Source organism: Nocardioides astragali, from assembly GCF_024436375.1.
GTDB classification, from domain to species: Bacteria; Actinomycetota; Actinomycetes; order Propionibacteriales; family Nocardioidaceae; genus Nocardioides; species Nocardioides astragali.
The window spans coordinates 6731-61966 of sequence record NZ_JAFMZM010000007.1 but is presented as its reverse complement, the minus strand read 5'-3'; the positions used below and the strand labels follow the sequence as shown (position 1 = coordinate 61966).

Annotated in this window: 58 protein-coding genes (1 of these 58 running past the window's edge); 25 read left to right on the top strand and 33 right to left on the bottom strand. The window is 71.8% G+C overall.

Annotation, left to right across the window (positions count from 1 at the left end; translation table 11 throughout):
• From J3P44_RS22105 to J3P44_RS22035, 15 genes are all read right to left on the bottom strand, one after another.
• A protein-coding gene (locus J3P44_RS22105; RefSeq protein ID WP_255892660.1) for an ATP-binding protein crosses the window boundary here: on the bottom strand, nt 1–407 show its beginning. It extends 550 nt beyond the left edge of the window; 407 of the gene's 957 nt are visible here — the first part of the coding sequence; it begins with the start codon at nt 405–407; its stop codon lies beyond the left edge, outside the window.
• Between the two features lie 39 nt (nt 408–446).
• On the bottom strand, nt 447–902 hold the full coding sequence (locus tag J3P44_RS22100; RefSeq protein ID WP_255892659.1) for an SRPBCC family protein: 456 nt from the start codon (nt 900–902) through the stop codon (nt 447–449).
• Between the two features lie 60 nt (nt 903–962).
• A complete protein-coding gene (locus J3P44_RS22095; RefSeq protein ID WP_255892658.1) occupies nt 963–1358 on the bottom strand; it encodes a VOC family protein in 396 nt (131 codons plus the stop codon).
• An 18-nt stretch (nt 1359–1376) separates the two neighbouring features.
• Entirely contained in the window at nt 1377–1859 is a 483-nt protein-coding gene (locus J3P44_RS22090) for a hypothetical protein (RefSeq protein WP_255892657.1), read from the bottom strand.
• Nucleotides 1860–1931: 72 nt separating this feature from the next.
• Nucleotides 1932–2840, bottom strand: a complete 909-nt coding sequence (locus tag J3P44_RS22085; protein WP_255892656.1) for an NAD-dependent epimerase/dehydratase family protein — start codon at nt 2838–2840, stop codon at nt 1932–1934.
• Between the two features lie 24 nt (nt 2841–2864).
• Complete coding sequence (locus J3P44_RS22080; protein ID WP_255892655.1) at nt 2865–4028, bottom strand: ROK family transcriptional regulator; 1164 nt, start codon at nt 4026–4028, stop codon at nt 2865–2867.
• Nucleotides 4025–4984, bottom strand: coding sequence for an aldose epimerase family protein (locus tag J3P44_RS22075; protein ID WP_255892654.1), 960 nt, complete (start codon nt 4982–4984; stop codon nt 4025–4027). Before J3P44_RS22075 ends, J3P44_RS22080 begins: the two co-directional genes overlap by 4 nt.
• A 2-nt stretch (nt 4985–4986) precedes the next feature.
• Nucleotides 4987–6291 (bottom strand): multiple monosaccharide ABC transporter permease, encoded by a 1305-nt coding sequence (gene mmsB, locus J3P44_RS22070; protein ID WP_255892653.1) that lies wholly within the window; start codon nt 6289–6291, stop codon nt 4987–4989.
• An 8-nt stretch (nt 6292–6299) separates the two neighbouring features.
• Nucleotides 6300–7829, bottom strand: a complete 1530-nt coding sequence (mmsA, locus tag J3P44_RS22065; RefSeq protein WP_255892652.1) for a multiple monosaccharide ABC transporter ATP-binding protein — start codon at nt 7827–7829, stop codon at nt 6300–6302.
• Nucleotides 7830–7956: 127 nt separating this feature from the next.
• Nucleotides 7957–9054 (bottom strand): multiple monosaccharide ABC transporter substrate-binding protein, encoded by a 1098-nt coding sequence (chvE, locus tag J3P44_RS22060; RefSeq protein ID WP_255892651.1) that lies wholly within the window; start codon nt 9052–9054, stop codon nt 7957–7959.
• Nucleotides 9055–9178: 124 nt separating this feature from the next.
• Nucleotides 9179–10852 (bottom strand): ribulokinase, encoded by a 1674-nt coding sequence (gene araB, locus J3P44_RS22055; protein WP_255892650.1) that lies wholly within the window; start codon nt 10850–10852, stop codon nt 9179–9181.
• Between the two features lie 122 nt (nt 10853–10974).
• Complete coding sequence (locus tag J3P44_RS22050; protein WP_255892649.1) at nt 10975–12003, bottom strand: LacI family DNA-binding transcriptional regulator; 1029 nt, start codon at nt 12001–12003, stop codon at nt 10975–10977.
• A 29-nt stretch (nt 12004–12032) separates the two neighbouring features.
• Entirely contained in the window at nt 12033–12725 is a 693-nt protein-coding gene (locus J3P44_RS22045; RefSeq protein WP_255892648.1) for a phosphatase PAP2 family protein, read from the bottom strand.
• Nucleotides 12726–12913: 188 nt separating this feature from the next.
• On the bottom strand, nt 12914–13966 hold the full coding sequence (locus tag J3P44_RS22040) for an S-adenosylmethionine:tRNA ribosyltransferase-isomerase (protein ID WP_255892647.1): 1053 nt from the start codon (nt 13964–13966) through the stop codon (nt 12914–12916).
• Complete coding sequence (locus J3P44_RS22035; RefSeq protein ID WP_255892646.1) at nt 13966–14661, bottom strand: SDR family NAD(P)-dependent oxidoreductase; 696 nt, start codon at nt 14659–14661, stop codon at nt 13966–13968. Before J3P44_RS22035 ends, J3P44_RS22040 begins: the two co-directional genes overlap by 1 nt.
• A 46-nt stretch (nt 14662–14707) precedes the next feature.
• Between J3P44_RS22035 and soxR the strand changes: the two genes are divergently transcribed.
• The 7 genes from soxR to J3P44_RS22000 all read left to right on the top strand — a co-directional run bounded on the left by soxR (nt 14708) and on the right by J3P44_RS22000 (nt 21786).
• Nucleotides 14708–15190: a redox-sensitive transcriptional activator SoxR gene (soxR, locus tag J3P44_RS22030; protein WP_255892645.1), complete on the top strand. Its 483-nt coding sequence runs from the start codon at nt 14708–14710 to the stop codon at nt 15188–15190.
• Nucleotides 15187–15603: a GNAT family N-acetyltransferase gene (locus J3P44_RS22025; RefSeq protein ID WP_255892644.1), complete on the top strand. Its 417-nt coding sequence runs from the start codon at nt 15187–15189 to the stop codon at nt 15601–15603. Before soxR ends, J3P44_RS22025 begins: the two co-directional genes overlap by 4 nt.
• Before the next feature lie 193 nt (nt 15604–15796).
• Nucleotides 15797–16138: a DUF485 domain-containing protein gene (locus tag J3P44_RS22020; RefSeq protein WP_255892643.1), complete on the top strand. Its 342-nt coding sequence runs from the start codon at nt 15797–15799 to the stop codon at nt 16136–16138.
• Nucleotides 16138–17745, top strand: coding sequence for a monocarboxylic acid transporter (locus tag J3P44_RS22015; RefSeq protein ID WP_255892642.1), 1608 nt, complete (start codon nt 16138–16140; stop codon nt 17743–17745). Before J3P44_RS22020 ends, J3P44_RS22015 begins: the two co-directional genes overlap by 1 nt.
• Before the next feature lie 153 nt (nt 17746–17898).
• Entirely contained in the window at nt 17899–19854 is a 1956-nt protein-coding gene (acs, locus tag J3P44_RS22010; protein WP_255892641.1) for an acetate--CoA ligase, read from the top strand.
• A gap of 70 nt (nt 19855–19924) precedes the next feature.
• Nucleotides 19925–20740: an S-methyl-5'-thioadenosine phosphorylase gene (locus tag J3P44_RS22005; RefSeq protein WP_255892640.1), complete on the top strand. Its 816-nt coding sequence runs from the start codon at nt 19925–19927 to the stop codon at nt 20738–20740.
• Nucleotides 20737–21786 (top strand): NAD-dependent epimerase/dehydratase family protein, encoded by a 1050-nt coding sequence (locus tag J3P44_RS22000; RefSeq protein ID WP_255892639.1) that lies wholly within the window; start codon nt 20737–20739, stop codon nt 21784–21786. The genes J3P44_RS22005 and J3P44_RS22000 overlap by 4 nt, the downstream gene beginning before the upstream one ends.
• Nucleotides 21787–21789: 3 nt before the next feature.
• On the opposite strand, the gene J3P44_RS21995 is transcribed toward J3P44_RS22000, so the two are convergent.
• Nucleotides 21790–23130: a hypothetical protein gene (locus J3P44_RS21995; RefSeq protein ID WP_255892637.1), complete on the bottom strand. Its 1341-nt coding sequence runs from the start codon at nt 23128–23130 to the stop codon at nt 21790–21792.
• A 113-nt stretch (nt 23131–23243) separates the two neighbouring features.
• Between J3P44_RS21995 and J3P44_RS21990 the strand changes: the two genes are divergently transcribed.
• Genes J3P44_RS21990 through J3P44_RS21960 form a run of 7 tightly spaced genes read left to right on the top strand, consistent with a single transcriptional unit; the run spans nt 23244 to nt 28623 of the window.
• Nucleotides 23244–23900: a glycosyltransferase family 2 protein gene (locus J3P44_RS21990; RefSeq protein WP_255892636.1), complete on the top strand. Its 657-nt coding sequence runs from the start codon at nt 23244–23246 to the stop codon at nt 23898–23900.
• Nucleotides 23897–24547 (top strand): TIGR04282 family arsenosugar biosynthesis glycosyltransferase, encoded by a 651-nt coding sequence (locus J3P44_RS21985; protein ID WP_255892635.1) that lies wholly within the window; start codon nt 23897–23899, stop codon nt 24545–24547. Before J3P44_RS21990 ends, J3P44_RS21985 begins: the two co-directional genes overlap by 4 nt.
• On the top strand, nt 24544–25179 hold the full coding sequence (locus J3P44_RS21980) for a class I SAM-dependent methyltransferase (protein ID WP_255892634.1): 636 nt from the start codon (nt 24544–24546) through the stop codon (nt 25177–25179). The genes J3P44_RS21985 and J3P44_RS21980 overlap by 4 nt, the downstream gene beginning before the upstream one ends.
• Complete coding sequence (locus J3P44_RS21975; protein ID WP_255892633.1) at nt 25179–26351, top strand: molybdopterin-dependent oxidoreductase; 1173 nt, start codon at nt 25179–25181, stop codon at nt 26349–26351. The genes J3P44_RS21980 and J3P44_RS21975 overlap by 1 nt, the downstream gene beginning before the upstream one ends.
• Complete coding sequence (locus tag J3P44_RS21970) at nt 26348–26761, top strand: hypothetical protein (protein WP_255892632.1); 414 nt, start codon at nt 26348–26350, stop codon at nt 26759–26761. Before J3P44_RS21975 ends, J3P44_RS21970 begins: the two co-directional genes overlap by 4 nt.
• 6 nt (nt 26762–26767) lie before the next feature.
• The gene (locus tag J3P44_RS21965; protein WP_255892631.1) at nt 26768–27484 is read left to right on the top strand and encodes a response regulator transcription factor; all 717 of its coding nucleotides are present in this window, start codon (nt 26768–26770) and stop codon (nt 27482–27484) included.
• Nucleotides 27481–28623 carry a sensor histidine kinase gene (locus tag J3P44_RS21960; protein WP_255892630.1) on the top strand — a complete coding sequence of 381 codons (1143 nt, stop codon included), beginning with the start codon at nt 27481–27483 and terminating at the stop codon, nt 28621–28623. The genes J3P44_RS21965 and J3P44_RS21960 overlap by 4 nt, the downstream gene beginning before the upstream one ends.
• On the opposite strand, the gene J3P44_RS21955 is transcribed toward J3P44_RS21960, so the two are convergent.
• The 5 genes from J3P44_RS21955 to nhaA form a co-directional block, all read right to left on the bottom strand.
• Nucleotides 28579–29727: an adenylate/guanylate cyclase domain-containing protein gene (locus tag J3P44_RS21955; protein WP_255892629.1), complete on the bottom strand. Its 1149-nt coding sequence runs from the start codon at nt 29725–29727 to the stop codon at nt 28579–28581. The two genes, J3P44_RS21960 and J3P44_RS21955, sit on opposite strands and share 45 nt — an antisense overlap.
• Complete coding sequence (locus J3P44_RS21950; RefSeq protein WP_255892628.1) at nt 29724–30101, bottom strand: response regulator; 378 nt, start codon at nt 30099–30101, stop codon at nt 29724–29726. The genes J3P44_RS21955 and J3P44_RS21950 overlap by 4 nt, the downstream gene beginning before the upstream one ends.
• Complete coding sequence (locus tag J3P44_RS21945) at nt 30101–32368, bottom strand: GAF domain-containing protein (protein ID WP_255892627.1); 2268 nt, start codon at nt 32366–32368, stop codon at nt 30101–30103. The genes J3P44_RS21950 and J3P44_RS21945 overlap by 1 nt, the downstream gene beginning before the upstream one ends.
• Nucleotides 32369–32387: 19 nt before the next feature.
• Complete coding sequence (locus J3P44_RS21940; protein ID WP_255892626.1) at nt 32388–32813, bottom strand: Crp/Fnr family transcriptional regulator; 426 nt, start codon at nt 32811–32813, stop codon at nt 32388–32390.
• Between the two features lie 198 nt (nt 32814–33011).
• A complete protein-coding gene (gene nhaA, locus J3P44_RS21935; RefSeq protein WP_255892625.1) occupies nt 33012–34406 on the bottom strand; it encodes a Na+/H+ antiporter NhaA in 1395 nt (464 codons plus the stop codon).
• A 160-nt stretch (nt 34407–34566) separates the two neighbouring features.
• Between nhaA and J3P44_RS21930 the strand changes: the two genes are divergently transcribed.
• On the top strand, nt 34567–34971 hold the full coding sequence (locus J3P44_RS21930; RefSeq protein WP_255892624.1) for a phage holin family protein: 405 nt from the start codon (nt 34567–34569) through the stop codon (nt 34969–34971).
• Nucleotides 34972–34992: 21 nt separating this feature from the next.
• Here J3P44_RS21930 and J3P44_RS21925 read toward each other — a convergent pair whose 3' ends face one another.
• The 4 genes from J3P44_RS21925 to nth are packed head-to-tail and all read right to left on the bottom strand — an operon-like array spanning nt 34993 to nt 38230.
• Nucleotides 34993–36168, bottom strand: coding sequence for a MarP family serine protease (locus tag J3P44_RS21925; protein ID WP_255892623.1), 1176 nt, complete (start codon nt 36166–36168; stop codon nt 34993–34995).
• A 5-nt stretch (nt 36169–36173) separates the two neighbouring features.
• Entirely contained in the window at nt 36174–36926 is a 753-nt protein-coding gene (locus J3P44_RS21920; protein ID WP_255892622.1) for an NUDIX hydrolase, read from the bottom strand.
• 42 nt (nt 36927–36968) lie between these two features.
• Complete coding sequence (locus tag J3P44_RS21915) at nt 36969–37577, bottom strand: TlpA family protein disulfide reductase (RefSeq protein ID WP_255892621.1); 609 nt, start codon at nt 37575–37577, stop codon at nt 36969–36971.
• Nucleotides 37574–38230 (bottom strand): endonuclease III, encoded by a 657-nt coding sequence (gene nth / locus J3P44_RS21910; RefSeq protein ID WP_255892917.1) that lies wholly within the window; start codon nt 38228–38230, stop codon nt 37574–37576. Before nth ends, J3P44_RS21915 begins: the two co-directional genes overlap by 4 nt.
• 225 nt (nt 38231–38455) lie before the next feature.
• Between nth and J3P44_RS21905 the strand changes: the two genes are divergently transcribed.
• From J3P44_RS21905 to J3P44_RS21895, 3 genes are all read left to right on the top strand, one after another.
• Nucleotides 38456–39133, top strand: coding sequence for a Crp/Fnr family transcriptional regulator (locus tag J3P44_RS21905; protein ID WP_308212289.1), 678 nt, complete (start codon nt 38456–38458; stop codon nt 39131–39133).
• A gap of 82 nt (nt 39134–39215) precedes the next feature.
• Complete coding sequence (locus J3P44_RS21900) at nt 39216–39713, top strand: SigE family RNA polymerase sigma factor (RefSeq protein ID WP_255892620.1); 498 nt, start codon at nt 39216–39218, stop codon at nt 39711–39713.
• Nucleotides 39710–40846, top strand: a complete 1137-nt coding sequence (locus J3P44_RS21895; protein WP_255892619.1) for a TolB family protein — start codon at nt 39710–39712, stop codon at nt 40844–40846. Before J3P44_RS21900 ends, J3P44_RS21895 begins: the two co-directional genes overlap by 4 nt.
• Nucleotides 40847–41036: 190 nt before the next feature.
• Here the strand turns inward: J3P44_RS21895 and J3P44_RS21890 are convergent, their stop codons facing one another.
• The 5 genes from J3P44_RS21890 to sp36 form a co-directional block, all read right to left on the bottom strand.
• On the bottom strand, nt 41037–41573 hold the full coding sequence (locus tag J3P44_RS21890) for a TIGR03086 family metal-binding protein (RefSeq protein WP_255892618.1): 537 nt from the start codon (nt 41571–41573) through the stop codon (nt 41037–41039).
• Between the two features lie 50 nt (nt 41574–41623).
• Entirely contained in the window at nt 41624–42433 is an 810-nt protein-coding gene (locus J3P44_RS21885) for an MBL fold metallo-hydrolase (protein ID WP_255892617.1), read from the bottom strand.
• A gap of 61 nt (nt 42434–42494) precedes the next feature.
• Nucleotides 42495–43355 carry an NUDIX hydrolase gene (locus tag J3P44_RS21880; protein WP_255892616.1) on the bottom strand — a complete coding sequence of 287 codons (861 nt, stop codon included), beginning with the start codon at nt 43353–43355 and terminating at the stop codon, nt 42495–42497.
• Nucleotides 43356–43362: 7 nt separating this feature from the next.
• Complete coding sequence (locus J3P44_RS21875; RefSeq protein WP_255892615.1) at nt 43363–43818, bottom strand: RidA family protein; 456 nt, start codon at nt 43816–43818, stop codon at nt 43363–43365.
• A 1-nt stretch (nt 43819) separates the two neighbouring features.
• Nucleotides 43820–43990, bottom strand: coding sequence for a Sp36 family protein (sp36, locus tag J3P44_RS21870; protein WP_255892614.1), 171 nt, complete (start codon nt 43988–43990; stop codon nt 43820–43822).
• A gap of 91 nt (nt 43991–44081) precedes the next feature.
• On the opposite strand from sp36, the gene J3P44_RS21865 reads away from it, so the two are divergent.
• The 4 genes from J3P44_RS21865 (at nt 44082) to J3P44_RS21850 (ending at nt 49182) form a co-directional block, all read left to right on the top strand.
• Nucleotides 44082–45233 (top strand): sensor histidine kinase, encoded by a 1152-nt coding sequence (locus J3P44_RS21865; protein ID WP_255892613.1) that lies wholly within the window; start codon nt 44082–44084, stop codon nt 45231–45233.
• A complete protein-coding gene (locus J3P44_RS21860; protein WP_255892612.1) occupies nt 45230–45904 on the top strand; it encodes a response regulator in 675 nt (224 codons plus the stop codon). The genes J3P44_RS21865 and J3P44_RS21860 overlap by 4 nt, the downstream gene beginning before the upstream one ends.
• A gap of 117 nt (nt 45905–46021) precedes the next feature.
• A complete protein-coding gene (locus J3P44_RS21855; protein ID WP_255892611.1) occupies nt 46022–46768 on the top strand; it encodes an ABC transporter ATP-binding protein in 747 nt (248 codons plus the stop codon).
• Nucleotides 46768–49182, top strand: a complete 2415-nt coding sequence (locus J3P44_RS21850) for an ABC transporter permease (RefSeq protein WP_255892610.1) — start codon at nt 46768–46770, stop codon at nt 49180–49182. The genes J3P44_RS21855 and J3P44_RS21850 overlap by 1 nt, the downstream gene beginning before the upstream one ends.
• Nucleotides 49183–49262: 80 nt before the next feature.
• On the opposite strand, the gene J3P44_RS21845 is transcribed toward J3P44_RS21850, so the two are convergent.
• Complete coding sequence (locus J3P44_RS21845; RefSeq protein ID WP_255892609.1) at nt 49263–49883, bottom strand: hypothetical protein; 621 nt, start codon at nt 49881–49883, stop codon at nt 49263–49265.
• A 181-nt stretch (nt 49884–50064) separates the two neighbouring features.
• On the opposite strand from J3P44_RS21845, the gene J3P44_RS21840 reads away from it, so the two are divergent.
• Genes J3P44_RS21840 through J3P44_RS21830 form a run of 3 tightly spaced genes read left to right on the top strand, consistent with a single transcriptional unit; the run spans nt 50065 to nt 53199 of the window.
• Nucleotides 50065–52119 (top strand): sensor histidine kinase, encoded by a 2055-nt coding sequence (locus tag J3P44_RS21840; protein ID WP_255892608.1) that lies wholly within the window; start codon nt 50065–50067, stop codon nt 52117–52119.
• Nucleotides 52116–52766, top strand: coding sequence for a response regulator transcription factor (locus J3P44_RS21835; protein WP_255892607.1), 651 nt, complete (start codon nt 52116–52118; stop codon nt 52764–52766). Before J3P44_RS21840 ends, J3P44_RS21835 begins: the two co-directional genes overlap by 4 nt.
• A 37-nt stretch (nt 52767–52803) precedes the next feature.
• Nucleotides 52804–53199, top strand: a complete 396-nt coding sequence (locus J3P44_RS21830) for a low affinity iron permease family protein (protein WP_255892606.1) — start codon at nt 52804–52806, stop codon at nt 53197–53199.
• 9 nt (nt 53200–53208) lie between these two features.
• Here the strand turns inward: J3P44_RS21830 and J3P44_RS21825 are convergent, their stop codons facing one another.
• The gene (locus J3P44_RS21825) at nt 53209–54243 is read right to left on the bottom strand and encodes an LLM class flavin-dependent oxidoreductase (protein WP_255892605.1); all 1035 of its coding nucleotides are present in this window, start codon (nt 54241–54243) and stop codon (nt 53209–53211) included.
• A gap of 70 nt (nt 54244–54313) precedes the next feature.
• Nucleotides 54314–55236 (bottom strand): hypothetical protein (locus J3P44_RS21820; RefSeq protein ID WP_255892603.1); only part of this gene is annotated, 923 nt, incomplete at its 5' end.

Sequence of the window (55236 nt, the reverse complement as noted above, 5' to 3'; positions counted from 1 at the left end):
AGCTCCGCCCACACCTGCTTGCCCCGAGCAGTCTCGTCGACACCCCAGCGGCCCGCGACCATCCCCACGATGGCCAGGCCCCGACCGGTCGCGTCCAGCTCGCTCCACTCGGGCGCATCCCCGCTCGCGTGCGTCCGCGCCTGCACCACCGCGATGCCCAGCGGACCATCGTCCTCGACGGACAGACGCACGCCCGTCGCCCGGCGCTCGAGGGTGACGTACATGAACTCGGCGCCCGCGTGCAGGGCCACGTTGGTCGTGAGCTCGCTGGCGACGAGCTCGGCGGCGTCCACGAGCCGCGACTCGCCCCACGCACCCAGGCCGTCGACCACGAAGCGGCGTGCACCCACCACACTGGCCGCGTCCGCGGCCAGGCGTACGCGCAACCTGTCCGGCGCACCGCCCATGGACAGGAGGCTAGCCGCCGCAGGCGTCCCTCGTACGCACTACTCGAAGGACTTCTGGAGTGCCTCGAGGGTGACGGTCCGCTCCTTCAGCGCCATGCGCTTCAGCACAGGTGTCGCCATCCGGTAGATCCCGTGTGCGCGCAGCTTCGCGTGGTGGCGTACGAGCGTCTCGTTGTCGCCGGTGGACTCGAGGGTGTAGCCGGGCCAGCCCTCCATCTTGATCCGGCCCGACCTGGTGCTGTCCCACCAGTGGTGGACGATCCGCCGTGGCGGGTCGAACTCGACGATCTCGCCCGGCACGAGCCCGACGGTCGTCGAGTCCTCGTACGTCGTGCCCAGCCCCGGCGGCCCGGCTGAGGTCTGCCGGGTCCGGCGCAGCATGCTGCCCTTGTCGGGCATCCACTCGTTGTGACCCTCGACGTCGGCGAGCCGTGCGAAGACCTGCTCGATGGGGGCGCGGACCGTGCGGGTGAGCTCGAACTCGGCGTCGGTCATGTGCGCCATCCTCGACCCCGCACCCCTCGGCAACAAGGCCGGTCCAGCGACGAGCTCGCGTCACTCCTCGCCGAGGGTGAACAACGTGAGCTGCATGCCGTCCGGCGCCGCCACCCGTGCGTTGCGGTCACCCCAGGGGGTCGTCACCGCGGCGGCCACCGGCGTGGCCCCGGCATCCGTCAGCCTCGACGCCATCGCGTCGGCATCGGGCACCTGAAGGGCGAGGCGCACCTTGCCCGAGACGCGCTCACCGACCTCGAGGTCGTCGACCATCGCCGCCTGGGCCTCGTCGAAGAGCTCCAAGGTGGCGCGGCCGGCGTCGAGCAGCAGCACGCGCCCCTGGTCGCTGCTCCAGTCCTGGAGCTGCGGCAGCCCGAGGGTGTCGCGGTAGAGCTTCACCGCGGCGTCGAAGTCGTCGACGGTGAGCGTGATGCGGAACTCCTGGACGTCGGTCATCAGTCCTCCTCGTGCTGGTCAGCTCGATGATCCGGGCTCAGGTGCACGTGACGTCAAGGCTCGTCCCGGACCGATGTGGAACGAGCTGATCACGGTGACGCCGTCCTGCGCGTAGAGCGGGATGTCGTAGCCGTCCGGATCGGCCGACTCCATGGCGGCGCGCGCCTCGGCCAAGGTTCGCGCGGGCTGGGGGCGATCGGTCGAGCGGACGTAGCCGAGGGTCCCGTCCACGCCGTAGGCGAGGATGAGGTCAGGTCCCGGGTCGTGCTCGTCGATGTTGGCGCCGGAGCCGTATGTCATGCCGTTGGCGTTGACGGGATAGGGCGGATGGGCGACCGCCTCGTCGGGGCGCGGCGACCGGTAGGGCTCGGGCGCCGCATCGTCCGAGACGTGCACCGCCGGGGCCGCCGTACTGTCGGGACCGGCCGTCGCGGGGCCCACGAGGACGCCTGCCACACCTCCGAGGACGAGCGCGGCGATCGATGTCGCCAGTGGCTTCACCTTTTTTGGTCCTCCTCAGGTCGCGGGTGCTGCCCGTGGGACGACGTCGCCGTGGAAGAAGTTGTCGCAGCCCTACAGCCCGGCCTTGAGCTCACCCAGCGCGTCCTCGAGGGAGACCTTCGGCGTCCAGCCCCAGCCACGGGCGCGGTCGGCGCGGATCTGGCCGGTCCAGGCAGGCTTGTCGTCCCAGGTCGGCTCGACGCCGAGGGCCTCGGTCACGGCACCCAGGTAGTCGCGCCAGGTGGCCGGGCCGCTGGCGACGTCGACCGGCGTGCACGCGCCGGCGACCGGACCGACAGAGGCGTCGTCGCCCACGGCGATCGCGCCCGTGGCGAGGTCGGCGGCGATGGCGGCGAGGTCGTCGATGTGCACCCACGCGAAGGTCTGCTCGGCGATCGCGCGCCGGCGGGACTCGGAGCGGTCGACGCTGGCGGGATGGACGGTGTTCCAGACCGACGACCGGCCTGGGCCGAGGATCGCCGGCGGTCGCAGCAGCACGCGGGTCGTACCCTCCAGCCGGCCCAGCGCGGCGTCGATGTCGCGCTTGACGACGTCGTAGTCGGGGGCCTCGTCGGACACCAGGTCGGAGTCCTCGCTGATGTCGCCGACGCCCGGGCTGCGGTCGTAGACCGCGGCTGTCGAGACGTGCACGACCAGGGGCAGGCCCGCGGACACCGCGGCCTCGGCGATCACCAGCGTGCCGTCGAGCCCGATCCGGCGCTGCGTCTCGCGGTCGCCCCCGAGCGGGTGCACCGTCGTCACCAGCGTGTCGGCGCCCGCCACCACGGTGGCCGCGAAGGACGGCTCGGTGAAGTCGCCGACGTGCTCCTCGACTCCCGGTGCGGTCGGCGCGGTGCCGACACGGCGTACGACCGCGCGCACCGTCGCACCCCCCTCGACCAGGGCGGCCACGACGTGGCTGCCCACGAGTCCGTTGGCTCCGGTCACGACGACGATGGGAGAGGTGACATGGGACGTCATGCGTCCACCATGACAGGCCACTCCTCAGGCGGGTCCCGCCGTCATCTCCCAGCTGAGGGTCGATGCGAGGTGGTCGGCAGCGGCGAGGACCGCGCCGACGAGGGTGGCGCGGCCGCCGAGCTGGCTCGCCTCCACCGGGGTGTCGACAGCCGTGCCGAGGACGTGGCGACGGAGCTCCTGACGGGCCGGTTCGAGGACCAGGTCGCCCGCGGACGCGAGCTCGCCACCTATCACGACCAAGGTGGGGCTCAGCAGGTTGACGACGCTGCCCAGGCCCCACCCGAGATTGCGTCCGGCGTCGGCGATCGCCCGGCGCGCGGACACGTTCCCGGCCTGGGCAGCGGCCACGACGTCGGCGAACGACGCGCCCGGCAGCTGCTCCTCCACCTGAGCACGGACGGCATCGGCGGACGCGTAGGACTCCAGGCAGCCCCGGCCACCGCAGCGGCACAACGGCCCTCGGTCGTCGAGCGTGAGGTGACCGACCTCGCCGGCCGTGCCGCCGCCACCGCGGAACAGGGCGCCGTCGAGGATCACGCCGCCACCCACGCCCGAGCCGACCTTGAGGTAGACCAGGCAGTCATGCCCCTGCCCGGCGCCCACCCGGTGCTCGCCGAGGGCGCCGAGGTTGGCGTCGTTCTCCACCGTCACCGGCACTCCGAGCCGGTCCGTCGCCGTCGGCGTGATGACCACGCCGTCCCAGCCGGGCAGCACGGCCGAGGAGCCCACGACGTCGTCGCGGATGGGTGCGGGCAGGCCGAGCACGAGGTGTCGCACCCCGGCACCACCGGGTGTCAGCACCGACAGCAGCTCGTGGGCGATCGTCAGGGCCTCCTCGTGCCCGTGCGGACCGACCGTGCGGCGTTCCTCGCGCAGCACCCGCCCGGACACGTCGCCGAGCGCGACCGCGACGTGCGAGCGGCCCACGTCGACCCCGGCCACGACCCCGGCATCACCGGCCAGCCGGACCGCGGACCCCCTGCGCCCGGAGGCGGGCTCGACCGCTACGAGGCCGGCCTCGGTCAGCTCGCGCACCAGCGTGGACACGGTCGCTGCCGCAAGCCCGGTGCTCCGCGCGAGGTCGGCCTGGCTCAGGCTCGTTCCGCCACCGTGGAGGCGCAGGGCGTCGAGCACCCTGCGCCGGTTGGCGTCCCGCAGGGCGGAGGTCGAGCCCGGCCCGATCGTCATCCCAGGACGTCCCGGAAGCGTGTCTCGGCCACCCACTCGTACTCCTCGCCCGGCCGGAGCACGGTCGAGGGCCACTCGGGATGGTGGACGGAGTTGGGGAAGTGCTGGGGCTCCAGCGCCACCCCGGTGCCCGCGCCCGGGTGGCCCGGGGCGGAGCGCCCCATCCCCGCGCCCGTGTAGACGTGCACGCCCGGCTGGTCGCTCCACAGCTCCATCGTCAGGTCCCCCCACGTAGAGACCAGCTCGGCGACGGGTCGCAGCCCCTCGCCCGCAACCGCGTAGGAGTGGTCGATCGGCGCCAGCTCGCCCAGCCGACGTGGGGCGCGCAGGTCGAACGCCGTCCCTTCGACGTCCGCCACCTCGCCGGTGGGCAGCCCTGTCTCGTCGACCGGCAGGTAGCTCTCGGCCGGCACCGACAGGCGCTGTCCGCAGTGCTCGACCGGCGGGCACGCCCCGTCCAGGTTGAAGTAGGGGTGGCTGGTGAGGTTGACCACCGTCGGCGCGTCCGTGCGGGCGGCGTACGTCGTCCGCAGCGTCGGCTCTGCCGCCGACCCGAGCACCTCGTAGCGGCAGCTGACCTCGAGCCTGCCGGGGAAGCCCTGGTCACCGTCCTCGCTGACCAGGGCCAGCTCGACGTGGGTGGTGGACCGGTCGGTCACCGACCACTCGCGCCGGTCGAAGCCGTCCCCGCCGTGCAGGGTGTTGCCGCGGTCGTTGACGGGCAGCTGGTGCTCCCGGCCGTCGAGCTCGAACCGCCCACCCGCGATGCGGTTGGCGTAGCGCCCGACGGTCGCGCCCAGGAAGTCCGTCGACCGGCACCGCTCCGCCTTGGGCACCGTGAGCACGACGTCGCGGAGGCCGTCGACCATCGGGACCCGCACCCGGTGCAGCGTCGCGCCGTGCTCCAGCACCTCGACGACGAGTCCACCGGGGCCGACGAGGGTCGGGTGTGGCACTGTCAGCCGCGCCCGAGTCTGCGGGGAGCGCCAGCGGTCGTGCTCGCCCCTCCCGGCGGCGGGCTGCCGTCGTCCAGCTCGTCGACCAGCTCGTCCGGCGGCGGTGCGGTGGACGCCTCCGCCTCCGCTCCGGCGCCGCCCCCGCCCGCGGTGCGCTTCTTGTTCCACACGTCGAAGGCGACAGCCGCGAGCAGCACCAAGCCCTTGATCGCCTGCTGCCAGTCGATGGAGACGCTGTTGAGCGACATGCCGTTGTTGAGCACACCCATGACGACACCGCCGATGATGGCGCCGATCACTGTGCCCACACCGCCGGTGACGGCCGCCCCGCCGATGAACGCCGCCGCGATCGCGTCGAGCTCGAAGTTGACGCCCGCCTTGGGGTTGGCGGCGGTGAGACGGGCCGTGGTGACCAGGCCGGCGAGGCCGGCCAGCATGCCCATGTTGGTCATGACGAGGAAGTCGACGCGCTTGGTGTTGACGCCCGACATCGTGGCCGCGTCGACGTTGCCGCCGATGGCGTAGACGTGCCGGCCGAAGACCGTGCGGGACATGATGAAGGTGTAGATCGCGATCAGCGCGAAGAGGATGAGGCCGACGATCGGCAGGCCGCGCGCGTCGGCGAGCAGGTAGGTGAACTGGATGATGACCGCGCCGAGGACGACCTGCTTGAGGGCGAACAGCGGGAACGGCAGGACCTCGAAGTTGTAGCGCTTGGACGCCGCCCGCTTGCGGAAGTCGAGGAGCACCATCACCGCGACCACGACGATCCCCAGCAGCATGGTCAGGTTGTGCAGGTCGGTGTCGGGCCCGATCTCGGGCAGGAAGCCGTTGCCCATCTTCTTGAAGTTGTCGGGCAGGCCCCCCACGGTCGCGCCCTCGAGGACGACGAGGGTGAGGCCGCGGAACAGCAGCATGCTGGCCAGGGTCACGATGAACGCCGGGATCCCGACGTACGCGACCCAGAAGCCGTGCCACGCACCGATCAGCGCACCGAGGGCCAGGCAGATCAGCACCGCCAGGAACCACGGCACGTCGTACTTGGTCATCATGATCGCGCCGGCGGCTCCGACGAAGGCCGCCACCGAGCCGACCGACAGGTCGATGTGGCGGGCCACGATCACGATCACCATGCCGATGGCGAGGATGAGGATCTGGGCGTTCTGGACGACCAGGTTGGAGACGTTGAGCGGCTTGAGCAGCACGCCGTCGGTCGTCACCTGGAAGAGGACGACGATCGCCGCGAGGGCGATGATCATGCCGTACTGGCGGATGTTGCCGCGCACGATGTTGGTCAGGGTGCTCATCAGTTCTCCTAGCGGGCGTCCGCGGTCATGTAGCGCATGAGTGACTCCTGGGTCGCGTCCTCACGGCTGAACTCGTGGGTGATCACGCCCTCGGCGAGCGTGTAGATCCGGTCGCAGAGCCCCAGGAGCTCCGGCAGCTCCGAGGAGATCACCAGGACGCCCTTCCCCTCACGGGCGAGCGACTGGATGATGCCGTAGATCTCGAACTTCGCGCCGACGTCGATGCCGCGGGTCGGCTCGTCGAGGATCAGCAGCTGGGGGTCGGTGTACATCCACTTCGACAGCACCACCTTCTGCTGGTTGCCGCCCGACAGCTTGCGCACGCCGGCGGTGATCGTGGGTGCCTTGATGTTGAAGCTCGTGCGGTAGCGCTCGGCGACGACGACCTCCTCGCGCTCGTCGACCGTCAGGCCGCGCCGCAGCTTGTCGAGGGCGGCGGCGCTGATCGAGGTCTTGATGTCGTCGAGCAGGTTGAGGCCGAGGCCCTTGCGGTCCTCGCTGACATAGGCGATGCCTGCCTTGATCGCGTCGGTGACCGACTTGAGGTGCAGCTCCTTGCCGTCGAGGCGCATCGTGCCCTGGGTGCGGCTGCCATAGGAGCGACCGAAGATGCTGCGGGCGAGCTCGGTGCGGCCGGCACCCATGAGGCCGGCGATCCCGACGATCTCGCCGTGGCGCACCGCGAGGTCGACGTCCTTGATCACGACGCGGCTGTGGTCCTGCGGGTGCATGACCGTCCAGTCGCGCACCTCGAGGAGGACCTCGCCGATGGACGGGGCGTGATCGGGGAAGCGGTGCTCGAGGTCGCGGCCCACCATCCCGCGGATGATGCGGTCCTCGTCGACGTCGCCGGCGCTGACGTCGAGGGTCTCGATGGTGCGGCCGTCGCGGATGATCGTGATGGCGTCGGAGACTCGCTCGATCTCGTTGAGCTTGTGGCTGATCATGATCGACGTGATGCCCTTGCCCTGCAGGCCCTTGAGGAGGTCGAGCAGGTGGGTGGAGTCGTCGTCGTTCAGCGCGGCGGTCGGCTCGTCGAGGATGAGGAGCTTGACCTCCTTGCTCAGCGCCTTGGCGATCTCGACGAGCTGCTGCTTGCCGATGCCGAGGTGCTTGACCGGAGTGAGGGGGTTCTCCCGCAGCCCCACGCGCGCCATCAGCTCGATGGCGCGGTGGTTGGCCTCGTCCCAGCTGATCACGCCACGCGTGGACGTCTCGTTGCCGAGGAAGATGTTCTCCGCGATCGAGAGCTCGGGGATCAGCGCCAGCTCCTGGTGGATGATGACGACGCCCGCGGACTCGCTCTGCCGGATGTTGGAGAACTCGATGGGCTTGCCCTCGAAGACGATCTCGCCGTCGTAGGAGCCGTGCGGGTAGACGCCACTGAGCACCTTCATCAGTGTCGACTTGCCCGCGCCGTTCTCCCCGCAGATCGCGTGGATCGCGCCCCGCTGGACGGTGAGGGTGACGTCGTCGAGCGCGAGCACGCCGGGGAACCTCTTGGTGATGCCTCGCATCTCCAGGATCGGCTCGGCCATGGGCACCTTCCTACTGGTCAGGCCTGCTGCTCAGGCCTAGTGGTCAGGCCTGCTGGTCAGGGGGTCCGTCCGCGAGCGGACGACGGTACCGGGGGCGGGCCCGGGGTCTCCAGGCCCGCCCTCGGGGTCACTTCAGCTCGTCCTCGGTGTAGTAGCCCGAGTCGACGAGCACGGCCTGGACATCGTCCTTGAAGACGACGACCGGGTCGAGGAGGTAGGACGGCACGACCTTCACGCCGTTGTCGTAGGTCTCCGTGTCGTTGACCTCGGGCTCCTCGCCGTCACCGAGGGCGGTGATCATGTCGACGGTGACCTTGGCCAGCTCGCGGGTGTCCTTGAAGATCGTCGCGTACTGCTCGCCGGCGAGGATCGACTTCACCGACTGAACCTCGGCGTCCTGGCCGGAGACGACCGGGAGCTCCTTGCCGCCGCCGCCGTAGCCGTTGCCCTGGAGGGCGGCGATGATCCCGAGGGACAGTCCGTCGTAGGGCGAGAGCACGCCCTCGACCGTCTCCGAGGAGTACGTCCCGGTGAGGATGTCCTCCATGCGCTTCTGCGCGGTGGCCGGGTCCCAGCGCAGGATCGCGGCCTGGTCGAAGTCGGTCTGGCCCGAGGGGACGACGATGTCGCCGGACTCGATCATCGGCTCGAGGACGGACATGGCGCCGTCCCAGAAGAAGGTGGCGTTGTTGTCGTCGGGCGATCCCGCGAAGAGCTCGACGTTGTAGGGGGCCTTGCCTCGCTCCTCGAGGCCCTGCACCAGCGACTCGGCCTGCAGCACGCCGACCTCGAAGTTGTCGAAGGTCGTGTAGTAGTCGACGGCGTCCGAGTCCCGGATGAGCCGGTCGTAGGCGATGATGTCGATGTCCTGGCTCTCGGCGGTCGCGAGGACCTCGCCGAGCGCGGTGCCGTCGATGGCCGCGATCACCAGGGTGTCGGCGCCCTTGGTGATCATGTTCTCGACCTGCGAGACCTGGGTGGGGATGTCGTCCTCGGCGTACTGGAGGTCGACGGTGTAGCCCTCTGCCTCGAGCTGCTCCTTGATGTTGTTGCCGTCAGCGATCCACCGCTCCGACGACTTGGTCGGCATCGCGACACCAATGGTGCCCTTGCCGCCGTCGCCGCCGTCGCTGCCGCTGCCGCCGGCCGAGTCATCGTCCCCACCGCAGGCGGCGAGGGACAAGGCGAGGCCGCCGGCAATGATCGTGGTGATTAGCTTGCGCATGCACCTGCTCCATTCAACTGTGCGGGAGTCCGGGAAGGTCCCGGTCTCGTAACCAGCACCAGTGCGGTGCCGGTGGTCTGTGGGTGGGGCCGCGGCGCGTGGGCGCGCACGGTCTCGCTCGCCGTCATCGTGCAGCTCCCTGCAGGGCCTGGCGACGGATCGACCGGAGTCGGCGCATGACGTCGTTGGCGCCCCGGCCGAAGTGGTCGTGCAGCGCGCGGTACTCGGCGTAGAGGGCGTCGTAGGCGCGTACGTTGTCCTCGACCGGCTGGTAGACGGCCCGGTCGACGCCACCCATCGCCGCGGACGCGGAGTGGATGTCGTCGTACGCTCCGACGGCCACGGCCGCGTGGATCGCCGCGCCCAGGGCCGGACCCTGGGTGGAGCGGATGGTGGAGAGCGGCATGCCCAGCACGTCGGCGTAGATCTGCATGAGCAACGGGTTCTTGAGCAGCCCCCCCGCCACGACGAACTCATCGACGGGGATCCCGGAGTCGACGAACGCCTCGACGATGGTGCGGGTGCCGAACGCCGTGGCCTCGATCAGCGCGCGGTAGACGTCCTCGGGCGACGTGGCCAGGGTGAGCCCCAGGACGAGTCCGCTGAGCTCGTGGTCCACGAGCACCGACCGGTTGCCCGAGTGCCAGTCGAGAGCGATCAGCCCGTGGGCGCCGACGGCCTGGGCCGCGGCCTTGTCGGAGAGGTGCTCGTGGATCGAGATGCCGCGCTGGTCCGCCTCGGCGACGTACGCCGGGGGCACCTGGGTGGAGACGAACCAGTTGAAGATGTCGCCGACGCCCGACTGTCCGGCCTCGTAGCCCCACAGGCCCGGCGTGACTCCGCCCTCGACGACCCCGCACATGCCCGGCACCTCGCGGAGGATCTGGCCGTTCATGATGTGGCACGTCGAGGTGCCCATGATGGCCAGCATCTGCCCGGGCGCCGTGGACTGGGCGGCCGGGGCGGTGACGTGGGCGTCCACGTTGCCGACCGCCACGACGATGCCCGCCGGCAGCCCGGTCCACTCGGCCGCCTGACGCGTGAGGCGGCCCGCCGGGGCCCCGAGGCTCCCCACGGGACGGTCGATCTTGTCGGCGACGAAGTCGGCGAAACCGGGGTTGAGCTCGGCCAGGAAGTCGCGGGTGGGGTAGGTGCCGTCCTGGAGGATGCCCTTGTAGCCGGCGGAGCAGGCGTTGCGGAGGTAGGTCCCGCACAGCTGCCACACGATCCAGTCGGCCGCCTCGACCCAGTGCTCCATGGCGGTGTAGACGGCGGGGCTCTCCTCGAGCACCTGCAGTGCCTTGGCGAACTCCCACTCGGAGGAGATCAGGCCGCCGTAGCGGGGCAACCAGGACTCTCCGCGCTTCGCTGCGAGGGCGTTGATGCGGTCGGCCTGCGGCTGGGCGGCGTGGTGCTTCCACAGCTTGACGTAGGCGTGGGGGTCGCCGGCGTGCGCAGGCACCTCGTTGAGGGGCGTGCCGTCCGCGGTCGTGGGGACCATCGTGCAGGCGGTGAAGTCCGTGCCGATGCCCACCACCTGGCGCGGGTCGGCGCCCGCGGCGTCGAGGGCCGCCGGGACGGCGTGGCGCAGGACGCTGATGTAGTCCGCCGGCACCTGCAACGCCCAGTCCGGCCCCAGCCGGGTGCCGTCAGGCAGGTGCGACTCGAGGACGCCGTACTCGTAGTCGTGGGTCGCGCTGCCCAGCTCGGCGCCGTCCTCGACCCGCACCACCACAGCCCGGCCGGACAGGGTCCCGAAGTCCACTCCGACCACGAGCCGAGGTCTGGCTTCGATCACGAGGAGTGTCCAATCAGGGGGGTGTGAGCACCGTCATATGTGAGCGTTCACATGGGAGTGTGAGCGTTCACTTCAGCTACGTCAAGATCACGTGACCCTGGTCTGGACGAGTTCCTGCGCCGTCAGCTCGGGGGTGCGCCCGTGGACCGGCGCACGACCAGGGAGGTGGGCACGAGATCGGCCGAGGGCAGCTTGTCGCCGGACAGCACGCGCTCGACCAGGCCCATGGCGCGCCGTCCCAGCTCGGCGAAGTCCTGCCGCACGCTCGTGAGTGGCGGGTCGAGGAACTCCGACTCCGGCAGGTCGTCGAAGCCGACGACCGAGACGTCGTCGGGCACCTTCCTGCCCGCCTCGCGCAGCGCCGCCATGACACCCATCGCCATCTGGTCGTTGGCGCAGAACACGGCGGTGACGTCGGGGTCCCGCGCCAGGCTCCGGCCTGCGTCGTAGCCGCTGCGCGAGCTCCAGTCGCCGCCCCACCGCAGTGGCGGCACCGGGGCGCCCTGGGCGTGCAGCTCCATCCGCCAGCCGTCGATGCGGGCCTGGGCCTCGCTCCAGCCCGGGGGGCCCGCGACGTGGAACACCGTGCGGTGCCCGAGCCCGAGGAGGTGACGCGTCGCCAGCGCGGCACCCTCGATGTTGTCGACGCCGGCCGTCAGCGGCATGCGGGAGAGGTCCCCCTCGACCACCAGCACCGGCACGCCGAGGTCGATCCCCGTGGCGAAGCGGAGCACCGTCTCGTGCGGGATGACCAGGACCACCGCCTCGACGGCCTGCTCGAGCAGCTCCTCGACCGCCGCCTTCGTGCCCAGCTCGGTCATGGTCATGAGGGTCGTCATCACCACGCGGTAGCCGGACTGGCGTGCCGCGAGGTCGAGCGCGAGGAGTGTCTGCTGCGGGCCGTACTGGCTCGTCCCCCACGTCGCCACCCCGATGGTGCGCGACCTGGACGAGGCGAGCAGCCGTGCCGAGAGGTTGCGGCGGTAGCCGAGGAAGGTGATCGCGTCGTGGACCCGGGCGGCGGTCTCCTCGCGGACGCCCGGCATGCCGTTGAGCACGCGCGACACCGTCTGGTGCGAGACCCCGGCGCGCGCGGCGACGTCCGCCATCGTGGGCGCGCGGCGGCGATCACTGGCGGGACGCGCGGGCATGGGCGAACAGTACGCGCCGACGCGGCGCCTCAGCGCCCGTCTGGCTCCGGGCGTCGTCGGCGGTGTGTCGACGCAGCTGTCGGTGCGGACAGCACCACACGCGCCACGACGGCGACCCACACCGAGGCGAAGACGACGCTGGCCAGGACGTCGGTCGGGTGGTGCGCGCCCTGGTAGAGCCGCGACGGGATGACGACCACTGGGACGAGGAACAGGGGCCACGTCCAGCGGCGCCAGGCCGGCACCGTGATCGCCAGGAAGACGCCGGTGGCGACGTAGACCACGATCGAGGTCGCCACGTGGCCCGACGGGTAGCTGTGGTCGGGGACCAGCCCGGGATCGAGGATCTTCACTGGCGGGCGGTCGCGGGCGATGAGCAGGGTGACCACCAGGTAGAGCGCCAGGGTGCCGCCGACGAGCAGGGCGTAGTAGACGAGGGGTCTCGTCGAGTGCTGCCACCGCCAGGCGACCACGGCGAGGACGGCGGCCAGCGCGAGCCCCACGACCGTGTCGGCGAGGTGGCTGCCGGCGGCCGCGGCCGTGTTGAGCTCAGAGGTCCGCTGGTCCACGAGCCACCGCTCGACGCGGTCGTCCCACGGGTCGACCACGGTCTCCAGCGGGTGGGTGATCAGCCAGCCCACGGCCAGCACGGCGAGCAGGAGCACCACCCATGTGATCCCCAGGGTCCGCGCGGCGTCGCGGTGCGACTTCGTCACCTCCACCGCTCGAGCGTCTCAGCCTGCTCGGCCCTCGTGGTGTCGCCTCGCGGGCGACTCCACGATCTAGCTGTCCCATCGCAGGAGATGTGAGTTGGCTGAGCCGCCACCGAGCAGGGCGATGGACACCGTTCATCGCAGGAAGCTGGGTCGGAGGACCACGGGCGTCCACGGGCACCCACGCCCACGGTCCCTCAACGACGAAGCAGAAGCGCCGAGTCGCCGAACTCGTGCCAGAGATAGCCCTCGGCCACCGCCGCGTCGTACGCCGCCTGGGTGAGCCGCTCCCCCGCCACCGCCTCGACGAGCAGCAGGTGCGAGGCCATCGGGTCGTGCCACCCGGTGATCAGGCCGTCGACCACGAGCGGCGGGTCGCCCGGGGTGAGGACCCGCGAGGTCCAACCGCGGGCGGCGACGACGTGCCTGCCACGCACTGTCGACTCGACCGCCCGCGTGGCGGTGGTGCCGACCGCGATCACGCGTCCACCATGCTCCCGGGCGGTGTTGATCACGCGCGCGCTCGACGGCGGGACCTCGAACCACTCCGGCCCCGGCGCCTCGCCCACCTCCTGCGACGAGACGCCGGTGTGGAGGGTGACCGGGGCGAACTGCACGCCCGAGGTCACGAGCCGGGTGACGAGCGACTCCGTGAAGGGTCGTCCCGCCGAGGCCATCTCGGCGCTGCCGGGCCGGGTGCCGAAGACGGTCTGGTAGGCCGTGAGCGGGTAGCGCCGGTCGAGGTAGCCGTAGGCGATGGGCCGGCCGTTCCAGTCCAGCTGCCGGTCCAGGTCGCCACGCACCGATGCCCGCCAGAGCCGGTTGCCCTCGCCCGTCGGCGACGACGGACCCCTGCCCGGCCACGGCGCGCGGAGCACCAGGCGTACGTCGCCCACGGTGACCGCGTCGCCCGAGGAAGCGTCGAGCACGGCACGCGCCGCATCGGGGGCCGTACGCAGCTCGACGACGCGGTCGCCGTCCTCCAGCGCGTGCGCCACGTGGAGCACGACCGGCGCTCCGTCGAGCTCGGCGTCGATCTCGCCGGGCACGGTCGCCGAGGTGTTGACGACGAGCACGTCGCCGGGGTGCAGATGGTCGGGGAGGTCGCGGAAACGTGCGTGCTCCAGCCCGTCGGGAGTGGCCACCAGCAGGCGCACCTCGTCGCGCTGCAGGCCGCGCTCCTCCGCGGGCTGCGGCGCGAAGGCCGACGCGGTGAACCTTGTGTGCGGGGACTCGTCCAGCAGCGTCATCAGGAGCCACCTCCCAGATCCGCGGCCCGGTAGCGTCCGGGCTCGGGGCGAGCGTCCAGCAGGGCGAGCAGCCGCGGCACGACCGTCTCCGGCAGCGGCCGGTCGGAGATGTCCTCCCCGGGGAAGGCGTCCTGGTGCATCGCGGTGCGCATGTCGCCGGGGTCCACGGCGTACGCCGTCAGCCCGGTCTCCGCGGCGTAGGTCAGCGTCACGTGGTCGAGCGCGGCCTTGCTCGCGCCGTAGAGGCCCCAGGTCTCGTAGTGGTTGACGGCCGCGTCGGAGCTGATCGAGAGCAGTACGCCGTTCGCCTCGCGCAGCCAGGGCAGGAGCGCCGAGGTGAGGACCAACGGTCCTCCGATGTTGGTGCGCCAGACCTGCTGGAGGTCGGCGATGTCGACCTCGGCCAGGGGGCGCATCGGCAACGGGCCGAGGGTGCTGGCGTTGTGGACCAGCAGGTCGAGCCGGCCGTGGGCCTCCACCTGCGTCGCGAGGCGGGCCCGATGGTCGGCATCGGTCAGGTCGCCGACCACTACCGTGACGCCGTCCGGGAGGTCGGCCTCCTTGAACTTCTCCTCGCTGCGGCCGTCGGTGATCACCCGCCACTCCTGCGCCGCGAGCGCCCTGCACAGTGCCAGGCCGAGCCCGGTCGATCCCCCGGTGACCAGCGCCACCCTTCTCGATGTCTTCGTCGTCATGGGACTATCGTTCAAGTTGAAGTGAACTTGAGTTCAAGGGGTGACGATGAATTCCCGTGATCTGCTCCCGATGGGTGAGATCTCCAGCCGCAGCGGCTTCGCCGCGTCCGCCATCCGCTACTACGAGGCCGAGGGCCTGATCACGGCCCACCGCTCCGCCGGCGGACAGCGACGGTTCGAGCGCGGCGTGCTGCGCCGGCTGGCGTTCATCCGCGCCGCGTCCAACGTCGGGCTCACGATCGAGGAGATCCGCGACGAGCTCGCGCGCCTGCCCGGGAACCGCACTCCCACCAAGGCCGACTGGCACCGCATCTCGAAGCACTGGCGCAAGCGCCTCGACGACCAGATCGCCGCCCTCCAGCGCCTCAAGGGCGGCCTCGACAACTGCATCGGGTGCGGCTGCCTGAGCCTGCGGAGCTGCGCGTTCTCCAACGCCGGCGACTGGGCCGCCGAGCGTGGGCCGGGTGCACAGCTGCTGCCGGACACCCTCCGGAGACCGCACCCGGTCAAGCGAGACTCGTCCTCATGACCGACGGCTACGAGATCCGCACCGCCCTCACCGAGATGGACCTCGACCGTGTCCACCACTGGCTGAGCACCGACGCCTACTGGGCTCTGGGCCGGACCCGCGACAACGTCGAGACCGCGGCCCGCAACTCCGTCAACGTCGGCGTCTTCCGCGACGGCGAGCAGGTGGCGTACACCCGCGTCCTCACCGACCACGCCAACTTCGCCTGGCTCTGCGACGTCTACGTCGACCGCGACCACCGCGGCCGCGGCCTGGGCAACCGGATGGTCGAGACCGTCGTCGAGCTCCTCGAGCCGACGGGCGTCCAGCGCATCGTCCTGGCCACCAGCACCGCCCACGACGTCTACGCGCGTGTCGGGTTCACCCCGTTGCCACGTCCGCAGGACTGGATGATCAGGCTTCGCGACGCCTGATCGTCCTTCCGACCAGCGCGGGGACCGCAGCCCTCGACAGCCTTGTCGACCGCTCGTCGTACGGCACCGACCGCTGAGCGCAACGCCACTTCCACCGGTCGACGGGGCTGCACGCCCCCCTCCCCCACGCGTCCAGACGGGTGTCACGGTGACGGTGGTCACACCCCGGTGACCCCTGCGGAAGGACCCATCCGTGACAGAGCATGAGCGGGCCGCGCGCCACGATCCCATCTACGACCGGTTGCACGCGACACCAGAGTTCGCCGAGCTGCGCCACCGCTACCGCAGCTTCGTGATCCCGGCCACCGTCGCCTTCCTGGCCTGGTACCTGCTGTACGTCGTCCTCTCCAACTGGGCGGGCGGCTTCATGTCCACCCAGGTGGTGGGCAACATCAACGTGGCACTGATCTTCGGGCTGCTGCAGTTCGTCACGACCTTCGCCCTCGCCTGGTACTACGCCCACTACTCGCAGACCAAGCTCGACCCGCTGGCCCGCCAGCTCGACGCGGAGTACCGCAAGGGAGGAGACGCCTGATGGACACCCAGGTCCTCACCACCGTCCTGTTCCTCACGGTCGTCGCGGCGACCGTCGCCATCACCTTCTGGGCGAGCCGGCAGACCAAGACGGCCGCCGACTTCTACTCCGGCGGGCGCTCCTTCTCGGGGTTCCAGAACGGCCTCGCGATCGGCGGCGACTACATGTCCGCCGCGTCGTTCCTCGGCATCTCAGGCGCCATCGCGGTCTACGGCTACGACGGCTTCCTCTACTCCATCGGCTTCCTGGTGGCGTGGCTGGTCGCGCTGCTCCTCGTCGCCGAGATGCTCCGCAACGCCGGCCGCTACACGATGGCCGACCAGCTGGCCTTCCGGATGCGGCAGCGGCAGGTTCGCAGCGCGGCGTCGATCTCGACCGTCGTCGTGTCGATCTTCTACCTGCTCGCCCAGATGGTCGGTGCCGGCACGCTCGTCGCGCTGCTCCTCGGCGTCGACAGCGAGGCGGTCAAGAACATCACCATCATCGGCGTCGGTGCGCTGATGATCTTCTACGTCGTCGTCGGCGGCATGAAGGGCACGACCTACGTCCAGATCGTCAAGGCCGTGCTGCTGATGCTCGGCTCGGCGCTGATCGTGGTGCTGGTGCTGGCGAAGTTCAACTTCAACCTCTCCGAGCTGCTCGGCTCGGCGGCCGACAACTCCGGCAAGGGCGAGGCGTTCCTCCAGCCCGGCCTGCAGTACGGCGCCTCGCTGACGTCGCAGATCGACTTCCTGTCCCTGGGACTGGCGCTCGTGCTCGGCACCGCCGGCCTGCCGCACATCCTGATCCGCTTCTACACCGTGCCGACGGCGCAGGACGCGCGGAAGTCGGTGCTGTGGGCGATCGCCCTGATCGGCACGTTCTACCTGATGACGCTGGTGCTCGGCTTCGGCGCCGCGGCCCTGCTGGACCGCGACCAGGTGGACCCCCTCGAGGGCGGCAACCAGAACCTCGCCTCACCCCTCCTCGCGGAGGCCGTCGGTGGCGGCGAGGGCTCCACGGGTGGTGCCATCCTGCTGGCCCTGATCGCGGCCGTGGCCTTCGCCACCATCCTCGCCGTGGTCGCCGGCCTCACGCTGGCCAGCTCCTCGTCGGTGGCGCACGACCTCTACAAGGGCGTCATCAAGAAGGACCAGCCCGTCACCGAGAAGGAGGAGGTGCGGGTCGCCCGCATCGGCGCCTTCGTCATCGGCGCGATCGCGATCGCGCTGTCGATCCCGGCCCAGCGGCTCAACATCGCGTTCCTCGTGGCCCTGGCCTTCGCGGTCGCGGCGTCGGCCAACCTCCCGGCGATCATCTACAACATGTTCTGGCGCCGCTTCAACACCCGCGGTGCCACCTGGAGCATCTACGGCGGCCTCATCTCGGCCGTCGGGCTGGTGTTCTTCTCGCCGGTCATGTCCGGGTTGCCGACCTCGCTGTTCCCCGACTCCGACTGGTCGATCTTCCCGCTCAACAACCCGGGCATCGTCTCGATCCCGCTGGGCTTCCTGCTCGGCTACCTCGGCACGATCAGCTCGCGTGAGCCGGACGCGGAGGAGCGCTACACCGAGCTCGAGGTCCGCGCGCTGACCGGCGCCGGGGCCGAGCAGGCCGTCCTGCACTGACGGCGTACCTCGTCACCAACACACCCGTGACCCCCTCGCCGAGCCGGAGTAGGTTCGGCGAGGGGGCTCACCCCCCGGATCCCCCCTGTAGCCAGCCCTGCAGCCAGCACCGCCCCCCGCACCCAGCACGTCCCCTTGATCGAGGAGAGCGCGTTGTCCGACCAGACACTGTCCAACCTGTCCCGTGAAGAGCGCCGATTCGAGCCCCCGGCCGACCTGGCTGCGAATGCCAACGTCACCGAGGAGGCGTACGCCCGCGCCGACTCCGACCGTGAAGGCTTCTGGGCCGAGGCGGCCGAGCGGCTGGACTGGGGGCGGAAGTGGGACCAGGTCCTCGACTGGTCCAACCCTCCGTTCGCCAAGTGGTTCGTCGGCGGCACCCTCAACGCCTCGGTCAACTGCGTGGACCGCCACGTCGAGGCCGGCAATGGCGACAAGGTCGCGATCCACTGGGTCGGCGAACCCGAGGACGACACGCGCGACATCACCTACGCCCAGCTCAAGGACGAGGTGTCCCGCGCGGCCAACGCGCTCACCGACCTCGGCGTGCGGAAGGGCGACCGGGTCGCGATCTACATGCCGATGATCCCCGAGGTCGTCGTCGCGATGCTCGCCTGCGCGCGCCTCGGCGCCCCGCACACGGTCGTCTTCGGCGGCTTCTCCGCCGACGCCCTGGCCTCCCGCCTCACCGACTGCGAGGCGAAGGTGGTCATCACCGCCGACGGTGGCTACCGCCGCGGCGCGGCCAGCGCGCTCAAGCCGGCCGTCGACGAGGCCGTCGAGAAGACCGGTGACTTGGTCCGCAACGTCCTCGTCGTCCGTCGTACGGGCCAGGACGTCGCATGGGATGAGGGCCGGGACGTGTGGTGGCACGACGTCGTCGACTCCGCCTCGAGCGAGCACGAGCCCGAGATGCACGAGGCCGAGCACCCGCTCTACGTCATGTACACCTCCGGCACGACCGGCAAGCCGAAGGGCATCCTGCACACCACCGGCGGCTACCTCACAGGTACGTCGTACACGCACTGGTCGGTCTTCGACCTCAAGCCGGAGACCGATGTCTACTGGTGCACCGCAGACGTCGGCTGGGTGACCGGCCACTCCTACATGGTCTACGGACCGCTCGCCAACGGTGCCACGCAGGTGATGTACGAAGGCACGCCCGAGAAGGGCCGCTGGTGGCAGATCGTGCAGGACTACAAGGTCACCATCTTCTACACCGCGCCCACCGCGATCCGGACCTTCATGAAGCAGGGCCGCGAGATCCCCGACGGCTACGACATGTCGTCACTGCGACTCCTCGGGTCGGTCGGTGAGCCGATCAACCCGGAGGCCTACATCTGGTACCGCGAGGTCATCGGCGGCAGCCGGTGCCCGGTCGTCGACACCTGGTGGCAGACCGAGACCGGTCAGATCATGATCAGCCCGCTGCCCGGCGTCACGGCCGGCAAGCCCGGCTCGGCGATGAAGGCACTGCCCGGCATCTCCGCCGACGTGGTCGACGACGAGGCCCACTCTGTCGGCAACGGCAACGGCGGCTACCTCGTGCTCAAGGAGCCGTGGCCCGCCATGCTCCGCACGCTCTGGGGCGACGACCAGCGCTTCAAGGACACCTACTGGTCGCGCTGGCCCGGCCTCTACTTCGCCGGCGACGGCGCCAAGCTCGACGAGGACGGCGACATCTGGCTCCTCGGCCGCGTCGACGACGTGATGAACGTGTCGGGCCACCGCCTCTCCACCACCGAGATCGAGTCGGCCCTGGTGTCGCACCCCAAGGTCGCCGAGGCGGCCGTGGTGGGGGCGGCCGACGAGACCACCGGGCAGGCCGTGTGTGCCTTCGTGATCCTGCGGGAGGCGGCCGGCGACGGCGGGCCTGACATCGTCGAGGAGCTGCGCAAGCACGTGCAGAAGGAGATCGGTGCGATCGCCAAGCCGCGCCAGATCATGGTCGTGCCCGAGCTGCCCAAGACCCGCTCCGGCAAGATCATGCGCCGCCTGCTCAAGGACGTCGCCGAGCACCGCGAGGTCGGCGACGTCACCACCCTCGCCGACTCGACGGTGATGGACCTGATCAAGACCAAGGAGGGCTCGGCGCCCTCCGAGGAGTGAGTCCTTACGAATCGAGGAACAGTGTCCGACCCGGCAGGAACCACCTGCCGGGTCGGCTAGTTTCGGCGGCGTGAGCGACTCGTCCTCCTCAGTGCCGCACGCCGATGTCGCCGTCATCGGCGGCTCCGGCTTCTACTCCTTCCTCCCCGACCCGACCGAGCACGTGGTCACCACGCCGTACGGCGACCCGTCAGCGCCGATCGCCGTCGCGGAGGTGGCAGGGCGCAGGGTCGCCTTCCTCCCGCGCCACGGTCGCCACCACGACCATCCGCCTCACGGCATCCCCTACCGCGCCAACGCCTGGGCCCTCCGCTCCCTCGGCGTGCGCCAGGTGCTCGCACCCTGCGCCGTCGGCGGCCTCCGCGACACGGTGGCTCCCGGCGACCTCGTGGTCCCCGACCAGCTCGTCGATCGCACGCATCGCCGCGTCGGGTCGTTCGTGGAGTCCGGCGCGGTGCACCTGCCCTTCGCGGACCCCTACTGCGCGGGGATCTCGGCTGCCCTCGCCGCGGCCCACGGCGACGTGCGCGCCGGCGGGACCATGGTCGTCATCGAGGGTCCCCGGTTCTCCACGCGCGCCGAGTCGCGCCACCTCGCCGACCAGGGCTGGGACCTGGTCAACATGACGGGCGCGCCCGAGGCGGCGCTCGCTCGCGAGGTGGGCCAGTGCTACGCACCTCTCGCGCTGGTGACCGACATGGACGCAGGCACCGAGACCGGCGCGGGCGTCGGCCAGGCGGAGGTCTTCGCGCTGTTCCGCCACAACCTCGAGCGACTCACCGAACTCCTCACCACCGCCATCGGCGCCCTTCCCGACCCCGACGGGTGCGCCTGCGGCACGTGGTGGGACGGGATCGAGCTGACCTACGAGGTGCCCGGCCGGTGAGGGTCCTGCTCACCGGAGCGGCCGGCTTCATCGGCACCGCGATCGACCGGGCACTGACGGCAGGCGGCCACGAGGTCGTCGGCGTCGACCTCATGCTGGACTCCGCCCACGGCAGCACGGATCCCCCTGAGGGCGTCCGTCGGCTCGACGTGCGCGATGCCGCCTCGCCGGAGTGGGCCGCCCTCCTGCGCGGTGTCGACGTGGTCTGTCACCAGGCGGCGCTGGTCGGTGCGGGCGTGCGCGTCGGCGACCTGCCGGCGTACGCCTCCCACAACGACGTGGGCACTGCGGCGCTGCTGGCAGCCATGCACGAGGCGGGACTGGACCGGCTGGTGCTGGCCTCCTCGATGGTCGTCTACGGCGAGGGGCGCTACACCTGTCCGCGGCACGGCGAGCAGCAGCCGCCGCCTCGCGCGACGGCCACTCTCGAAGCGGGTGACTTCGAGAACCACTGCCCCGCCTGCGACCGGCCGCTGACGTGGTCGCTCGTCCCCGAGGACGCTCGCCCGGACCCGCGCAGCAGCTATGCCGCCAGCAAGCTCGCCCAGGAGCACTACGCCTCCGCGTGGGTGCGTCAGGCAGGAGCGGCCGCGGTGGCACTGCGCTACCACAACGTCTACGGCCCGATGATGCCGCGCGACACCCCCTACTCCGGCGTCGCGGCGATGTTCCGTTCCTCGCTCGAGCGGGGCGACGCACCGCGGGTCTACGAGGACGGCCGGCAGGTACGCGACTTCGTCCACGTGGACGACGTCGCCCGTGCCAACGTCCTCGCCCTGGAGTCGGTGGTGTCGGCGAGGACCCCTCACTACGCCGCCTACAACGTGTGCTCCGGACGACCGGTGACCATCCTCGACGTCGCCACCCGGATCGCGGAGGCCACCGGACGAGGGGTCGTCCCGCAAGTGACCGGCGACTTCCGTCCCGGGGACGTACGCCACGTGGTCGCCTCCCCGGCGCTCGCGACGAGCGAGCTGGGGTTCACCGCGAGGGTGCACCCCGACGACGGCCTGCGTGCCTTCGCGACCGCGCCCCTGCGCGCCTGACGATCACCAGCTCGTGTAGACGAGGTGCTGCACGAGCACCGCGGTCGTCACCTGGAGCGCCAGGCCCCAGCGCCGCCAGCCTCGTGGCAGCAGTGCCAGGGAGAGCGTCAGCCACGGCACGAACGGCAGCCAGATCCGCTCCACCTCGGCCTTCGACATCCGGCTGAGGTCGGCGACCACGATCGTGACCGCAGCCGCTCCGGCGAGCCACGCGACGGTCCGGGTCCGTGCGCCGTGACGGGTCGCGGCCACTGCGACGCCGGCCCCGAGCAGCGGTCCTCCCGAGACGAGCAGAGCGCCGAGGTTGCCCCACATCCAGTACGCCGCCGGCCGCGTCGCGGCGATGCCGTCCCAGTAGCGGTCCACCAGCACCGGGTAGGCCTCCCACCACGCGAATCCGAACGCGGCGAAGGCGAGCACCACCCCGAGCGCGGTCAGCGCCGCGACAGGCAGCGGCCACCAGCTGCGGGCCAGGTGCAGGACGGTCAGCGCGAGGAGACCCAACAGCGGCAGACCGTAGGAGCTCAACACGCACCAGCCCAGCAGCAGCCCAGCGACCACTCCCCCTCCCACGAGTCGCGTGCGGCCCGACCCCGTCGCGGACCACGCCAGCGCTGCCAGGCCCCATGCCGCGACCGCCGCGAAGACGGCGTCGGCCGACACCGCGAGGAAGACCGCCGCTGGGCTGAGCACCAGGAAGGGCGCGGCACGGCGGGCCAGCCGCTCCGCGTCCAGGAACCGCAGCGCCGACATCGTCGCGACCGGGACGCTCGCTGCGATCACCACGACCGCGAGCGCGGCGGCGAGGTCGCCCCCGAGCCCGATCCGCACCAGCGCGACGTGGAACAGGACCGCGCCGGGGGGATGGCCGGCCAGGTGGATCGGCCAGTTGTCCGGGTGGGACCTGGGGATCCGCTCGACGTATCCCGCCAGCATCGCCGGGATGTCGGGGACCTGACGAGCGGTGACGAGGTACTCGTCCGGGTTGGACATCACCCGCGTCAACCCGGACTCGCCGTCGACCAGCGCAAGGGCGAGCAGCCACGCCAGCCCCACGACGTACGACACCAGCATCAGCGCGCGCCACGACAACGTCCGGGCCAGCACCTCGCCCCGCCAGACGCCACCGAGAGCGATGAGGACCGCGAGCACGCTGGCAGGCGCGACCTTGGCGTCGAGGTAGCCGTGCGTGGGCGGCAGCCCGAGCATGTCGCTGCGCGCGTCCACGTCCCAACCGAGCAGGGGCGGCACGGCGAAGGAGGCGGCCAGCACGATCAGGGCCACGGCGAGACCGACGGTGGCGCGACGCCCGGTGCGTGCCCCGTCCTCGGTCGCGACGCTCATGCGGGTCAGCCTAGGGACGCAGCGCCGCGACGCACCTCCGCCGGCCACACGTCACGACTTCGTAAGGAGGCAACCCATCGAGATCAGGAGCCGCTCTCACTAGCGTCGAGGACGTGCCTACCTGTGACCTCGTGCTCCCGTGCCGCGACGAGGGTCCTGCCCTGCGCGACCTGCTGCCGCGGGTGCCTTCGCGCTTCTCGGTGATCGTCGTCGACAACGGATCGCGCGACGACACGGCCTCGGTGGCGCGGGACCTGGGCGCCCGCGTCGTCAACGAGCCGACCCCCGGCTACGGCGCGGCCGTCCACACGGGGATCGAGGCGGCGACGGCCGAGTTCGTCGCGGTGATGGACGCGGACGGCTCCTTCGACCCGGACCAGCTCGTCCCGCTGCTCGACGACGTCGCATCCGGCCGGGCCGATCTCGCGGTCGGGCGACGCCGCCCGGTGCAGAGCGGCGTGTGGCCCTGGCACGCGCGGGCCGGCAACGCGGTCATCGCGGCCTGGCTGCGCAGGCGCATCGGGATGCAGGCCCACGACATCGCCCCGATGCGGGTGTGCCGCCGCCAGGCGCTGCTCGACCTCGGTCTGGCGGACCGTCGGTTCGGATACCCCGTCGAGCTGCTGCAGGCCGTCACCCGCGAGGGGTGGCGGCTGAGCGAGCACGACGTGGACTACCACCCGCGCGCGGCGGGGACCCGGTCGAAGGTGTCCGGCTCGGTCCTCGGCACCCTGCGTACGGCGCGCGACTTCTGGCAGGTGCTGCGATGAAGGTGCTGGTCGTCGCCAAGGCACCTGTCGCCGGGCAGGTGAAGACCCGGCTCGGTGCCCGGATCGGTGCGCAGCGGGCCGCGGCGCTCGCCGCGGCGGCTCTGCTCGACACCATCCACGCGTGCCGCGATGCCGGCGCACAGGGTCACCTGAGCCTGTCCGGAGACCTGCGCGACGCAGTTGACGGCGAGGCCATCTCCGCAGCGCTCGAAGGCTGGGCGATCAGTCCCCAACGTGGCGACACCTTCGCCGAGCGGCTCGTGCACGCGCACGCTGATGCCGGTCCCGGGCCGGTCGTCCAGATCGGCATGGACACCCCTCACGTCACCGTGGCCGCGCTGACGGCGGTCACCGACGGCCTCACCGACCACGACGCCGTGCTCGGGCCGGCCGCGGACGGCGGCTGGTGGGCGCTCGCCCGCCGCGACCCCGATGTCGTACGAGACGTGGCGCAGGTGCGGATGTCGACGCGCAACACGTGCACCGACACCCGTCGCGCCCTCGAGCGGGCGTGTCGGACAGTCGGCATCGCACCCACGATGACCGACGTGGACACGCTCGCGGATGCCGAGCTGGTGGCGGCTCTCTTCCCGGACACGCGATTCGCCCGTGCCTGGCGCGGCGTCTCGACGGGGAGCACCCGGTGACCGACCAGTCCTTCAGCGAGGTGTTCGCGAGCGCGCTCCACGGGTCGCCGACAGTGGTCGTGCGGCGCGGCGAGGACCCGGTGGCCCTTCCCGTCGACCGGTGGCGACGAGCCGCTGACGACCACGACCAGCGCCTGGTCGAGCTGTGCGTCGGCCCCACCATCGACATCGGGTGCGGTCCGGGCCGGATGACCGAGGCGCTGATGCTGGCCGGTCACGTCACGCTCGGGATCGACATCGTCGACGCGGCGGTCGCCCTCACCCGGCACCGTGGAGCCTCGGCGGTGCGGCGCGACGTCTTCGACCGCGTACCGGGCGAGGGCAGGTGGTGCACCGCGCTGCTCGCCGACGGCAACATCGGCATCGGCGGCGACCCGGGGGTCCTCCTGCGCCGCGTGCGCCAGCTCCTGGCTCCGGGAGGAACGGTGGTCGTCGAGGTCGCCGGGCCGGGCGTCGCCCTCGATCGGGGCTGGGCGGCACTGGAGGCCGCGGGTCGGCGCAGCCGCCCCTTCAGGTGGGCGACCCTCGGCGTGGACGACCTCGCGACCACCGCAGCCGGAGCCGGGTTGGCCGTGCGCGACGTCCACCGGCTCGGCGAGCGCCACGCCGCCGTCCTGTGCCAGGTCGCGTGATGAGGGCGCGACTGAAGCCGCCGGCGCCGGAGCAGTTCACGTCGCGCCTGCGCAGTCCGGCCGTCGCCGCGAGGGTCGGACTGTGGCTCGGTGTCTCGTTCGGGCTGTGCTTCGTCACTGGTCTGATCAGCCACTACGCCCAGCTGCCGTCGCACCCGGTCCCCTTCCCGACCAGTCCCAGCTGGGGATACCAGGTCACTCAGGGGCTCCACGTCACCTCCGGCGTCGCCGCCGTCCCCCTGCTGCTGGTGAAGCTCTGGTCGGTCCTGCCGAAGCTCTTCGAGAGCCTGCCGGTGCGCGACGCCCGCCGCCTGCTCATCGCCGTCCTCGAGCGCGGCTCCATCGGGGTCCTGGTCGCCGCGTCGATCTTCCAGCTCGCGACGGGCGCGCTCAACGCAGCCCAGTGGTATCCCTGGCTCACCTTCTCCTTCCGCACCGCCCACTACGCCCTGGCGTGGATCGCCATCGGCGCGCTGCTCGTCCACGTCGCGGTCAAGCTGCCGATCACCCGCGACCTGCTGTCCGGTGACATCGACGCAACCACTCACGACCGGGTGACCGCGACGGTCCCGGGTGCCCTGTCGCGGCGCGCGCTGGTCCGTACGACCGCGGCTGCCGCCGGTGTCGCCGTCCTCGCCACCGCGGGCGGCACGGTCCCGTGGCTGCGGCGGGTGTCGGTCTTCGCCACCCGCACCGGCGAGGGGCCCGGCGGGGTCCCGATCAACAAGTCCGCGCAGGCAGCCGGTGTCGAGGAGTCGGCCACCGCGCCCGACTGGCGACTCGAGGTGGTGGTGGGCGGCGTGCTCGCCGCCTCCTTCTCGTACGACGACCTCCGCGCGATGCCGCCGCACACGGTCGACCTGCCGATCGCGTGCGTCGAGGGGTGGAGCGCGCAGGGCACGTGGTCCGGAGTGCGCGTGGCCGACGTCCTGCGCACCGCGGACGCTCCGACGGATCGCGAGGTCGTCGTCGTCTCGCTCCAGCAGGCGGGCGCCTTCCGGCGCTCCACCCTGCCGGCGAGCTTCGCAGCCGACGAGCGCACCCTCCTGGCGCTCGACCTGGCCGGGGAGCCCTTGGCCCTGGACCACGGCTTCCCGTGTCGCGTGATCGCGCCCAACCGTCCCGGCGTCCTGCAGACCAAGTGGGTCTCCCGCCTGGAGGTGTCGGCGTGAGGACACGTCTGCTGGTCGGCGCCTGCGGTGCCTCCTTGGCCCTCTACGGTGCCGCGCTCCTGCTGACCCGGCAGGCTCCGGCTCAGTGGGTCGAGGTCGCACTGTGGTTGGGCGCCGGTGTGGTGGCCCACGACGTCGTGCTCTCGGCGCTGGTCGTCGCGGCCTGCTTCGCCGGGTCCCGGCTGCTCCCCGTGCCTTGGCGGGCACCGGCGCTGGTCGCGCTCGTCGTGTGGGGCACCCTCACCGTCGTGGCCGTCCCGGTGCTGAGCCGGGCAGGAGCCCGTGCGGACAATCCCACCCTGCTCGATCGCCCCTACCTCACGACCTGGTGCGCGATCAGTGTCATCGTGGTCCTGCTCGTGGCGGTCACCGGGTTCGTCCGATCCCGCCGCTCACGCGCCGGGGAGTGAGTGCCGATGGCGAAGGTGCTGGTGGTCGACGACGACGCCACGGTGCGCGAGGTGGTCGTCGACTACCTCCGCAACGCCGGGCACGAGGTCCACGAGGCGGCCGACGGCGCCGGAGCGCTCGATGCGGTGCGGCAGGGCGAGACCGACCTGCTCGTCCTCGACGTGATGATGCCGGGCCTGGACGGGCTGGAGGTGTGCCGACGGCTGCGCCTGCACTCCGACGTACCCATCGTGCTGCTGACCGCGCTCGGCAGCGAGCAGGACCGCGTCGTCGGCCTCGAGATCGGGGCGGACGACTACGTCACCAAGCCCTTCAGCCCGCGGGAGCTGGTGCTGCGGGTCGACTCCATCCTGCGCCGCTCCGTCGGAGGGCTCGACACCGACGCCCCGTCGGTGATCGTCGACGGAGACCTCGTGATCGACCGCGATCGCCGGCTCGTGACGTTGGCGGGCAAGGAGACCGCGCTGACCGCGCGGGAGTTCGACCTGCTGACCTTCTTCACGTCCGGGCCGGGCATCGCATTCTCCCGCGACGACCTGCTCCAGCGGGTGTGGGGCTGGTCCTTCGGGGACCAGTCGACGGTCACCGTCCACGTCCGCCGGCTGCGCGAGAAGATCGAGGCCGACCCCACCACCCCCACCCGTCTGCTCACCGTGTGGGGCGTCGGCTACCGCTGGGAGCTCCAGGAACCCGACCCGGCCGAGCCGGAGGAGGCGCGATGAGTGACCTCACCGAGATCTGGGTCGTCGCCATCGGCAGCGGAGCGGTCGTGGGCCTGCTGGGACTCCTCGCGGGCTGGGTGCTGCGCCATCGCTCCCTTCGCTGGCAGCTCACCGTGGTCGGTGTGGTGACCACCCTCACCGTGCTGCTGGGGGTCCAGATCATCTCGCGGCGGATGTTGATCTCCGACCACGACCTCCACGTCGTGCTGATCGTCACCAGTGCGGCTGCCGTCGTCTCGCTCGTGGTGGCGCTGGTGCTCTCCACCGCCCTCGTGCGCTGGTCACGGTCGCTGCGCGACGACGTACGCCGGGTCGGCGAAGGCGGCACCATCGTCGCCGAGCGGCGAGGGCCGGCCGAGTTCCAGGAGCTGTCCGCCGAGCTGGCCTCGGCGCACCAGCGGCTTGCCGAGGCGCGCGAGCGCGAGCAGCGACTGGAGGAGTCCCGCCGCGAGCTGGTCTCCTGGGTCTCCCACGACCTGCGCACCCCACTGGCGGGGATCCGGGTGATGGCCGAGGCGCTGGAGGACGAGATCGCCACGGACCCTCCGCGCTACCACCGCCAGATCCGCGGGGAGGTGGACCGGATGGTCCAGATGGTCGACGACCTCTTCGAGCTGTCCCGCATCCATGCCGGCCAGCTCATCCTCGATCCGCAGCCGATCGTCGTGGGTGACCTGGTCAGCGAGGCGATCGCCGCCGCGGATCCGATCGCTCGCGCGGGCCGCGTCACGCTCGGCGGCGAGGTCCCCCACGGCCTGCAGGTCGCGGCCGACCCGGGCGGGCTCTCGCGCGTCCTGGCCAACCTCATCGTGAACGGCATCCGGCACACCCCGGCCGACGGCACGGTGCACGTCGCCGCACGGTCCGTCGAGGGTGGCGTGGAGCTCGCGGTGACCGACGGCTGCGGGGGCATCCCCGACGAGGCCCGGGACCGCGTGTTCGACGTGGGCTACCGCGCCACCAGCGCACGCACGCCGGACAGCCCGTTGCAGGATGCGCACACTGCTCGAGCCGGACTCGGCCTCGCCATCGTCAAGGGGATCGTCGAGGCCCACCACGGCGAGGTCGCCGTGGAGAATGTCGGCCCCACCGCATCACCGGCCCTCGGGTGCCGGTTCCGCGTTCTCCTCCCCGGCTGACCCGACCAACGCCTCGACGGCGTGGACCTCCACCTCGCGAGTGAAGCCCTTGAACTGTCTGGTCCCCACACGTGAGGTCTGCAACCGACCCTCACAGCTGGCGACGAGGCGTTCAGGGACGAGCACCTGCCACGGCTCGGCCACGTCGCACAGGCGGGCGGCCTGGTTGGTGACGCTGCCGATCGCGGCGTAGTCGTACCTTCCCTCGTAGCCGATGCGGCCGAGGGTCGCGTAGCCCTGGGCGATCCCCGTCCCCAGCGCGAGGTCGAAGCCGAGCCGGCGCCAGCGGTTCGCGCACTCGCGCACGCGCTCGTTGATCTCGAGGGCCATCCGCACCGCCCGGTCCGCGGGGTCCCGGCACGGGAAGGGGTCGTTGAAGAAGACCATCACGCCGTCACCGGTGAACCTCTCCAGCGTGCCGTCGTGCGCGTCGATGATCGACCCCAGCAGCCGGTGGTACTCGCCGAGCAGGTCCATCACCTCCTCCGGCTCGCTCGTCTCGGCGAAGGTGGTGAAGTTGCGCAGGTCGCAGAAGACCACGACCACCTGGCGGCGGTGGCTCGCCAGCAGCGACTCGTCCCCCATCACGACCTCCGCCAGCTGCGGCGACAGGAACCTCCGCAGCCTGCTCATCCGGTCGAGCTCCGCCACCTGGGCGGCCACGCGTTCCTCGAGCTCGCGGTTCATGGTCTCGAGCTCAGCGCGCTGGACACTGATCGTGTCGTGGTAGCGCTTGATCCGGCCGAGGGACTCGACCCGTGCGAGGAGCTCGCTGCGGTCGAACGGCTTGCGCACGAAGTCGTCCGCCCCGGCCTCGAGCGCGGCCACCCGCTGCTCCGCGTCGCTGGCGGTCAGCATCACGATCGGCAGGTACGCCGTACGCGCGTCGGCGCGGATGCGCCGGCAGACCTCGTAGCCGTCGATCCCCGGCATCACGACGTCGAGCAGCACCAGGTCCACGTCGTCGTGGGCGAGCACGTCGAGGCACTCCTCGCCCGTGGCGGCGAGCAGGACCCGGTGCCCGTGCGGTGCGAGGACCGCCTCGAGGAGCCGGAGGTTCAGCGGCTCGTCGTCGACCGCAAGGATCACCAGCGTCTCGGTCATGGAGCGCCTGCCAGGAAGGACGCCACCTGCGCGGGCAGGGCACGTACGTTGATGGGCTTCTCGAGGAAGCCGTCGAAGCCTGCCCGTTCGGCCGCCTCACGGTCCGACGGCATGGCCGAGGCCGTCACCGCCACCACGGGCATCATCGCTCCCCCGACACCGGACTGGATCCGGTGCAGGGTCTCGGTCCCGTCGATCCCCGGCAGCTGCAGGTCCATCAGGATGAGGTCGGGGTGCGCAGCGAGCGCGAGCTCGACGCCCTCCTCACCCGTGCCGGCCTCCAGCACGGTGTAGCCCGCGAACTCGAGCACGTCGCGCACCAGCTTCATGTTCAGCCGGTTGTCCTCGACCACGAGGACCGTCGCCCCGCCCATCAGCGGGCCTCCTCGACCGGTGGGGCATCGGGTGTCGAGGGCGCGCTGGTTGTCTCCGGCGCCAGGGCTCCCACGCGCCGCAGCGTCGTGACCAGCTCCTCACGGGCCAAGGGCTTGACGAGGTACGCCGCGGCCCCGAGATCGGCGCCGCGGGCCCGGTCGTCGACCACCGATGCCACGACCACCGGGATGTCGGCCGTGGACGGGTCCTGTCGGAGCTCGTGCAGCACCTGCCACCCGTCCGGCCCCGGCAACAGGATGTCCAGGACGATGGCCGCCGGGGCAGCGGTCCTGGCCAGCTCGAGCGCCATCGGGCCGTCGTGTGCCCGCAACAGCTGCACCCCGGTCCCCTCGAGGTGCGCGGCCATCAGCTCGAGCGAGGCGCGGTCGTCGTCCACGATCAGGATGGCCCCGCTCGTACCCGGGGCGACCACCCCGTCCGCCAGGGGACGATAGGCCGGCACAGGGATCCGGACCTCGAAGACGCTGCCCCTGCCCAGCTCCGACTCGAGGGTCAGTCGTCCCCCGAAGAGCTCCACGATGCGGCGGCAGAGCGTCAGTCCGAGCCCGGTGCCTTCCTCCTTCACGGCCCCCCGGCCGCCCTGCTGGAAGGACTCGAAGATCTTCTCCTGGTCCCCGGGCGCGATGCCGATCCCCGTGTCGGCGACCGACACCACGAGCTCACCAGCCTCCCGCCAGGCGCGCAGCGCCACCGCACCGCGAGCAGGGGTGAACTTCACCGCGTTGCCGAGCAGGTTGACCACCACCTGCTTGAAGCGGAGCTCGTCGGACTCGACCAGGGCCACGTCGTCGGCGACGTCGACGGTGAGCTCGATGCCGTGGCGCACGGCGCGCTCGCGGACGACCGACATCGCGTAGTCGAGCGCGGCGGGCACCGAGAAGACCGTCGGCTCGAGACGCATCTGCCCGGCCTCGATCTTGGACAGGTCGAGGATCTCGTTGAGCAGCTCGAGCAGGTGCCGGCCAGAGGAGTGGATGTCCCCGAGGTATTCCTCCTGCCGCTCGTTGAGCTCGCCGAACATCCCTCCCAGGAGCACGTCGGAGAAGCCGATCACCGCGTTGAGGGGCGTACGCAGCTCGTGGGACATGCTCGCCAGGAACTCCGACTTGTGCCGGCCCGCGACCTCGAGGTCGCGGCGGCTGATGCTGAGCTCGCGGTGGACCCGGGCGTTGACGATCGCCAGCGCCGACTGGTTGGCCAGGGACTGGAGGAGGGTGCCGACGTCCTCGCCGAACTCGCCCCGGCTGCGACGACGTACGACGAGCGCACCGACGAGCTGGTCTTGGCGCAACATCGGCACGGCGAGCACCGAGAGCCAGCCGTCGCGGTGGAGCTCCTCGAGATGCGGGTCGCGGGCGGGCAACGCGGAGAGGTCGGGGACCGACACCGACTGGTGGCTGGTGGCGGCCCGTCCCACGAGCGAGGAGTCGCGGCGGATGACGACGTCGCGCAGACGCCTCAGGAGGTCGGGGCCGCTGCCGTGGGCCGCCCGGACCTGGAACGTGTCCGAGCCGGCGTCGTACTCCATGATCGAGCCACCGTCGGTCCCGGTCAGGCGTACGGCACTGGCGACGATGCGCTGCAGCACCTCGTCCAGGTCGAGGCTGGAACCCACAGCGTCGGCGGCCTCGGACAGGGCTTCGAGCTGGTCGATCTTGGCGGCAAGCTCCCGCCCACGCGCGGCGAGGGCGCGAGTGAGCTCCACCTGTCGCAGCACGATCGTGGCCTGCGTGGCGAACGACTCGAGCAGCGCGATGGCGCGCTCGTCGAACGGGTCGACGTCGTTGCGCCACAAGGTCAGGGTGCCCACGACGTCGTCGTCGAACAGCAGCGGCGCGGCGAGCGACGTACGGAAGCCGAACAGCTCCTGCAGGTCACGGCGACCGAAGTCCCGGTCGGCGAGCACGTCGGGGATCTGCTGCGTTCGCCGGTCCAGCGCCACGCGGCCGCTGAGCGAGCGGCGGTCGAGGGCGAGTGGATGCTGCTCCAGGTAGCGGCGGAGGTCGGGCGCCCGGGCACCGAAGACGCGGGAGATGCGGAGCGCGTCGTCGGAGATCAGGTAGAGCTGCGCCCCTTGGGCCTCGCAGAGGCTCGCCGCCCGCTCGACGACGACGTCGAGGACGGCGGAGGGGTCGTCGCGGTTGCGGCCGAGGGCCACGAGCACCTCACGCGTCGCGTCGAGGTGCTCCCGCGCGTCGCGCAGCTCGCGGACCGGGTCGTGCTCCACATCTGGGTGTTTGGCCACGGGTCTCGCCTCCCCCGGTTCAGGCGGTCGACCTCGCCTCGGCTTCGCGCAGGCGCGCGCACAAGGTCTTCAGGAGCTGGCGGGCGAAGTCGGGATCGTTGTCGATCACGGCCTCGAAGTCCTGGTGCGGGATCGCCAGGACCTTCATCGTGTCGACAGCGGACACGGTCGCGGACCGGGGCCTGCCGTCGATCATGCTGATCTCACCGAAGTAGTCCCCCGGCCCCAGCGTGCGCAGCTCGCGACCGTCCTTGGTCACGGTGGCCGTGCCCTCGAGGATGTAGTGGAACGCCAGGCCGCCGAGACCTTCGGTCGACACGGCCTTCCCGGCCGGGTGCGTCACCTCCTTGGCGGCCCCTGCGAGTCGTTTGACCTGGCCCTTGGAGAGCCCCCTGAAGAGGTCCACCTCGGCGATCTGCGCCTCTGTGTCTCGGTCCCGTGCCATGTCTGGCTCTCCTCCCACCGACGGTCCCTCCAAGGTAGGCCTGCGGCAGGTCCGGGGCTACCCACAATCCCGGCAGGCTGGACCAGTTGCCGGGCCTGTCCTGACGTCCGTTCTGTGGTGCGGATGGCCAGGACGGTTGACCGGGTATCTGGGGAGGTTTCGGTAGGCGTGGAGGCCCTCCGGCCTACCAGAACGTCCCTAGATACCCCTTCCGTCGGCGGTCCCGCGCTCGTCAGACCGGCCGCGGGTCGCGGCCAGCAGCAGGACGACCCCCACGACGGCCGCGAGCACGGAGGCCAGCAGGATTGCGATCTTCGCCTCGTCGGTCAGCAGCTCGGCGCCAGGGAAGGACAGCCCGGCGATGAAGATCGACACCGTGAAGCCGATGCCGCCGACCGCTCCGAGGCCGAGGACCATCGGCCAGCTGGTGTGCTCCGGCAGCTTGCCGAGCCCGGTGCGTACGGCCAGGAACGAGGCGAGCAGGATGCCGACCGGCTTGCCGACCACCAGCCCCAGCACGATGCCCAGGCCGACCGGTTCGGTGAAGACGTCGCCGATCGCGCCCAGCTCGACGCCGGCGTTGGCGAGCGCGAAGACCGGGAGCACGACGTACGCCGACACCGGGTGCAGCGTGCTCTGCAGCCGCTCCACCACCGAGACCGACTCCTTGAGCAGGAACCGCAGCCTGGCCAGCTCGTCGGGGTCGAGGGTGTGGTCGCGCAGCGCAGCCGTGGCGTGGCGGCGGGCGACCTCCTCCTTGAGCAGCGGGCCGGCCGGGGCGAGCAGGCCGATCGCCACGCCGGCGAGGGTGGCGTGGACGCCGGACTCGAGCAGGGCGAACCAGACCCCGACGCCGAGGATCGCGTAGACGACGACCGTCCAGATCCGCAGCATCCGCGCGACCACCATGGCGGCGAGCAGGCCGATCGCGATCGCCAGCCAGGTCAGCGAGAGGTCGGCGGTGTAGAAGACAGCGATCACCAGGATCGCGCCGATGTCGTCGACGATCGCCAGCGTCAGCAGGAACAACCGAGCCGCCGACGGGATCCGCCGCCCGAGGATCCCGAGCACGCCGACCGCGAAGGCGATGTCGGTCGCCATCGGGATGCCCCAGCCCGCACTGCCGTCGCTGCCGGGCGGGTTGAGGGCGAGGTAGAGCCCGGCCGGCACCAGCATCCCGCCGACTGCCGCGATGATCGGCAGGGCCGCGGTCCGGGGGTCACGCAGGTCGCCGTTGACCAGCTCGTACTTGATCTCCAGGCCGACGACGAAGAAGAAGATGACCATCAGCGCGTCGTTGACCCAGTGCTGAAGGGACTCGTCGAGGTGCAGAGCCCCGACGTCGAGGGTGAGGTGGGTGTGCCAGAGCGCGTCGTACGACTCCGCCCACGGGCTGTTGGCCCACACCAGCGCGATGGCCGCCGCGAGCAGCAGCAGCAGCGATCCAGCCGCCTCGACGCGCAGGAACTCGCGCACCGGTCGCGCGACCAGGCGGGCGAGCGCCTTGTTGCTGGCCAGGTAGCTCGGGCCGGTCTCCCACAGGTCGTCGGCGGTGCTCGGGTCGTCGTGCGGGTTCGTCGGGCGTGAGGCCATGAGGTGGCGCGTCCTTCCGGGGTGGTCGAAGCAGCATCACCGCGGCGGCGACGCCACGGGCCGACCAGACTTCCCGGCTCACCTGAGGCCCCAGTCTAGACAGACGCGTTGGTAGGGTCGCAGCAGTCAGCCCCCGGCGTACACCGAAGGACCTCTCCGCATGGCCATCGAACCGATCAAGGACACCGATCCGACGCTCGGCAAGCTCGTCATGGACGCCCAGCGCGACATCTCGACCCTCATCTCCAAGGAGATCCAGCTCGCCAAGACCGAGCTGAAGGTCAGCGTCAAGCACGGTGGCGTCGGCATCGGCCTCTTCGGCGCAGCAGCCTTCCTGGGCCTGCTCTCGGTCATCATGCTCTCGGTCGCGCTCGCCTACTTCCTCCACTGGAACGGCGACGGCCTCGACCTCCACTGGGCCTTCCTAGTCGTCTTCGCGCTCTACGTCCTCCTCGCCGGACTGCTCGCCTTCATCGGCCTCAAGCAGGTCAAGCAGGTCAAGGCGCCCGAGCGCGCGATCGAGCAGGGCAGACAGATCCCGTCGGCCCTCAAGGGTCGCGGCTGAGCCTCGGCGGACGTACGCCGTTCAGCGCACGCACGTGCCGGTGTCGACCGGCGACTCCCGGGTGACGCCCAGCGCGGCGGACTCGGAGACCTGGCTCGCGGTCAGCGCATAGCCGGTGTCCTGGTCGCTGACAGAGGCGGCGAAGACCATGCCGGCCACGTCGCCGGCCGAGGTGAGGATCGGTCCACCGGAGTTGCCGGGGCGGATCAGCGCGCGCAGGGAGTAGACCTGCCGGATCACCGTGCCCTCGCCGTAGATGTCGGGCGAGCGCAGCCGCTGCTGGGAGCGGATGCGGCCGGCCTGGACGTCGTAGGGGCCGTCCTCGGGATAGCCGACCGCGGCCACGTTGTCGCCGGGCTCGGCAGCGGTGTCGAACCTCAGGTGCGCGACGCCGGCGTCGGGCAGCGAGAGGACCGCGATGTCCAGGTCGGCGTCGTAGAGCACGACCGAGGCGACCACCGACGAGCCCCCGACCTCGACCTCGGGACGGGTGACACCGGCGACGACGTGGGCGTTGGTCATCAGCCGACCGGGCGCGAAGAAGAAGCCGGTGCCCTCGACGCCGCTGCCGCAGCCGTTGGCGCCCCGGACCTTGACCACGCTGCCTTGGGCGGCGACCACGTCGGGATCGGTGAGCATCCGCGGGTCGCCCGGCTTGACCGCGACGATCCGCTCCGGGGCGAAGGGCTCGAGGTAGCGAGGGAAGAACGTGGTGCCGACAACGTTGTTGAAGGCCTGCAGCACCTTGCTGGAGTCGGGCGGCAGGGTGCGGTTGACCTTGGCGAGGATGGCTGAGTCACGCACCATCGGCGTGATCCCGCCGATTCGGGTGCCGGACACGGCAACCCCCAGCGCCCACGCGACCAGCAGCACCGCGACCGCGCTCAACGCCGACCCACCGACGGCATCGACAGCGCGGATCGGCTGCCACGTGATGCGGTCGCGGATCCTCGCGCCGACGAACTGGAACAGCGCCTGCCCCAGGGACGCTGAGATGATCACGATGAAGAGCGCACCCAGGGAGACCCACAGCGACGGTGCCGCGTCACCGAGTGCCAGTGGGGCCGCCCAGATGCCCAGCAGCCCGCCCAGCAGCAGCCCCGACGTGGCGAAGGCGCCGGTGATGAACCCCTGCCAGTAGCCCGAGAGCCCATAGATCCCCACGAGCACCACCAGGCACCAGTCGAGGACGTTCATGGAGCTCACTCCTCGAGCTTGGTGTTCGGGGCCAGGTCGGTGTTCCTGGGCACACCTTGCAGCATGTGGTCCGGCAGGTCACGCACCCGCGCCCGGTCCCAGTCCTCGTCCCACCCGAGGTAGCCGAACAGCCGGGCGACGATGCCGGCGGTGAAGCCCCACAGGATGACGTCCTTGTCGGGCCCGATCAGGAAGCCCGGCCCGACCCAGCCGCTCGGGTGGCGCACGTTGATCCGGTGCTCGGGGTTGAGCAGCTCGGCGATCGCGACGTGGTGGATCGCGTGCACCTCGTCGGGACTCTCGATGCGCACCTCCCCGCGGTCGCGCCAGTAACCCAGGACCGGGGTGACCGCGAAGTTGCTCGGCGGCAACCACAGCTCGGGAAGCTCGCCGAAGACCTCGACCTGGGCGGGGTCGAGGCCGACCTCCTCGTACGCCTCGCGCAGCGCCGCCTCGCGCGGGGTCTCGCCCTCGTCGAGCGAACCTCCCGGGAACGACACCTGGCCGGGGTGGGACCGCATGTGGTGGGCACGCTCGGTCAGCAGGAGCTCGCCACGGTGGGCGAGGTCGTCCGGGCCGAGCTCGTCCGGGGCGACGTCGTGGCGATCGGCGAACACCATCAGCACCGCACCGCGGCGGGCGTCATTGCCCTCGGGAGGCATGAAGCGGGTCAGCTCGTGGACGGTGATCGTGGAGACCGCCTCGACCACGGGCGCCAGCCATCGCGGCAGCACGGCCCCGCTGCCAGGTTCGATCACAGCGTGCTCTCCTGATCGATCACAGCGTGCTCTCCTGATCGATCACAGCGTGATCCCGAAGTGCTCCGCCACCAGGTCCGTGACCTCGTCGACGGAGTCGACGCCACCCGAGGCCTGGCCGACGACCGTCCCGTCCTCGTCGACGAAGACGAAGGCCGGGAGTCCGCGCCGCGCGACCGCGAAGGTGTCCTCCGCCAGCAGGTCACCGCCCGGGTCGGCGACCGAGGGATAGGTGGCCTTCGTCTCCTCGGCCAGCACCAGGGCGCGGCCGGGGTGGACGTCGTTGAAGTCGATGCCGAGGATGCTCACCTGGTCGGCGTACTGCTGGTGGAAGGCCTCGAGTGCCGGCATCTCCTCGCGGCAGGGCTCGCAGTTGGCCTGCCAGAGGTTGATGACCAGCGGCCCACGCAGGGAGGAGAGGTCGACGTCGGGGCCGCCGCCGAGGCACGGGAGCGTCACCTCGGGCAGGCCGCCCTCGACCGGCTCGCCGTCGCCGGGCACACAGTCCTCCATGCCGATGCGCGCCTTGGCCTCGCGCAGCGCGGGGGTGTCTACCTCGACGTCGGGAGGACGTACGTCGATGCCGCCGTCGCCGGACGTGCAGGCAGTGAGCGCCGCGGCGAGCAGCGCCGCAATGAGCAGTCGCCTCATGCGGGGCCCTGGGTGGTGACCAGCTTCTCCGCCTCGACGGGATCGGTCGGCCCGATCCCGTAGGAGGGGCACAGCGTGGCGATCGGGCAGGCACCGCACGCCGGCTTCTTGGCGTGGCAGCGGCGGCGGCCGTGCCAGATGAGGTGGTGGGAGACCATCGTCCAGTCGCGCTTGGGGAAGAGCGCCCCGACGGCGTGCTCGACCTTGACCGGGTCGGTCTCCTCGGTCCAGCCGAAGCGACGGGCCAGCCGACCGAAGTGGGTGTCGACGGTGATGCCCGGCTTGCCGAAGGCGTTGCCGAGCACGACGTTGGCGGTCTTGCGGCCGACCCCGGGGAGGGTGACCAGGTGGTCGAGGCGAGCCGGCACCTCACCGCCGAAGTTGTCGACCAGGGCCTGGCTCAGCTTGAGAAGCGCATCGGTCTTCTGGCGGAAGAACCCCAGGGGACCCAGGAGCTGCTCGAGGTGCTCGCGCGGGGCCGCCGCCATCGCCTCAGGGGTGGGATAGGCGGCGAACAGGGCAGGGCTCGCGGCATTGACCCGGCGATCGGTGGTCTGCGCCGAGATGACCGTCACGACCAGGCACTCGAAGGGGTTGGTGAAGTCGAGCTCGGCGGCCGCGTCGGGGTAGGTCGCCGCGAGGATGCGGTCCATCCGGCGAGCCCGGCGCACGAGGGTCGTGTCGGGCTTGACGGTCTCGGTCGGCGCAGGCACGGTGCCAGCCTACGGTCCCGTGCCGACACCGCTGGGGGCGGCGCGAAACCGCGTCCCATCCGGGCAGGATGGCCCTTGTGACCCACACCACGGCTAGGATCGTGCCCGATCCCGAGGGCCCGGCACTCGGGCACCGCACGGGGCACACTGACATGGAGGATTGACGTGGACAACGACGTGCTTCGGCAGGCACCGCTGTTCAGCTCGCTGGACGACGAGGCGGCGACCGCCCTGGGCGGCTCCATGGCCGAGACCACGCTGCGGCGTGGCGAGGTGCTCTTCCACGAGGGCGACTCCGGCGACAAGCTCTACATCGTCACCGAGGGCAAGGTGAAGCTCGGCCGGTCCTCCTCTGACGGCCGCGAGAACCTGCTCGCGATCATGGGTCCCGGCCAGATGTTCGGCGAGCTCTCGCTCTTCGACCCCGGCCCGCGCTCGGCGACCGTCACCGCCGTCACCGACGCCACCTTCGGCTCCCTCTCCCACGACGACCTGCTCAAGTGGCTCGACGGCCGCCCGCAGGTCGCCCGCGGCCTGCTGTCCCAGCTCGCCGGCCGGCTGCGCAAGTCCAACGACGTCGTCGCGGACCTGGTGTTCTCCGACGTCCCGGGCCGCGTGGCCAAGGCGCTCCTCGACCTCGCCGACCGCTTCGGCCGCACCGCCGACGACGGTGTCCACGTCCACCACGACCTCACCCAGGAGGAGCTCGCCCAGCTGGTCGGCGCCTCCCGCGAGACGGTCAACAAGGCGCTCGCCGACTTCGCCTCGCGCGGCTGGCTGCGCCTGGAGCCCCGCTCCGTGGTGATCATGGACCTCGAGCGCCTCTCGCGCCGCGCGCGCTGAAACTTCCTCCTGCTCCCTGACCCCCGGCACGGCCCTCGCGTGCGTCGTAACGTCGTGAGGTGCTTATGGGGGGAGGGTCGCGGTGATCACTGGTGACGAAGCCGGTTTCAACGCGTTCGTGCAGGCACGCAGCGCGGCGTTGTCGCGCACGGCGTACCTGCTGACGGGTGACCACCACCTGGCGCAGGACCTCGTGCAGGCCGCGCTGCTGCAGGCGGCGAAGCACTGGGGCCGGATCCACACCTCGCCCGAGGCGTACGTCCGGCGTGCGATCTATCACCAGAACATCTCGTGGTGGCGCCGCCGCCAGATCACGGAGACGCAGCTGGTCTCCCACGACCGTGCGGTCGAGTCGTCCGACACCGACCTGCGCCTCACCCTCGACCAGGCGCTCGCCCGCCTGACGCCCAAGCAGCGCACCGTGCTGGTGCTGCGCTTCTACGAGGACCTCACGGAGGTGGAGACGGCACGCGCGCTCGGGGTCTCCGCCGGCACCGTGAAGTCGACGAGTCGCCACGCACTGCGCCGGCTGCGGACCCTCGCGCCCGAGCTGGCCGACCTGATCGGAGCAGACGCATGACCGACGAGCTCCGCGCCACCCTCCACCGGATCGCCGACGAGGCCACACCGCTGCCCGTCGCCGACGACCTCTGGCAGCGCGGCCGGGCCGCCCGCCGACGGGGCCAAGCCTTCGCCGTCGCGGCCGCGCTGGCGCTCGTGGTGTCGGTGGGAGGCATCGCCACGCTGACCACGACCGACCGCGAGGCGGATACGGCGTCGACGGAGAAGATCGAGGGCGGCGCGATCCCGAGCCGGATCGAGGACCCCGGTGAGCTCGAGCTCGAGAGCGACCTCGCGGTCGGACGCGCCTCGGTCGCATTCTTCTCGGCGGCGGGACAGCCCGTCGTCATCGGCGCCACGGACGGGCGTTACCACGCACTCGACCTCCCCGACCTGTCGCCCGACAGAGGTCCGCTCGTCCTCTCCCCCGACGGACGGCATCTGGCATGGCGCAGCAACGGTCGAATCCACTCGGCCGACCTCGATGACGGCACCGCGACGTACTTCCCGAGTAGCGAGGAGCACGCCGAGGTGACCGATCTGCGCTGGGTCCCCAACTCGAGCCAGCTCCTGTGGAACGGTCGCAACGAGGAGGGGGAGAAGACCGGCGGCGTCCTCCCCGTCGGCGACCAGGCCGGAAGGCCACTCTTCCCGTCGGCGCTGCGAGGTGTCCCGTCACCGAACGGGGAAGTCGTGGCGTTGGCGTCAGGGAAGACGGACGCCGCACCGTTCCTCCGACGAAGAGGCCGTCGCGCTGACCGCGAGCTTCCCGCCGACCTCTACCCCGGCGGCGCGTCCATCCAGCCGCTCGGCTGGGCTGCGGAGGACCTGGTCGTCGCCCAGGCGTTCGCCGGACCCGGTGCCGACGTCCAGGGCCAGCACCTGGTGCTCTTCACCTCGCCGGACCGTCCCGAGCAGGAATGGACCTACCGGGTCATCACCCGCGACGTCCCGCAGAACGCCGTACCCCTCAGCATCGCCGTCGACCTCATCCCCGACCTCGACGGCACGTCGTCGCAGCAGCTCACCCACGATTTCGGCAGCGAGTCCGGCGCCGAGGAGGGACAGGGCGAGCTGCCGTACGTCCTCGGGGGGCTCGTGACACTGCTCGCCGGGCTGGCCTACATCCGGATGCTGCACAAGCAGGCGTAGCCGAGGCCGGGCGCAGACCCGTGGGTAGTCCAGTGACGAACGGTCCTCGATGTCACCGCTCCACAACCGTTCGCCACTGGACTACCCCGGGACGACCGCACTGGGTGCGCGACATGTCCGCTTGTCGCACGCTATGGCGTGCGTCGAGCGGACATTGGTCCGCTCGAGTTGGGACGTAGCCGCCGAAGAGTCAGGCCCGGGGGTCGCGGCCGGCGAATGCGGCGAGCCGGTCGTAGGCTCCCGCGTCCGGTGCCACCTCGACCGGCGCCCCGAACGCGTCGCCGCGGTTGTCGGCCGTGAGGCCCTGCTGCAGGAAGGCCAGGCCCCGCTCGGCCACCTCGTCGTCGAGTGGAAGGGGCCGGCCGAGCGCGGTCACGAGGTCCCAGGTGTGCACGCCCAGCTCCGCTGACTGCCAGTCGGCCTGGCCCGCCTGGTCGGCGGGCTGCGCGTGCCAGTGGTGGATCAGGTCGTCGGCGTCGGAGCGGAAGCGGGGCACCCAGTCGTGCTCGGGACCCTCGGGGCCGGCGCTCCAGTCGACCTCCTCCCCGCGCGCCATCTGGAGGAAGTGCCCCGGCGTGGCGGACAGGTGCGCGGCGAGGTCGCGCACGGACCAGTCCCCGCACGGGGTGGGCTTGTCCCAGTCGTCGGACCGGATCGAGGCCAGGGCGTCGCCTGCCTGGTCGAGGGCCCGGGACAGCACCACGATCGGTTGGATGTCGGTGTCCATGCCCCCACCTCACTCCTGCCATCCACGCGGGCGCAACCCCCAGCGTCGCGTCAGCGCTCGGTGAGGTACGCCAGCTGGGCGCGCACCGACAGCTCCGCGGCACCCCACAGCACCGGGTCGACGTCGGCGTAGACGATCTCGACGATGGCGCGCGGGAGGTCCTCGTGGGGGAAGGATCCGCCTTCACGCGCGACGGCGTGCAGGTCGCGCAGCGCCTCACGCACCTGCTCCAGCCGCTGCTTGCGGTGGGCGAGGTAGTGGTCCAGCGCCCCCAGCGCGTCGTCGATGACGGGGCCGTGGCCGGGCCAGACGGTCGTGATGCCCTCTGACCCGCAGAGCGCGCGGAGCCGCTCGAGAGAGGAGAGGTAGGCCCCGAGCTGGCCGTCGGGGTGCGCGACGACGGTGGTGCCGCGGCCGAGCACGGTGTCGCCGGTGAGCACGGCACGATCGCGCGGCACCACGAAGGAGAGCGAGTCGGCGGTGTGGCCGGGCGTGGCCACGACGTGCACGTCGAGGTCGCCGGCGGTGACGACGTCTCCCTCCCCCAGGCCCTCCGACCCGAGGCGGTGCGCCGGGTCGAGCGCTCGTACGCCGCAGCCGTGCCGCTCGGCGTACTCGCGGGCGGCCTCGCTGTGGTCGGCGTGGTGGTGGGTCAGCAGCACCACGGCCACGTCACCGGCGGACGCGTCGATGGCCTCGAGGTGGGAGGCGATCGACGGCCCCGGGTCGACGACGATCGACCGCTCGGAACCGGGGTCGCGCAGCACCCAGGTGTTGGTGCCGTCGAGCGTCATGACGTCGGCGTTGGGGGCCAGCACGCAGGTGCCGGTCTCGCCGAAGGTGCCGCCCGTCCAGCTCATGCGGGGTTCCCGCGGCGTTGTTCGGGGGAGCGCAGCGGAGGAGAAGAACGGCGTGGGGTGTTCATCTGGCCGCCATCAGGGCGACGTAGCGCGGTGGCGTGGACAGGATGAAGTCCTCGCCGTCCGACACCACCTCGGGCATGAACATCTCGACGCGACGCCGGTGCGCCTCGTCCAGCACGGCGTCCGGGTCGGCGTACTGCGCGATGTCGAGGCAGGTCAGCCACGTCGGGGGCAACATGTTGATGTCGCCGCGCTCGACCTGCTCGACGGCGTCGAGGGCGCCCGCCCAGGTCACCGACGACGACTCGCTGGAGACGTCGCGAGTCACCTGGCCCTCGGGCATCCTCGCCACGAAGAACCACGTGCGGTAGCGCCGCGGCTCGAAGACCGGGGTCAGCCAGCCCGACCACGCGCCCAGGAGGTCGGTGCGCAGCACGAGCGCGCGGTTCTCGAGGAAGGCGGTCAGGGACAGCTCGCGCGACTCGAGGGCGACGCGGTCGGCCTCCCAGTCGTCGCCGGTGGTGTCGGCGACGACCTGTTCGGCGGTGGGGCCGGCGAGCAGCACACCGGACTCCTCGAAGGTCTCCCGCGCCGCGGCGCAGACCAGTGCCCGTGCCTTCGGCTCGTCGCAGCCCAGGCGCGCGGCCCACTCGGCGGGGGCAGGCCCGGCCCAGAGTCCGCGGTCGACCAGCTCGTCGTCGAAGTCCCGCGGGTCGACCCCGCCTCCGGGGAAGACGCACATGCCTCCGGCGAAGGCCATCGACGCCTGACGCCGCAGCAGGTAGGTCTCCGGGCCACGTGGCCCCGGGCGCAGCAGCACCACCGTCGCCGCGTCACGGGGCTCGGCCGGAGAGGCGTCGCCCTCGGCGTACGAGCGCGCCTGGGCGACGAGCGCCTCGGGAAGCGGGAGTCGCCTCACAGCGAGCTCAGACCTCGACGGTGATCTCGACCTCGACCGGCACGTCGAGCGGCAGCACCGACACGCCGACGGCGGAGCGGGCGTGCTTGCCGGCGTCGCCGAAGACCTCGCCGAGCAGCTCGGAGGCGCCGTTGGCGACCTTCGGCTGACTGGTGAAGTCGGGGGTCGAGGCGACGAAGACGACGACCTTGACGACGCGCTTGACGTCGTCGAGGGAGCCGATCTCGGCCTTGACCGCGGCGAGCGCGTTGAGGGCGCACTGGCGGGCGCACTCGTATCCCTGCTCCTCGGTGACCTCGCCGCCGACCTTGCCGATCGCGATCATCTCGCCGTCGCGCGCCGGCAGCTGCCCGGCGGTGAAGACGAGGTTCCCGGAGCGGGCGGTCGGCTGGTAGGCCGCGAGCGGCGGGACGACCTCGGGGACGGTGAGGCCCATCTCCGCGAGCTTCGCCTCAGCCCCCATGTCAGGCGGCCTTCGCGCGCTTGAGGAAGGCCACCAGGCCACCTTGCGCGTTGGTGTGGATCGCCACCAGCTCCCAGCCGTCCTGGCCGAAGTTGTTGAGCATGAGCGCTTCGTTGTGGAGCGGGATCGGCGCCACCTGGTATTCCCATGCAGTGGGAGAGTTCTGCGTCATGGCTGGCACCCTACTCGGGGCGGACCGGGCCCTACGGGGGTCCTCCCGTGGGCTGACGCGCCGCCCTGCGCCGGCGTCTATCGTCCGCACCATGGACCAGCACCCGTGGCGTCTCGGCCCCCGCGGCCGGCGGTGGCTCGACGGGCTGCTCGTCCTCGGGCTCCTGGTGCTCGGCGGCGTGGGCCATGTCGCGGCGGGGCAGCCGGTTGCGGCGCTCTTCTCGATCGTCGAGGTGGCGCCGCTGCTCTGGCGCCGCCGTCACCCGTGGCTGGTCTTCCTCGCCGTCGCGGCGGCCAGCGCGCTGCAGGCGGTGGCGCTGGAGGAGCCGATCGTGGGCCAGCTCGCCTTCCCGGTGGCGGTCTACTCCGTGGCCCGGTGGGCGCCGCGGTGGCAGGGCGTGACGGCGCTGCTCGTCGGGTACACCGGGGCGCTGGTCGCCGCCGGGAGGTGGATGCTCGGCTTCGGTGCCGGCGAGCTGACCGCCGGCAACCTCGCCCCCTACACGGTCACGATCGCGGCCATCGTCACGGCCGCCTGGGCGCTGGGGTTCGCCGGCCAGCAGCGCGAGAGGTACGTCGACTCGCTGGTCGCGCGGGCGGAGCAGGCCGAGCGGATGGCCGACCGCGAGGTCGAGCTCGCGGCGCGCGACGAGCGGTCGCGGATCGCACGCGAGATGCACGACGTGGTCGCCCACGGCCTGTCGGTGATCGTGGTCCAGGCCGACGGCGCGCGCTACGCCGCTGCCAAGGATCCCGGCGTCGCCGTCGGCACGCTGGAGACGATCTCGGGCACCGGTCGCGAGGCGCTCACCGAGATGCGGCGCCTGCTGGGACTGCTGCGCGACGGCGACACCGGGGTGTCGCCACAGCCGGGTCTGGCCGACGTACGCCACCTCGTCGACGAGGCGCGAGCAGCTGGGACGCGGGTGGAGGCAGACCTGCCCGCGGACGTGCCCGACGTGCCCGACGGCGTCGGGCTGGCGGCCTACCGCATCGTGCAGGAGGCGCTCACCAACGTCCGCAAGCACGCCGGCCCGACCGCCACGGTCAGGCTGCGCGTCGCGGTGGGCCGCGACGTCGAGGTGGAGGTGCGCGACGACGGACGCGGGGCGGCGGCGGGCTCCGACGGGCGCGGCCTGGGAGTGGTCGGGATGCGCGAGCGGGCGGCCGCCCACGGCGGCGCCCTCGAGGCCGGCCCGGTGACCGGCGGCGGCTTCGCCGTGTCTGCGAGGCTGCCGCTGTGAGCACGAGCGAGGGGCAGATCCGCGTGTTCCTGGTCGACGACCAGCAGATGGTGCGCGCCGGCTTCCGGATGCTCGTCGACAGCCAGGACGACATGGTGGTCGTGGGCGATGCCGGCGACGGCGGTGAGGCCCTCGAACGGCTGGCCGTGACCACCGCCGACGTGGTGCTGATGGACGTCCGGATGCCGCGCCTCGACGGCGTCGAGACCACGCGTCGCCTGCTCGCCCGGCCCGCGGCGCCCCGGGTGATCGTGCTGACAACCTTCGACCTCGACGAGTACGCCTTCGCCGCGATCCGCGCCGGCGCCTCGGCGTTCCTGCTCAAGGACGCCGCCCCACCCGACCTGCTGGGTGCGATCCGGGCGGTCCGAGCCGGCGACGCCGTCGTCGCCCCCAGCACCACGCGCCGGCTGCTCGACCACTTCGCCGCCCTCCCCGACCCCACGGCCCCGGCTGCGGACGACGACCGCATCGCCCTCCTCACCGAGCGCGAGGTCGAGGTGCTGACCCTCATCGCCCGCGGACGCAGCAACACCGAGATCGCCACCGACCTGGTGGTGGCGGAGACGACCGTGAAGACCCACGTCGGCCGGATCCTCGCCAAGACCGGCTCGCGCGACCGCGTACAGCTGGTCGTGCTGGGCTACGAGTCCGGCCTCGTCACGCCCTGACGGCCCGCGCGTCCTCCCCCGGTCGTACGCGGCTACGCGGCGTCCACCCCCGGACGGACGCCAGGTCAGTGCTGGGGACCGACGATCCCGGGGCCGCGGACGGCGAGCGTTGTCCCCATGACAACCACACTCCAGGACACAGCCACCGCCGCGAGCGCCCGCGGCCTCACCCGCACCTACGGCGCCGGGGAGGGGGCGGTGCACGCGCTGCGCGGCATCGACCTCGATGTGCCGGCTGGTCGCTTCACCGCGATCATGGGCCCCAGCGGCTCCGGCAAGTCCACTCTCATGCACTGCCTCGCCGGCCTCGATGCCGCGACCAGCGGCTCGGTGACGGTCGCCGGCCGCGACCTGGCCGGGCTCGACGACACCGCGCTCACCCTCTTCCGCCGCGAGCACGTCGGGTTCGTCTTCCAGGCCTTCAACCTGCTGCCGATGCTCACCGCCGGGCAGAACATCGTCCTGCCCCTCGAGCTGTCCGGCCGCGCGCTCGACCGGGAGCGCTACGACCAGATCGTCGGCGTGCTCGGCCTCGCCGACCGCCTCGGCCACCTGCCGAGCCAGCTGTCGGGTGGGCAGCAGCAGCGCGTCGCGATCGCCCGTGCGCTCGTCACCCAGCCGGCCATCGTCTTCGCCGACGAGCCCACCGGCAACCTCGACAGCGAGGCGAGCGCGGAGGTGCTCGACCACCTCCGCCGCTCGGTCCGCGAGCTCGGCATGACCGTCGTGATGGTGACCCACGAGCTCGGCGCGGCGGCGTACGCGGACGACGTCGTGGTCATCCACGACGGAGCGGTGACCGCCCACCTGACCGAGCCCGGCCAGGACGAGCTCGTCGCCGCCCTGCGCGGACGGAGGGCCTGATGCGTACGGTGCTGCTGGCGTCGCTGCGCCACCACACGCGGAGGTACGTCGCCGCGGCCCTCGCCGTCGTGATCGGCGTCGCCTTCGTCGTCGTGACCGGCATGCTGACGGGCGCGATGCGTGAGGGCCTCACGGCCGACGTCGGTGCCCCCGTCGCCGCCGTGGACCACGTCGTGACCGTCGACGACCCGAGGGCCGCGGCCAGGCTGGTGGACGGGGCTGCAGAGGAAGGCGTACCCGCACTGACCCTGGGCTACGCGATGGAGAGCGTCGCCCGCGAGGGGGTGCAGCTCGCGGCGTCCGCCGACATCGCCGAGGCCTCCCTCGACCCCGCCCTGCAGTGGCAGGTGCTGGAGGACGGACGGTTCCCGAGCGGGCCGGGCGAGGCGGTGGCAGACGTCAACGCCGCCAAGAGCACCGACGTCGCGATCGGCGACGTCCTCACGATCGGCACCGGCAAGGCCGCGTCCGACGTCGAGGTCGTCGGGCTCGTCGACAGTCCGCCCGCCCTGGGCGCCTCGCTCTACGTGCCGTGGCAGGTCCTCGACCGGTTCCGCGGAACCCTGTGGGTCGACTCGGTGGCGTGGGGCGGGACCGAGGAGCTCGCGCTGGGCATCGCGCCCGGGGCGACGGTCGAACCCGCCCAGGAGTGGGTCGCCGCCCGCCAGGCGGAGATCTCCCGCGGCGTCGACATCCTCGCCGTCATGGCGCTGATCTTCGTGGCCATCGCGCTCGTCGTCGGGGTGATGGTCATCGCCAACACCTTCGCCATCCTCTTCGCCCAGCGGCAGCGCGAGTTCGCCCTGCTCCGGTGCGTCGGCGTCACCCGGCGCCAGCTGCGCCGGGCGGTGCGCGTCGAGGCACTGGTGCTCGGCGTGGTGGCCTCCGCCCTCGGGCTCGCGGCCGGTATGGCGATGGGCCACGGCCTGGTCGCGCTGGTGCGCCACTGGTTCGCCGACATGGGGCCGGCGACGCTCCCTCCGGCCTGGGTCGGCGGCGCCTTCGCCGTCGGCATCCTCGTCACGCTCCTCGCCGCGTGGCTCCCGACCCGATCCGCCACGAAGGTCGCGCCCCTTGCGGCGCTGCGCCCCGACACGGGGGTCGACGTACGCTCCGCCGCCGGGCGGTGGCGGATGGTGCTCGCCGGGCTCTTCCTCGTCGGCGGCACCGTGCTGCTGGCGGCCTCCGTCGCCACCCACGCCGTGCCGGTGATGCTCGTCGGTGGAGTGGTCGCGTTCGTCGGCGTGCTGCTGCTCGGGCCGGTCCTCGTGCCGGCCCTGATCCGGCTGGTGGGCGGGCTGCCCGGCGCCGGTCCGGTGCGCCGCCTCGCCACCGGCAACGCCGTGCGCAACCCGAGGCGTACGGCCACGACCGCAGCCTCGCTGCTCGTGGGTGTCACCCTGACGACGGCGGTGCTGACGGGACTCGCGTCCTCGCGCACCGAGCTCGACCGCGAGATGGACGTCTCCCACCCGATCGACGCGACGATCACCGCTGTCGACGGGCCGCTCGACGCCGGCCTGGCCGAGCGGGCGGGTGCCCTCGAGCTGGTCGCCGACGTGGCCGTGCTGGACGGCACCACGGCCACCATCGGCGGCGTCGAGGTCCCGCTCGCCGGCGTGGGCGCCCAGCCGGGTGTCGTACGCGGCGGCCGCGACCTCGTCCCCGACGACAGCGTGCTCCACCTGCCGTACGCCGTCGTCGACGAGCTGCCCGCCAGGCTGGGCAAGCAGGTGCGCGACGACCAGGAGGTCACCGTGACCGTGGCCGGGCGCGAGCGCTCCCTCCAGGTCGTGGTCTCGGACGGCTGGGGCCGCGCCGGTCTGGTCTCGCAGGCCACGCTCGCGGCGCTGGACCCCGCGCCGCAGCCGGTCGCGCTGTGGGTCCGTGCCAGCGAGGGTGCGGACGCGGAGGACCTCCGCGGCGACCTCGCCGCCCTGTCCGGCGCCGCCGGGGCGGGCCTGGACGGCGGCTACTCCCAACGGGCGTGGGTCGACCTCCAGGTCGACATCCTGACCGGCGCCGTCGTGGGGCTGCTCGGCATCGCGATCGTGATCGCCCTCGTCGGCATCGCCAACACGCTCGGCCTCTCGGTCCTCGAGCGGGGACGCGAGAACGCCCTGCTCCGGGCGATGGGACTCACCCGCACCCAGCTGCGCCGCGCCATGGCCGCCGAGGGGCTGCTGCTGTCGACGGTGGCCACTGTGCTGGGCATCGCGCTCGGGCTCGTCTTCGCCTGGGTCGGCGTGCAGGTGCTCATCGCGAGCGTGGTGGAGGACGCCCGGCTCACGGTGCCCGCGCTGCAGGTGGCGGGGGTCGCCCTCGTGGCGGCGCTGGCCGGTCTCGCGGCCTGCGTCCTGCCTGCCCGCAAGGCCGCCCGCGTCACCCCTGCGGCGGGGCTGGCGCTCGACTGAGCCGGGCCGGACGTACGGGATGGCCGCTCAACGCTCGGCAGGCCGGGCGTTGAGCGGCCTCGGGTCCGCTCGAGGGGAGGTCAGTCCTGCTTCCGGGAGACCAGGAAGCCGAGCACGGCGTAGCCGACGACGAGGTGGGCGCACGCCACGACGTGGCCGACCGTCTCGCCGAAGATGCCGAGCGCGGGGATCGTGACGACCGCCCAGCTCTCGGCGACCAGCGGCCACCAGCGGGTGACGCCCCGCCAGCGGCCCGCGACGGCGATCCGGATGCCGATGAGGAACATGCCGAGCATCGACAGCGGCCAGAAGGCGTCCAGCAGCATCCATCCGACCTGGCCCATGTTCGTCAGGCCCAGTCCGTCGGCGAGCGTGGAGCACATCGCGAGCGCGACGGCCACGGCCTCGACCCGCAGGACGACGCGAGCGAAGCGGCCCTCACCGATCGCCCGGGTGCGCCACAGGGTCCGCAGGAGGAAGAGGACGCCGACCTGGAAGAGCCCGGACCCGGCGGCGAACGCCACCGCGGCCCCATCGGTCCGCGGGTCGAGCCCGGTGAAGGCCATGGCTCCGGCCCACGTCAGGGCACCCACGGTGAGCACGCGGCCGTGCAGGAGGAAGGGCCGAGTGGTGGTGGAGGTGCCCAGAGCGTCGGCGGCGACGTCGGAACGAGCGGGAGCGGGAGAGTGCGAGATGGTCACGGTCGTGACTCCTGTTCGGATCGTGGTGAGCTCCGCGGGGTGCGGCGTGGCCCAACGTTCGCCGTCCCGGTGACCCGCACGTCAGGGAGAGCGGTCCCGCTCCTGGTCCCGTCGCGCGGTCCCCGCGAGCAGGGACCTGGGTCCCGGGACGCCGGGACTCCCCCGCGGTGATACTGCTCGCGTGAGCCGCCTGACCCTGGGACCCGTCGTCGTCACCACGACCGCGATCGCCGCGGTCGGTGCCTCCGTGTGGCTCGACCTGGCGACCACCAGTGCCGAGCGGGCGCTGGCCCTCACCGAGCCCGCCACCGCCACGGCCCTGCCGGGCGTGCTGCTCGCGATCGCGGCGGTCGTCGTGCTCCATGCCCGCCCCCGCGACACCGTCGGCTGGCTGCTGGCGCTGGTCGCCGTGGCGTGGACGGTCGACGGGGCTCTCTACGGCTGGCCGGCCTACAGCCTGGCTCGTGACCTGCCCGGCTCCGACTTCGCCTACTGGTTCGTTGGGCGGGTCGGCGCCTTCCTGCTGTCGGGGCTGGTGGCCCTGCTGCTGCTCTACCCCACGGGCCGGCTGCTGACCGGCCGCTGGCGTCCCGCCGGCGTCGCGGTCCTCGTCGCCTCGCTCGCCCTCCCGACCATGCTGCTGCTGGCCCCGGACTCGGTCGTCTTCACCCGTGGCGAGCCCGTCGGCTCCACCGAGATCGTCCGGCTGCCCTTCAGCGACGCCACGGCCGAGCTCCTCCTGCGCCTCGCCCAGGTCGTCACCCTTGGATCGATCGTGGCGGCGGTCGCCCTGGTCTGGGTACGCCACCGTGGAGCCGGACCGCGCGAACGCACCCAGCTCCGGTGGCTGTTGTGGGCCGGGATCATGTGCGTGCTGATGGTGCTGGCGGGCGCGACCCTGTCGGTCGGCGGCACCGTCACGACCGTCCTGCTCGACCTCGCCGTGGCGGCGCTGGCCGTGTCGGTGACCATCGGGCTCCTGCGCCCCGAGCTCGGCGACGTCGACGCGCTGGTGGCGTGGACCCTGACCACCGCCGTCGTCGCGGCTGTCGTGGTACTGGTCGACGTCGCTGTCCTCGCGGCGGGCTCCGAGCTGATGGGAGACCGGCTCGACGAGCGCGACGTCACGGTCCTGGTCCTGGTCCTGGCCGTGGTGGTCTACGGGCCGCTGCGGTCCTGGCTCGGCAGCGGCGTACGGCGTCTCCTGCTGGGTCGGCGCGGCGACCGCTACGGCGCGGTCTCCGCCCTCGCCGCGCGGCTCGAGACCAGCGGCACTGTGGACGAGCAGCTTCCCGCACTCGCCGGCGCCGTCGCCGAGACCTTCAAGGTCCGCCACGTCCGGGTGGACGTGCTGGCCCCCGACGGCGGCATGCTCTCGGCATCACACGGTCCCGCGCCCGCCGAGGTGCAGGCGATCGACATCGCCTACCAGGGCCAGCAGGTGGGCCGTCTCGTGCTGCCGGTCCAAGGCTTCCGCTCGATGCTGTCGCACCGCGACCAGGGCCTGCTCGTCGACCTGGTGCGTCAGGCCGCCGTCGCCATCCGGGCACGGCTGCTGGCGACCGAGCTCCAGGAGAGCCGGGAGCGGCTGGTGCTGGGCCGTGAGGACGACCGCCGCCGGATCCGGCGCGACCTGCACGACGGCCTGGGGCCCGTCCTGGGCGGCGTCGCACTGCGCCTGCAGGCCGCCGGCAACGCCATCGACGCCGACCCCGGACGGGCCCGCGAGCTCGTCGCCCTGGCCCGCACCGAGGTGAGCGGCGCCCTCGACGACGTACGCCGTCTCGTGCACGACCTCCGTCCCCCGGCCCTGGACGACCTCGGCCTCGAGGCAGCCCTGCGGCAGCAGGCCGACCGCGTGCGCTCCGAGGTGGACGTCGCCGTTCGGGCGGAGGGGCTCGTCGGGCTTCCCGCCGCCGTGGAGGTGGCCGCCTACCGCATCGTCTCGGAGGCCCTCACCAACGTGGTCAAGCACGCCGCCGCGGGCGCGGTCGACGTACACCTCGAGGCCGGCGCGACCGCCCTGACCGTCAGCGTGGCCGACAACGGCCGCGGCATCGGACCCGACGTCACGGCCGGCGTGGGGCTGCTGTCGCTGCGCGAGCGGGCCGAGGAGCTCGGCGGCCGGTGCGAGGTCACCTGCCCCGACGGAGGTGGTACGACGGTGCGTGCCGTGCTGCCCTACGGCACCGCCGTCCCCGACACTGTCGGGACGAGCGAGAGGAGCTCCCGATGAGCGACGCGATCCGGCTGCTGATCGCCGACGACCACCCGGTATTCCGCGACGGGCTCGCCTCCCTTCTCGACCCGTTGCCGGGCTTCGAGGTCGTGGCACGCGCCTCGGACGGCGCCGAGGCGGTGACGCAGGCCCAGGAGCACCGTCCCGACGTGGTCATCATGGACGTCCAGATGCCCGTGATGAACGGCATCGACGCGACCCGGGCGATCGTCGCGGCGCGACCCCAGGTCGGGGTCCTGGTGCTGACCATGGGCGAGGACGACGGGACAGTGCTCTCCGCCCTGCGTGCCGGCGCACGCGGCTACCTGCGCAAGGGGGCCGAGCAGGACGAGATCGTCCGGGCCGTCTCGACGGTGCACGGCGGCGGGGTCGTCTTTGGCGCCTCGCTCGCCGCGCGCATCGCCGAGGTGCTCGCACCGGCCGCGCGTCCCGAGCGCCCCTTCCCCGAGCTGACCGAGCGCGAGACGGAGATCCTCGACCTCATCGCGGCCGGGCGGAACAACGGCCAGATCGCACAACAGCTGTTCCTGTCGCCCAAGACGATCCGCAACAACATCACCAGCATCCTGGCCAAGCTGCAGGCCACCGACCGGGCCGACGTCATCATCCGGGCCCGCGACGCCGGCCTGGGTCGCGGCGACTAGGCCGACTCGAGACCCTCCGCGCGACTAGCCTCCATCCATGGAACGCACCGATGCGGCCGAGAGCCGCGAGAAGAGCACCGGGCTGAACCCGTTCGAGCAGTTCGTCGAGGTGTCGACCAAGCTCATCAGCCGCGCGCCGTTCTTCGCCGTGTGCGTGGCCGTCGTCGTCGTGTGGGCGGTCAGCTACCCGCTCTGGAAGAGCACCACGAAGTGGGAGCTCGCCCTTCACACCTTCACCGCGGTGCTCTCGCTGCTCCTGCTCGTGCTGCTCGAGAACGCCGGCCGGCGCAACACCGAGTCCATGCAGGAGAAGCTCAACGTGCTGGCCGAGGCGCTCGCCGCGCTGATGGAGTCACGCGCCGCTGACGACCCCGAGCTGCACGAGGCGGTGAAGCGGCTCCGCGAGGCCGTCGGTCTGGAGGAGCGCCACTGACCGACCGGGTCAGCCTGCGAGCAGGCGCAGGGTCGTCTCCCGGTTGGGGGACGTGGTGGCGTCGGTGCCCTGCGTGGCTCCTGCGACCGGGTGCACCATCACCTCGTCCACGCCGTACGTCGTCGCGAGCTCGTCGAGGCGCGTCCGGGCCTGATCCGCGGAGCCGACGATCCAGCGGCGCGACATCGCCTGGCCCAGGGAGCGCTGCTCGGGCGTCATCTCGACCGCCTCCGCCTGCTCGACGAGCCGCTGCGGGTGCAGCGGGGCGCCGGTGCGCAGCGCGATCATCTGCTGCACGTTGGGCAGTGCCAGCCGTACGGCTTCCTCCTCGGTCTCTGCCACGACGGCGTTGACGGTGAGGAAGGTGCGCGGCTCCGGGTAGTCCGGCGAGGGCTGGTAGGACGACCGGTACAGGTCGAGGGCGGCCCCCGTCCCGTCCCCGGAGAAGTGGTGGGCAAAGACGTAGGGCAGGCCCTTCTCGGCGGCCAGCCGGGCGGAGTAGTCCGAGGACCCGAGCAGCCACATGTCGGCGATCGTCCGGGCCGCCGGCGTCGCGCGCAGGGGCTGGCGGCGCGGGCCGACCTGCACCTCGACACCCTCGGTCGTCATCAGCGTGCGGATGTCGTCGACGTACTCCGGGAAGCGGGTGACGGCGTCGTCGGCCGACTCGGCGCTGCCGCCACGGAGGACGTACCTGGTCAACGGGTCGGTGCCCGGCGCGCGCCCGATGCCGAGGTCGATGCGTCCGGGAAAGGCCGCCTCGAGGAGCGCGAACTGCTCGGCCACGACCAGCGGCGCGTGGTTGGGCAGCATGACACCACCGGACCCGACCTTGATCCGCGAGGTCGCCGAGGCGAGCATCGCGATGAGGACCGGCGGGTTGGTCGCCGCGACGGCCGGCATGTTGTGGTGCTCGGCGACCCAGTAGCGGCGGTAGCCCAGCTCGTCGGCGACCTGGGCCAGCCGACGCGACGCCGCGAGGGCGTCGCCGGTCGTCTGGTCGCTGCGGACGGGCACGAGGTCGAGGACGGAGAGAGCGGTCACGGTCGGCCCAGCGTCTGCCCTGGCGGGGATATTCCGGCCCTCCGTCTGCTGACCCGCCCGCGTGGCGAGGTCATCCTGGGTTGATCGGCTCCGGCGTGCAGTTTGCCAAGGACGCGGTGAACGGCTCGGTGTTGTTGGGCGTCTCGAGCATCGCGCCGTTCTCGGGCCCGACGAGGTCGATCGTGTAGGTGTCTCCCGGTCCGACCACCGTCTCGCGCCACACCTCCGTGCCCCGCTCCCACTCGATCACCATGATCTCGCCGGCCACCGCCGTGACCTGACAGCCATCGGCCCAGGGACCCATGTACGGGTGCAACCTCGTCCCGTCGTTGCCGTACACCGTGCGAGAGCCGTCCCCACTCCTGCCATTCGAGTCGTAGGCGGCCCAGGATGGCCAAGCGAGCACGCCGCCGACCCAGTCAGGGGTCGAGCACCCGGGAAGGTTGCAGACCCAGCGCGCCGGTGTCCACGACACCGGGTTGCAGGCCGTCGGGTCCTGGCAGGGCGGACCCGATGGAGGCAACGGAGCGGGCGGGGTGAGGGTATAGCTGAAGCCGGCGTCGGACTGGACGGAGAACACCTCGCCCGCATCGAGGGCCGGCAAGGTGGCGGTCTCGCCACTGCCCACCGCCTTGATCAACCGGTGCGACCCGGTCGGGGTACCGGCATAGATGCTGGCCGACCCGGAATGGATCGCCACCCGATAGCCCGACGTGGTCGCCCCAGGGGCATACACCGGCGCCGACGCCGTGTAACCGTGCCGACTGCTGGTCGGGTTCACCCCCGCCGACCACACCACCGCATGATTGCTCGTCTGAGCGCCCCACGGACACGGACTGCCCGTACAGCTCCACGTGATCAACGCCGAGGACCTCGGCCCACTCGGCTCCGGCTCAGGAGCCGGGGTGAGGGTATAGCTGAAGCCGGCGTCGGACTGGACGGAGAACACCTCGCCCGCATCGAGGGCCGGCAAGGTGGCGGTCTCGCCACTGC

What these genes read in the sequence shown, in the direction of transcription:
- J3P44_RS22100 (WP_255892659.1), bottom strand. Translation starts at nt 902, where the DNA reads ATGACCGACGCCGAGTTCGAGCTCACCCGCACGGTCCGCGCCCCCATC.
- J3P44_RS22095 (WP_255892658.1), bottom strand. Translation starts at nt 1,358, where the DNA reads ATGACCGACGTCCAGGAGTTCCGCATCACGCTCACCGTCGACGACTTC.
- J3P44_RS22085 (WP_255892656.1), bottom strand. Translation starts at nt 2,840, where the DNA reads ATGACGTCCCATGTCACCTCTCCCATCGTCGTCGTGACCGGAGCCAAC.
- J3P44_RS22080 (WP_255892655.1), bottom strand. Translation starts at nt 4,028, where the DNA reads ATGACGATCGGGCCGGGCTCGACCTCCGCCCTGCGGGACGCCAACCGG.
- mmsB (WP_255892653.1), bottom strand. Translation starts at nt 6,291, where the DNA reads ATGAGCACCCTGACCAACATCGTGCGCGGCAACATCCGCCAGTACGGC.
- mmsA (WP_255892652.1), bottom strand. Translation starts at nt 7,829, where the DNA reads ATGGCCGAGCCGATCCTGGAGATGCGAGGCATCACCAAGAGGTTCCCC.
- chvE (WP_255892651.1), bottom strand. Translation starts at nt 9,054, where the DNA reads ATGCGCAAGCTAATCACCACGATCATTGCCGGCGGCCTCGCCTTGTCC.
- J3P44_RS22050 (WP_255892649.1), bottom strand. Translation starts at nt 12,003, where the DNA reads ATGCCCGCGCGTCCCGCCAGTGATCGCCGCCGCGCGCCCACGATGGCG.
- J3P44_RS22040 (WP_255892647.1), bottom strand. Translation starts at nt 13,966, where the DNA reads ATGACGCTGCTGGACGAGTCCCCGCACACAAGGTTCACCGCGTCGGCC.
- J3P44_RS22035 (WP_255892646.1), bottom strand. Translation starts at nt 14,661, where the DNA reads ATGACGACGAAGACATCGAGAAGGGTGGCGCTGGTCACCGGGGGATCG.
- soxR (WP_255892645.1), top strand. Translation starts at nt 14,708, where the DNA reads ATGAATTCCCGTGATCTGCTCCCGATGGGTGAGATCTCCAGCCGCAGC.
- J3P44_RS22025 (WP_255892644.1), top strand. Translation starts at nt 15,187, where the DNA reads ATGACCGACGGCTACGAGATCCGCACCGCCCTCACCGAGATGGACCTC.
- J3P44_RS22015 (WP_255892642.1), top strand. Translation starts at nt 16,138, where the DNA reads ATGGACACCCAGGTCCTCACCACCGTCCTGTTCCTCACGGTCGTCGCG.
- J3P44_RS21995 (WP_255892637.1), bottom strand. Translation starts at nt 23,130, where the DNA reads ATGAGCGTCGCGACCGAGGACGGGGCACGCACCGGGCGTCGCGCCACC.
- J3P44_RS21985 (WP_255892635.1), top strand. Translation starts at nt 23,897, where the DNA reads ATGAAGGTGCTGGTCGTCGCCAAGGCACCTGTCGCCGGGCAGGTGAAG.
- J3P44_RS21975 (WP_255892633.1), top strand. Translation starts at nt 25,179, where the DNA reads ATGAGGGCGCGACTGAAGCCGCCGGCGCCGGAGCAGTTCACGTCGCGC.
- J3P44_RS21965 (WP_255892631.1), top strand. Translation starts at nt 26,768, where the DNA reads ATGGCGAAGGTGCTGGTGGTCGACGACGACGCCACGGTGCGCGAGGTG.
- J3P44_RS21960 (WP_255892630.1), top strand. Translation starts at nt 27,481, where the DNA reads ATGAGTGACCTCACCGAGATCTGGGTCGTCGCCATCGGCAGCGGAGCG.
- J3P44_RS21955 (WP_255892629.1), bottom strand. Translation starts at nt 29,727, where the DNA reads ATGACCGAGACGCTGGTGATCCTTGCGGTCGACGACGAGCCGCTGAAC.
- J3P44_RS21950 (WP_255892628.1), bottom strand. Translation starts at nt 30,101, where the DNA reads ATGGGCGGGGCGACGGTCCTCGTGGTCGAGGACAACCGGCTGAACATG.
- J3P44_RS21940 (WP_255892626.1), bottom strand. Translation starts at nt 32,813, where the DNA reads ATGGCACGGGACCGAGACACAGAGGCGCAGATCGCCGAGGTGGACCTC.
- nhaA (WP_255892625.1), bottom strand. Translation starts at nt 34,406, where the DNA reads ATGGCCTCACGCCCGACGAACCCGCACGACGACCCGAGCACCGCCGAC.
- J3P44_RS21930 (WP_255892624.1), top strand. Translation starts at nt 34,567, where the DNA reads ATGGCCATCGAACCGATCAAGGACACCGATCCGACGCTCGGCAAGCTC.
- J3P44_RS21925 (WP_255892623.1), bottom strand. Translation starts at nt 36,168, where the DNA reads ATGAACGTCCTCGACTGGTGCCTGGTGGTGCTCGTGGGGATCTATGGG.
- J3P44_RS21915 (WP_255892621.1), bottom strand. Translation starts at nt 37,577, where the DNA reads ATGAGGCGACTGCTCATTGCGGCGCTGCTCGCCGCGGCGCTCACTGCC.
- nth (WP_255892917.1), bottom strand. Translation starts at nt 38,230, where the DNA reads ATGGACCGCATCCTCGCGGCGACCTACCCCGACGCGGCCGCCGAGCTC.
- J3P44_RS21895 (WP_255892619.1), top strand. Translation starts at nt 39,710, where the DNA reads ATGACCGACGAGCTCCGCGCCACCCTCCACCGGATCGCCGACGAGGCC.
- J3P44_RS21890 (WP_255892618.1), bottom strand. Translation starts at nt 41,573, where the DNA reads ATGGACACCGACATCCAACCGATCGTGGTGCTGTCCCGGGCCCTCGAC.
- J3P44_RS21885 (WP_255892617.1), bottom strand. Translation starts at nt 42,433, where the DNA reads ATGAGCTGGACGGGCGGCACCTTCGGCGAGACCGGCACCTGCGTGCTG.
- J3P44_RS21875 (WP_255892615.1), bottom strand. Translation starts at nt 43,818, where the DNA reads ATGGGGGCTGAGGCGAAGCTCGCGGAGATGGGCCTCACCGTCCCCGAG.
- sp36 (WP_255892614.1), bottom strand. Translation starts at nt 43,990, where the DNA reads ATGACGCAGAACTCTCCCACTGCATGGGAATACCAGGTGGCGCCGATC.
- J3P44_RS21865 (WP_255892613.1), top strand. Translation starts at nt 44,082, where the DNA reads ATGGACCAGCACCCGTGGCGTCTCGGCCCCCGCGGCCGGCGGTGGCTC.
- J3P44_RS21855 (WP_255892611.1), top strand. Translation starts at nt 46,022, where the DNA reads ATGACAACCACACTCCAGGACACAGCCACCGCCGCGAGCGCCCGCGGC.
- J3P44_RS21850 (WP_255892610.1), top strand. Translation starts at nt 46,768, where the DNA reads ATGCGTACGGTGCTGCTGGCGTCGCTGCGCCACCACACGCGGAGGTAC.
- J3P44_RS21835 (WP_255892607.1), top strand. Translation starts at nt 52,116, where the DNA reads ATGAGCGACGCGATCCGGCTGCTGATCGCCGACGACCACCCGGTATTC.
- J3P44_RS21830 (WP_255892606.1), top strand. Translation starts at nt 52,804, where the DNA reads ATGGAACGCACCGATGCGGCCGAGAGCCGCGAGAAGAGCACCGGGCTG.